At 66.2% G+C, this 53,703-nt stretch carries 62 protein-coding genes and 1 tRNA gene (2 of these 63 cut by a window edge); 27 read left to right on the forward strand and 36 right to left on the reverse strand.

Annotation, left to right across the window (positions count from 1 at the left end; translation table 11 throughout):
- Window positions 1-265 carry the 3' end of a ComF family protein gene (locus tag DAAJ005_RS02690; protein WP_151845774.1) on the forward strand. 359 nt of this gene lie to the left of the window's left edge, so only the last 265 of its 624 coding nucleotides appear in the window; the start codon falls outside the window, past its left edge; its stop codon occupies window positions 263-265.
- A 48-nt stretch (window positions 266-313) separates the two neighbouring features.
- On the opposite strand, the gene DAAJ005_RS02695 is transcribed toward DAAJ005_RS02690, so the two are convergent.
- Both DAAJ005_RS02695 and DAAJ005_RS02700 read right to left on the reverse strand, forming a co-directional pair.
- Entirely contained in the window at window positions 314-727 is a 414-nt protein-coding gene (locus DAAJ005_RS02695; RefSeq protein WP_151845775.1) for a methylglyoxal synthase, read from the reverse strand.
- Between the two features lie 143 nt (window positions 728-870).
- Window positions 871-1,368, reverse strand: a complete 498-nt coding sequence (locus tag DAAJ005_RS02700; RefSeq protein WP_151845776.1) for a YbjN domain-containing protein — start codon at window positions 1,366-1,368, stop codon at window positions 871-873.
- A 98-nt stretch (window positions 1,369-1,466) separates the two neighbouring features.
- On the opposite strand from DAAJ005_RS02700, the gene DAAJ005_RS02705 reads away from it, so the two are divergent.
- On the forward strand, window positions 1,467-2,558 hold the full coding sequence (locus DAAJ005_RS02705; RefSeq protein ID WP_370519814.1) for a bifunctional nicotinamide-nucleotide adenylyltransferase/Nudix hydroxylase: 1,092 nt from the start codon (window positions 1,467-1,469) through the stop codon (window positions 2,556-2,558).
- Between the two features lie 7 nt (window positions 2,559-2,565).
- Here the strand turns inward: DAAJ005_RS02705 and DAAJ005_RS02710 are convergent, their stop codons facing one another.
- Genes DAAJ005_RS02710 through DAAJ005_RS02725 form a run of 4 tightly spaced genes read right to left on the reverse strand, consistent with a single transcriptional unit; the run spans window position 2,566 to window position 5,873 of the window.
- Window positions 2,566-3,357: an alpha/beta hydrolase gene (locus tag DAAJ005_RS02710; protein WP_151845778.1), complete on the reverse strand. Its 792-nt coding sequence runs from the start codon at window positions 3,355-3,357 to the stop codon at window positions 2,566-2,568.
- 12 nt (window positions 3,358-3,369) lie between these two features.
- Complete coding sequence (locus DAAJ005_RS02715; protein ID WP_151845779.1) at window positions 3,370-3,798, reverse strand: CoA-binding protein; 429 nt, start codon at window positions 3,796-3,798, stop codon at window positions 3,370-3,372.
- On the reverse strand, window positions 3,795-5,159 hold the full coding sequence (gene hemL / locus DAAJ005_RS02720; RefSeq protein ID WP_151845780.1) for a glutamate-1-semialdehyde 2,1-aminomutase: 1,365 nt from the start codon (window positions 5,157-5,159) through the stop codon (window positions 3,795-3,797). The genes DAAJ005_RS02715 and hemL overlap by 4 nt, the downstream gene beginning before the upstream one ends.
- A gap of 60 nt (window positions 5,160-5,219) precedes the next feature.
- Window positions 5,220-5,873 carry a hypothetical protein gene (locus DAAJ005_RS02725; protein ID WP_151845781.1) on the reverse strand — a complete coding sequence of 218 codons (654 nt, stop codon included), beginning with the start codon at window positions 5,871-5,873 and terminating at the stop codon, window positions 5,220-5,222.
- 208 nt (window positions 5,874-6,081) lie between these two features.
- Between DAAJ005_RS02725 and DAAJ005_RS02730 the strand changes: the two genes are divergently transcribed.
- A complete protein-coding gene (locus tag DAAJ005_RS02730; protein WP_226342536.1) occupies window positions 6,082-7,545 on the forward strand; it encodes an alpha/beta hydrolase in 1,464 nt (487 codons plus the stop codon).
- A gap of 67 nt (window positions 7,546-7,612) precedes the next feature.
- Here the strand turns inward: DAAJ005_RS02730 and DAAJ005_RS02735 are convergent, their stop codons facing one another.
- From DAAJ005_RS02735 to DAAJ005_RS02750, 4 genes are all read right to left on the reverse strand, one after another.
- Window positions 7,613-8,233 carry a thiamine diphosphokinase gene (locus tag DAAJ005_RS02735; protein ID WP_151845782.1) on the reverse strand — a complete coding sequence of 207 codons (621 nt, stop codon included), beginning with the start codon at window positions 8,231-8,233 and terminating at the stop codon, window positions 7,613-7,615.
- A gap of 25 nt (window positions 8,234-8,258) precedes the next feature.
- Window positions 8,259-9,284: a hypothetical protein gene (locus DAAJ005_RS02740; RefSeq protein WP_151845783.1), complete on the reverse strand. Its 1,026-nt coding sequence runs from the start codon at window positions 9,282-9,284 to the stop codon at window positions 8,259-8,261.
- A gap of 57 nt (window positions 9,285-9,341) precedes the next feature.
- A complete protein-coding gene (locus DAAJ005_RS02745) occupies window positions 9,342-10,310 on the reverse strand; it encodes an ABC transporter ATP-binding protein (RefSeq protein ID WP_192930833.1) in 969 nt (322 codons plus the stop codon).
- A 61-nt stretch (window positions 10,311-10,371) separates the two neighbouring features.
- Complete coding sequence (locus tag DAAJ005_RS02750; protein ID WP_151845784.1) at window positions 10,372-11,919, reverse strand: iron ABC transporter permease; 1,548 nt, start codon at window positions 11,917-11,919, stop codon at window positions 10,372-10,374.
- A gap of 182 nt (window positions 11,920-12,101) precedes the next feature.
- Here DAAJ005_RS02750 and DAAJ005_RS02755 point away from each other — a divergent pair, with 182 nt between their 5' ends.
- From DAAJ005_RS02755 to DAAJ005_RS02770, 4 genes are all read left to right on the forward strand, one after another.
- On the forward strand, window positions 12,102-13,121 hold the full coding sequence (locus DAAJ005_RS02755) for a 4Fe-4S binding protein (RefSeq protein WP_151845785.1): 1,020 nt from the start codon (window positions 12,102-12,104) through the stop codon (window positions 13,119-13,121).
- 125 nt (window positions 13,122-13,246) lie between these two features.
- Entirely contained in the window at window positions 13,247-14,674 is a 1,428-nt protein-coding gene (locus tag DAAJ005_RS02760) for a D-alanyl-D-alanine carboxypeptidase/D-alanyl-D-alanine-endopeptidase (RefSeq protein WP_151845786.1), read from the forward strand.
- Between the two features lie 20 nt (window positions 14,675-14,694).
- Window positions 14,695-15,048, forward strand: a complete 354-nt coding sequence (locus DAAJ005_RS02765; RefSeq protein WP_075835086.1) for a DUF2089 domain-containing protein — start codon at window positions 14,695-14,697, stop codon at window positions 15,046-15,048.
- A 71-nt stretch (window positions 15,049-15,119) separates the two neighbouring features.
- Window positions 15,120-16,022 (forward strand): metalloenzyme domain protein, encoded by a 903-nt coding sequence (locus tag DAAJ005_RS02770; RefSeq protein WP_151845787.1) that lies wholly within the window; start codon window positions 15,120-15,122, stop codon window positions 16,020-16,022.
- Between the two features lie 171 nt (window positions 16,023-16,193).
- Here DAAJ005_RS02770 and DAAJ005_RS02775 read toward each other — a convergent pair whose 3' ends face one another.
- From DAAJ005_RS02775 to DAAJ005_RS02785, 3 genes are all read right to left on the reverse strand, one after another.
- On the reverse strand, window positions 16,194-16,817 hold the full coding sequence (locus DAAJ005_RS02775; protein ID WP_151845788.1) for a phosphoribosylanthranilate isomerase: 624 nt from the start codon (window positions 16,815-16,817) through the stop codon (window positions 16,194-16,196).
- Window positions 16,810-17,064 carry a hypothetical protein gene (locus DAAJ005_RS02780; protein WP_075835092.1) on the reverse strand — a complete coding sequence of 85 codons (255 nt, stop codon included), beginning with the start codon at window positions 17,062-17,064 and terminating at the stop codon, window positions 16,810-16,812. The genes DAAJ005_RS02775 and DAAJ005_RS02780 overlap by 8 nt, the downstream gene beginning before the upstream one ends.
- A gap of 75 nt (window positions 17,065-17,139) precedes the next feature.
- Window positions 17,140-19,107 carry a hypothetical protein gene (locus DAAJ005_RS02785; protein WP_151845789.1) on the reverse strand — a complete coding sequence of 656 codons (1,968 nt, stop codon included), beginning with the start codon at window positions 19,105-19,107 and terminating at the stop codon, window positions 17,140-17,142.
- Window positions 19,108-19,160: 53 nt separating this feature from the next.
- Here DAAJ005_RS02785 and alr point away from each other — a divergent pair, with 53 nt between their 5' ends.
- From alr to DAAJ005_RS02810, 5 genes are all read left to right on the forward strand, one after another.
- A complete protein-coding gene (gene alr / locus DAAJ005_RS02790) occupies window positions 19,161-20,249 on the forward strand; it encodes an alanine racemase (protein ID WP_151845790.1) in 1,089 nt (362 codons plus the stop codon).
- A 2-nt stretch (window positions 20,250-20,251) separates the two neighbouring features.
- Complete coding sequence (gene prmC, locus DAAJ005_RS02795) at window positions 20,252-21,097, forward strand: peptide chain release factor N(5)-glutamine methyltransferase (RefSeq protein WP_226342671.1); 846 nt, start codon at window positions 20,252-20,254, stop codon at window positions 21,095-21,097.
- 15 nt (window positions 21,098-21,112) lie between these two features.
- The gene (locus DAAJ005_RS02800) at window positions 21,113-21,964 is read left to right on the forward strand and encodes a VC0807 family protein (protein WP_151845792.1); all 852 of its coding nucleotides are present in this window, start codon (window positions 21,113-21,115) and stop codon (window positions 21,962-21,964) included.
- Window positions 21,965-22,168: 204 nt separating this feature from the next.
- Window positions 22,169-22,636 carry an Ig-like domain-containing protein gene (locus DAAJ005_RS02805; RefSeq protein ID WP_151845793.1) on the forward strand — a complete coding sequence of 156 codons (468 nt, stop codon included), beginning with the start codon at window positions 22,169-22,171 and terminating at the stop codon, window positions 22,634-22,636.
- 54 nt (window positions 22,637-22,690) lie between these two features.
- Entirely contained in the window at window positions 22,691-23,128 is a 438-nt protein-coding gene (locus tag DAAJ005_RS02810; RefSeq protein WP_151845794.1) for a hypothetical protein, read from the forward strand.
- Between the two features lie 77 nt (window positions 23,129-23,205).
- Here DAAJ005_RS02810 and coaD read toward each other — a convergent pair whose 3' ends face one another.
- Genes coaD through DAAJ005_RS02825 form a run of 3 tightly spaced genes read right to left on the reverse strand, consistent with a single transcriptional unit; the run spans window position 23,206 to window position 24,561 of the window.
- Window positions 23,206-23,721, reverse strand: coding sequence for a pantetheine-phosphate adenylyltransferase (gene coaD, locus DAAJ005_RS02815; protein ID WP_151845795.1), 516 nt, complete (start codon window positions 23,719-23,721; stop codon window positions 23,206-23,208).
- Window positions 23,718-24,266: an RsmD family RNA methyltransferase gene (locus DAAJ005_RS02820; RefSeq protein WP_151845796.1), complete on the reverse strand. Its 549-nt coding sequence runs from the start codon at window positions 24,264-24,266 to the stop codon at window positions 23,718-23,720. Before DAAJ005_RS02820 ends, coaD begins: the two co-directional genes overlap by 4 nt.
- Window positions 24,267-24,291: 25 nt before the next feature.
- Window positions 24,292-24,561 carry a hypothetical protein gene (locus DAAJ005_RS02825; RefSeq protein ID WP_151845797.1) on the reverse strand — a complete coding sequence of 90 codons (270 nt, stop codon included), beginning with the start codon at window positions 24,559-24,561 and terminating at the stop codon, window positions 24,292-24,294.
- 45 nt (window positions 24,562-24,606) lie between these two features.
- Here DAAJ005_RS02825 and DAAJ005_RS02830 point away from each other — a divergent pair, with 45 nt between their 5' ends.
- Together DAAJ005_RS02830 and DAAJ005_RS02835 are read left to right on the forward strand one after the other, a co-directional pair.
- A complete protein-coding gene (locus DAAJ005_RS02830) occupies window positions 24,607-24,879 on the forward strand; it encodes a DUF3248 domain-containing protein (protein WP_151845798.1) in 273 nt (90 codons plus the stop codon).
- Between the two features lie 49 nt (window positions 24,880-24,928).
- Window positions 24,929-25,432, forward strand: a complete 504-nt coding sequence (locus tag DAAJ005_RS02835; RefSeq protein ID WP_151845799.1) for a DUF3809 domain-containing protein — start codon at window positions 24,929-24,931, stop codon at window positions 25,430-25,432.
- 85 nt (window positions 25,433-25,517) lie between these two features.
- Here DAAJ005_RS02835 and rsfS read toward each other — a convergent pair whose 3' ends face one another.
- The 5 genes from rsfS to cdaA form a co-directional block, all read right to left on the reverse strand.
- The gene (rsfS, locus tag DAAJ005_RS02840) at window positions 25,518-25,910 is read right to left on the reverse strand and encodes a ribosome silencing factor (RefSeq protein ID WP_151845800.1); all 393 of its coding nucleotides are present in this window, start codon (window positions 25,908-25,910) and stop codon (window positions 25,518-25,520) included.
- Entirely contained in the window at window positions 25,907-27,211 is a 1,305-nt protein-coding gene (locus DAAJ005_RS02845; protein WP_226342537.1) for an LCP family protein, read from the reverse strand. Before DAAJ005_RS02845 ends, rsfS begins: the two co-directional genes overlap by 4 nt.
- Before the next feature lie 26 nt (window positions 27,212-27,237).
- A complete protein-coding gene (gene yqeK / locus DAAJ005_RS02850; protein ID WP_192930922.1) occupies window positions 27,238-27,810 on the reverse strand; it encodes a bis(5'-nucleosyl)-tetraphosphatase (symmetrical) YqeK in 573 nt (190 codons plus the stop codon).
- 275 nt (window positions 27,811-28,085) lie between these two features.
- On the reverse strand, window positions 28,086-29,078 hold the full coding sequence (locus tag DAAJ005_RS02855) for a YbbR-like domain-containing protein (protein ID WP_226342538.1): 993 nt from the start codon (window positions 29,076-29,078) through the stop codon (window positions 28,086-28,088).
- Window positions 29,075-29,953, reverse strand: a complete 879-nt coding sequence (gene cdaA, locus DAAJ005_RS02860) for a diadenylate cyclase CdaA (protein ID WP_226342539.1) — start codon at window positions 29,951-29,953, stop codon at window positions 29,075-29,077. The genes DAAJ005_RS02855 and cdaA overlap by 4 nt, the downstream gene beginning before the upstream one ends.
- A gap of 123 nt (window positions 29,954-30,076) precedes the next feature.
- Between cdaA and DAAJ005_RS02865 the strand changes: the two genes are divergently transcribed.
- Window positions 30,077-30,757, forward strand: a complete 681-nt coding sequence (locus DAAJ005_RS02865) for a metal-dependent hydrolase (RefSeq protein WP_151845802.1) — start codon at window positions 30,077-30,079, stop codon at window positions 30,755-30,757.
- A 12-nt stretch (window positions 30,758-30,769) separates the two neighbouring features.
- On the opposite strand, the gene DAAJ005_RS02870 is transcribed toward DAAJ005_RS02865, so the two are convergent.
- From DAAJ005_RS02870 to DAAJ005_RS02885, 4 genes are all read right to left on the reverse strand, one after another.
- A complete protein-coding gene (locus tag DAAJ005_RS02870; protein ID WP_151845803.1) occupies window positions 30,770-31,501 on the reverse strand; it encodes a ScpA family protein in 732 nt (243 codons plus the stop codon).
- A 25-nt stretch (window positions 31,502-31,526) separates the two neighbouring features.
- Window positions 31,527-32,525 carry a tryptophan--tRNA ligase gene (gene trpS / locus DAAJ005_RS02875; RefSeq protein ID WP_151845804.1) on the reverse strand — a complete coding sequence of 333 codons (999 nt, stop codon included), beginning with the start codon at window positions 32,523-32,525 and terminating at the stop codon, window positions 31,527-31,529.
- A 162-nt stretch (window positions 32,526-32,687) separates the two neighbouring features.
- The gene (locus tag DAAJ005_RS02880) at window positions 32,688-33,251 is read right to left on the reverse strand and encodes a hypothetical protein (protein ID WP_151845805.1); all 564 of its coding nucleotides are present in this window, start codon (window positions 33,249-33,251) and stop codon (window positions 32,688-32,690) included.
- 260 nt (window positions 33,252-33,511) lie between these two features.
- On the reverse strand, window positions 33,512-35,500 hold the full coding sequence (locus DAAJ005_RS02885) for a peptidylprolyl isomerase (protein ID WP_192930834.1): 1,989 nt from the start codon (window positions 35,498-35,500) through the stop codon (window positions 33,512-33,514).
- A 49-nt stretch (window positions 35,501-35,549) separates the two neighbouring features.
- On the opposite strand from DAAJ005_RS02885, the gene DAAJ005_RS02890 reads away from it, so the two are divergent.
- The 4 genes from DAAJ005_RS02890 to DAAJ005_RS02905 all read left to right on the forward strand — a co-directional run bounded on the left by DAAJ005_RS02890 (window position 35,550) and on the right by DAAJ005_RS02905 (window position 38,868).
- Window positions 35,550-35,626, forward strand: a tRNA-Arg gene (locus DAAJ005_RS02890).
- A 203-nt stretch (window positions 35,627-35,829) separates the two neighbouring features.
- Complete coding sequence (locus tag DAAJ005_RS02895; RefSeq protein ID WP_151845806.1) at window positions 35,830-36,894, forward strand: SIS domain-containing protein; 1,065 nt, start codon at window positions 35,830-35,832, stop codon at window positions 36,892-36,894.
- A gap of 143 nt (window positions 36,895-37,037) precedes the next feature.
- The gene (locus DAAJ005_RS02900; protein WP_151845807.1) at window positions 37,038-37,799 is read left to right on the forward strand and encodes a metallophosphoesterase; all 762 of its coding nucleotides are present in this window, start codon (window positions 37,038-37,040) and stop codon (window positions 37,797-37,799) included.
- 145 nt (window positions 37,800-37,944) lie between these two features.
- A complete protein-coding gene (locus DAAJ005_RS02905) occupies window positions 37,945-38,868 on the forward strand; it encodes a DNA polymerase III (RefSeq protein ID WP_151845808.1) in 924 nt (307 codons plus the stop codon).
- 21 nt (window positions 38,869-38,889) lie between these two features.
- Here DAAJ005_RS02905 and recR read toward each other — a convergent pair whose 3' ends face one another.
- Window positions 38,890-39,507, reverse strand: a complete 618-nt coding sequence (gene recR, locus DAAJ005_RS02910) for a recombination mediator RecR (RefSeq protein WP_151845809.1) — start codon at window positions 39,505-39,507, stop codon at window positions 38,890-38,892.
- Window positions 39,508-39,562: 55 nt separating this feature from the next.
- The gene (locus DAAJ005_RS02915) at window positions 39,563-39,853 is read right to left on the reverse strand and encodes a YbaB/EbfC family nucleoid-associated protein (RefSeq protein ID WP_075835127.1); all 291 of its coding nucleotides are present in this window, start codon (window positions 39,851-39,853) and stop codon (window positions 39,563-39,565) included.
- A 132-nt stretch (window positions 39,854-39,985) separates the two neighbouring features.
- Between DAAJ005_RS02915 and moaA the strand changes: the two genes are divergently transcribed.
- Both moaA and DAAJ005_RS02925 read left to right on the forward strand, forming a co-directional pair.
- Window positions 39,986-40,999: a GTP 3',8-cyclase MoaA gene (gene moaA, locus DAAJ005_RS02920; RefSeq protein WP_151845810.1), complete on the forward strand. Its 1,014-nt coding sequence runs from the start codon at window positions 39,986-39,988 to the stop codon at window positions 40,997-40,999.
- A 318-nt stretch (window positions 41,000-41,317) separates the two neighbouring features.
- Window positions 41,318-42,010: a GntR family transcriptional regulator gene (locus DAAJ005_RS02925; RefSeq protein ID WP_029482793.1), complete on the forward strand. Its 693-nt coding sequence runs from the start codon at window positions 41,318-41,320 to the stop codon at window positions 42,008-42,010.
- A gap of 134 nt (window positions 42,011-42,144) precedes the next feature.
- Here DAAJ005_RS02925 and rplT read toward each other — a convergent pair whose 3' ends face one another.
- The 8 genes from rplT to DAAJ005_RS02965 all read right to left on the reverse strand — a co-directional run bounded on the left by rplT (window position 42,145) and on the right by DAAJ005_RS02965 (window position 47,894).
- Complete coding sequence (gene rplT / locus DAAJ005_RS02930; RefSeq protein WP_029482792.1) at window positions 42,145-42,513, reverse strand: 50S ribosomal protein L20; 369 nt, start codon at window positions 42,511-42,513, stop codon at window positions 42,145-42,147.
- Entirely contained in the window at window positions 42,513-42,719 is a 207-nt protein-coding gene (rpmI, locus tag DAAJ005_RS02935; RefSeq protein WP_029482791.1) for a 50S ribosomal protein L35, read from the reverse strand. The genes rplT and rpmI overlap by 1 nt, the downstream gene beginning before the upstream one ends.
- A 231-nt stretch (window positions 42,720-42,950) precedes the next feature.
- Window positions 42,951-44,102: an acyl-CoA dehydrogenase family protein gene (locus tag DAAJ005_RS02940; RefSeq protein WP_151845811.1), complete on the reverse strand. Its 1,152-nt coding sequence runs from the start codon at window positions 44,100-44,102 to the stop codon at window positions 42,951-42,953.
- A gap of 41 nt (window positions 44,103-44,143) precedes the next feature.
- On the reverse strand, window positions 44,144-45,238 hold the full coding sequence (locus DAAJ005_RS02945; protein WP_151845812.1) for an App1 family protein: 1,095 nt from the start codon (window positions 45,236-45,238) through the stop codon (window positions 44,144-44,146).
- Between the two features lie 101 nt (window positions 45,239-45,339).
- Window positions 45,340-45,666 (reverse strand): hypothetical protein, encoded by a 327-nt coding sequence (locus tag DAAJ005_RS02950; protein ID WP_029482788.1) that lies wholly within the window; start codon window positions 45,664-45,666, stop codon window positions 45,340-45,342.
- A gap of 51 nt (window positions 45,667-45,717) precedes the next feature.
- The gene (locus DAAJ005_RS02955; protein ID WP_151845813.1) at window positions 45,718-46,161 is read right to left on the reverse strand and encodes a hypothetical protein; all 444 of its coding nucleotides are present in this window, start codon (window positions 46,159-46,161) and stop codon (window positions 45,718-45,720) included.
- A 76-nt stretch (window positions 46,162-46,237) separates the two neighbouring features.
- Window positions 46,238-46,603 (reverse strand): hypothetical protein, encoded by a 366-nt coding sequence (locus DAAJ005_RS02960; RefSeq protein WP_151845814.1) that lies wholly within the window; start codon window positions 46,601-46,603, stop codon window positions 46,238-46,240.
- A 94-nt stretch (window positions 46,604-46,697) separates the two neighbouring features.
- Window positions 46,698-47,894: an ABC transporter substrate-binding protein gene (locus tag DAAJ005_RS02965; RefSeq protein ID WP_226342540.1), complete on the reverse strand. Its 1,197-nt coding sequence runs from the start codon at window positions 47,892-47,894 to the stop codon at window positions 46,698-46,700.
- Between the two features lie 110 nt (window positions 47,895-48,004).
- Between DAAJ005_RS02965 and DAAJ005_RS02970 the strand changes: the two genes are divergently transcribed.
- From DAAJ005_RS02970 to DAAJ005_RS02995, 6 genes are all read left to right on the forward strand, one after another.
- The gene (locus DAAJ005_RS02970; RefSeq protein WP_151845815.1) at window positions 48,005-48,685 is read left to right on the forward strand and encodes a phosphatidylserine decarboxylase; all 681 of its coding nucleotides are present in this window, start codon (window positions 48,005-48,007) and stop codon (window positions 48,683-48,685) included.
- A 162-nt stretch (window positions 48,686-48,847) separates the two neighbouring features.
- Window positions 48,848-49,732, forward strand: coding sequence for a hypothetical protein (locus DAAJ005_RS02975; protein WP_151848356.1), 885 nt, complete (start codon window positions 48,848-48,850; stop codon window positions 49,730-49,732).
- Window positions 49,733-50,020: 288 nt separating this feature from the next.
- A complete protein-coding gene (gene pyrR / locus DAAJ005_RS02980; RefSeq protein ID WP_151845816.1) occupies window positions 50,021-50,584 on the forward strand; it encodes a bifunctional pyr operon transcriptional regulator/uracil phosphoribosyltransferase PyrR in 564 nt (187 codons plus the stop codon).
- Window positions 50,581-51,528 (forward strand): aspartate carbamoyltransferase catalytic subunit, encoded by a 948-nt coding sequence (locus DAAJ005_RS02985; protein ID WP_151845817.1) that lies wholly within the window; start codon window positions 50,581-50,583, stop codon window positions 51,526-51,528. Before pyrR ends, DAAJ005_RS02985 begins: the two co-directional genes overlap by 4 nt.
- Complete coding sequence (locus DAAJ005_RS02990; protein WP_151845818.1) at window positions 51,525-51,902, forward strand: hypothetical protein; 378 nt, start codon at window positions 51,525-51,527, stop codon at window positions 51,900-51,902. The genes DAAJ005_RS02985 and DAAJ005_RS02990 overlap by 4 nt, the downstream gene beginning before the upstream one ends.
- A gap of 25 nt (window positions 51,903-51,927) precedes the next feature.
- On the forward strand, window positions 51,928-53,193 hold the full coding sequence (locus tag DAAJ005_RS02995) for a dihydroorotase (protein ID WP_151845819.1): 1,266 nt from the start codon (window positions 51,928-51,930) through the stop codon (window positions 53,191-53,193).
- 4 nt (window positions 53,194-53,197) lie between these two features.
- On the opposite strand, the gene DAAJ005_RS03000 is transcribed toward DAAJ005_RS02995, so the two are convergent.
- Window positions 53,198-53,703: the 3' portion of an NAD(P)-dependent oxidoreductase gene (locus DAAJ005_RS03000; RefSeq protein WP_151845820.1), read on the reverse strand. 112 nt of this gene lie beyond the right edge of the window; only the last 506 of its 618 coding nucleotides appear in the window; its start codon lies beyond the right edge, outside the window — the gene reads right to left on this strand; the stop codon is at window positions 53,198-53,200.

The raw sequence follows: 53,703 nt of genomic DNA on the forward strand, positions 1-53,703 counted from the left end.
GGCCCGCGAGGTGGCCCGCTGCCTGGACACTGTCTATGTGGACGCTCTGAGCCGCACCCGCGCCACACGTCAGCAGGCCCGCCAGCAGGCCGCCGGGCGCAACGAGATGGCCGGAGCGTTCGCGGTCAGACCGGGGGGAAGTCTGCCCGGTCCCCTGCTGTTAATCGATGATGTGATGACATCCGGGAGTACGCTCATTGCGTGTCAGGACGCCCTGTATGAGGCGGGTGCAGGGGAAATTTACGTGGCTGTGATCGCCCGCTGAATCAGGGCAGCCAAATGGGGTTAGCCAGGAGTGGTTGGTCAGATGAGATCAGGCAGAGACGTCAATCTGTTCGCGCAGCCACAGCATCAATGCTTGGGCGCTGGCGGGATTGGTCGCCAGCGGGATGTCATGCACGTCGCACAGGCGCATCAGGGCGCTGACATCCGGTTCGTGGGGCTGGGCGGTCAGGGGGTCACGGAAGAAGAAGACCGCCAGCACCCGTTCCTCAGCCAGCCGCGCGCCGATCTGCTGGTCCCCCCCGAGTGGCCCGGACAGCACCCGCTCTACCTCCAGCCCCGTCTGCTTGTGCAGGATGGTCCCGGTGGTTCCTGTCGCCACCAGATGGAAGCGCGAGAGGATGTCGCGATGGGCCAGCGCGAACATGGCCAGTTCCAGCTTCTTCTTGTCGTGCGCGATCAGGGCCACCTGCCGTGAAGTCGCCGTGGGAATGGGTGCGGTCATGGGCCTAGTTTCTCATGGGCTGGACGCGGCGGTGTCCAGAAAAGCTGCACAGAAAGAGGTTGTAAGGTTGTATAGAAAAACGGAGACCGTCGTGGCCTCCGTATGTCCTTTTGTCAAGGTATTCCGTCTTCAATCCACGCGGCTCAGGGCAATTCTTCCTCGAAGGCCGAGACGTCGTCCAGATAGTCCACCATCCAGGCTTTCAGCGCGGCCTTGGTGTAGCCGCCCCGAATCGGGATGGTGCTGTCCAGATAATACGATCCCTCGTAGACGTAAGCCTGGGTGTAGTAATTGCCGTTCCAGTCGTTGGTCAGCTCGGTGTCCAGGCTGCCTTCGTCGTCGCTGTAGTCCCAGTAAGAGCTGGCCGTGGCGCGCGAGCAGATGCCCGCCTTGCAGCCGCTGAGCCACACGTCTACCTCGTAATCGCCGGTATTCACGGTCATGCTGGGATCGCTGTCGGGGTCCGTGGGGTTCAGGGTGACCTTGTACCCCGCCTCACGCAGGGCGGCGGCGATGGCGGTGGGGGTGGCCGCTTGGACCTGGGCATTTGCGCCCGTTACGGGTGCGCCCGCCCCGCCTGCCAGGGCCGCGCCGGAGAGGGACAGCAGAAGCGCGCTAGCCAGAAATATTTTTTTGTTCATACGCTCACAATAGCGGGTCTGCCCTGATCGTATGCAAGGGGGATGGCTTTAGCTGACATTAAATAATTCTCATCTTCGATTTATGGAAGATGAGTGAAATGTCAGAACCCGATCCTTCTTCTGCTGGAGGCACAACTCCCCGTGATCCCGCCCTGGTTTCGCCGCCTACGCGCCGCAAACGCACCTTTGGCGTGTATATCGGGCGCTTTGAGCCGCCGCACGCCGCGCACCTGCTGGTCATGCTGGAGGCATTGAAAAGCGTGCAGAAGCTGATCGTGGTGATTGGCTCGGCCCGCGCGGCGCGTAATCCCAAGAATCCGTTCACCGCCGACGAGCGCCAGGACGTCATCACGGCCATGCTGCTGGAGGCCGGGATCGCCCGCGCGCGGCTGCTGTTCGTACATGTGCGCGACTACTATTACAACGAGGCGTTGTGGCTTTCCGAGGTGCAGCGCGGCGTGCAGCACTTCACGCGCGGCAGCAGCGATGTGGCGCTGATCGGGCACGTCAAGGACGACAGCAGCTATTACCTGCGCTCGTTTCCGGCCTGGGAGTTCATTCCCAGCCATGTGGTCAGCCCGCTGAGCGCCACCGACGTGCGCCGGGCGTATTTTGGGGGCCATCTGGACACGGTGCGCGACATGGTGCCCCCTGCCGTCCACGCCTTTCTGGAGGGCTTTCATACCACTCCCGAATACGCCGAACTGCGCGCCGAGTATGACCATCTGCGCGAGTACCGGGCGGCCTGGGCCGACGCCCCTTTTCCACCCGTATTCGTGACCGCCGACGCCGTCGTGACGCGCAGCGGCCATGTGCTGCTGGTGAAGCGCGGCGGGATGCCGGGACGGGGCCGCCTCGCCATGCCCGGCGGCTTTTTGGAGCAACACGAGACTCTGCTGGACTGTGCCGTGCGCGAGGCCCATGAGGAAACCGGCCTGGGCGCGGGCGTCGATTTGCGGGCTAGCTTACGCGGCAGCGCCGTCTTCGACTACCCGGAACGCAGCCTGCGAGGGCGCACCGTGACCCACGCCTTCCACTTCGATCTGGGCATCGGCCAGTTGCCGCGGCTTCAGGGCGGAAGCGACGCCGCCGACGCGCTGTGGATGCCGCTGGGCGAGGCGCTGTCTTCCCCTGAACTGTTCTTCGAGGACCACCACGCGATCATCGAGAATTTTCTGATGCGCGGCTAGGGCTGGCTCAGGTTGGCGTGTGGCCTAGCTCCCGGTAGAAGAAGGCCAGCAACCGCGCTTCCACCCCGACCTGGTGTGTGTCGTTGATGTAGTGATCGCCGTCCAGTTCGACGAGTTCACTCTTGGCTCCGGCTTTCTGAAGGGCTGCGTGCATCCGCCGGGCTTGCGAGACGGGCACCTCGTCGTCATGGGTGCCGTGCAGATGCAGGAAAGGCGGCGCGTCGGCCCCGGCATGGGTCACTGGGCTGGCGAGTGCGGCCAGTTCCAGGCGTTGGGCCTGCGGCGCACCGAAGAGAGGCAGATGTTGCGGCCCGACATTGAACGCTGGGTCGAGGAAATCCATCACGCCGCTGACGTTGCCCACCGCCTGAACGCGGGCGGAATGTTCAGCGTCCGGGTTCTCCAGTTCAGCCTCTGCCGCCGTGCCCAGCAGCCCTGCCAGATGCGCCCCGGCGCTGACGCCCCACGCGCCAATGCGCTGTGGATCAATCCCAAGTTTTAAAGCCTGCGCCCTCAGCCAACGCACCGTCGCCCGCACGTCATCAAGCTGCGCTGGAAAAGTGGCCCCCGGTGCGAGGCGGTAATCCGCACTGACAGTCACGAACCCGGCCCGCGCCAGAAACACATTGGCCGCGGGCCATTTGCCGAACATCACCCAGGCCCCGCCGTGTAGGTGCAGGACAGCGGGAACAGGTTCAGCACTTCTGATTCTGGAACGGAGGATGTCCAGCTTCAGGCCGTGGGCGCTGAACGGCACATCCTCAAGCAGTTCCAGATCGGGCGGCGGGAAGGATTCCACGCCTCTGCCCGCCTACAGCAGGGCGCGGTGATCGGCCAGCAGGCAGCGGTCCTGCACCACGTCGATGCCGCGCGCGTTGAGTTCGCGGGCCACGGCGTCGTTGCGGATGCCCAGTTGCAACCACACCACTTTGGGCAGCGGGTGCATTGCCAGGATATCTTCCAGATGGTCCGGCACCTTGTCGCTGCGGCGAAACACATCCACGATATCCACCGGAGTGGCAATTTCGGCCAGCGTCGCCACCGCCTTCTGACCAAAATAGCTCTCGCTGCGCGCCGCCAGCGAGGGATTGACTGGGATGATGCTGTAGCCCTGGCGGTACATGTACTCGGGGACGTAAAAGGCGGGCTTGGCGCTGTCGTGGTGAAAGCCCACCACGGCGATCACCTTGTTTTCGGTCAGGACGCGGACGATCTCCGGGTTGGATTGCACGAGGGTCAAGGCAGAACTCCTTCGGGGGCAGCGAGGTTGGTCTGGTTCAGATCAGCGAAGGCAGCACGAGCGGCCTCCAGTGTGGCATCCAGTTCGGCCCCCGTGTGTGAGGCGCTGACAAAAATACTCTCGAACTGCGAGGGTGCCCAGTAGATGCCGCGCGACAGCAGACCCTGGAACCACCGTCCAAATCCCTGCGTGTCGCTGCGGGCTGCCTGGCCGTAATTGCGGACCGAACCGTGCGGCGCATCCTGAAAGAACGGCGTGAGCATCGAGCCGATCTGGTTGACGCTGATTGCCACGCCCGCCTCTGCCGCCAGAGTCTTCAGACCGTCCGCCAACTGCGAGGTATAGTTCTCCAGCCGCCCGTAGATGCCCGAGTCGGCCTCCAGCGTCCGCAGGGTGGCCAGCCCTGCCGCCATCGCCAGTGGATTGCCGCTGAGGGTCCCGGCCTGATACACCGGCCCCTGTGGGGAAACAAAATCCATCACGTCGCCCCGCCCGCCATACGCGCCCACGGGCAGCCCCCCGCCGATGATCTTGCCCCAGCAGGTCAGGTCCGGTTTCAGGCCCAGCAAGCCCGTCGCCCCGTTCAGGCTTAGGCGGAAGCCCGTCATCACCTCGTCGGCGATCAGCAGCGCGCCCATGCCCTGAACGCGGTGCAGGGCAGCCAGGAATTCGGGGGTGGGAATCAGCACCCCGGCATTCCCTACCACCGGCTCGAAGATCACGGCGGCCACCTCTGCGCCGCGCTCGGCCATCAGTGTGTCCAGCGCCGCCGGATCGTTGTACTCGCTCACCAGAGTCAGGGCGGCGTATTCGGCTGGCACGCCCGCGCTGCTGGGGGCGGATGCGCCCAAAGCCCCATCCAGGTTGGTCATCAGGCCGCTGCCTGCTTCCACCAGCAGGCCGTCGGCGTGGCCGTGGTAGTTGCCCCGGAACTTCACGATCAGCTTGCGGCCCGTAAAACCGCGTGCCAGCCGCAGGGCGCTCATGGTGGCCTCGGTGCCGCTGCTGGTAAAACGTACCTTGTCTGTGCCCGTCAGCCGCGTGACCAGTTCGGCCAGTTGGACCTCGCGCTCGCCGGGTGCGCCGAAACTGGTGCCGAATTGCAGAGCGTCTGCAACGGCCTCGCGCACTGCCGGGTGGTCATGGCCCAGGATCATCGGCCCCCACGAGCCGATGTAGTCGATGTAGCGCGTGCCGTCGGCGTCGGTCAGGTACGCGCCGTGGGCCTCACGGATGAAGCGCGGCGTGCCGCCCACACTCTTAAAGGCCCGCACCGGGCTGTTCACGCCGCCCGGCGTCACGGCGCGGGCACGGGCGAACAGTGCCTCGGATTGAGCAGTTTTTGAAGTCGTCTGGGTCATGCCCCGCACCCTAGCGGAGGCGGGGCGGGACGGGGGAGAGGAAAGCGACACTCGCCCGATTCACAGCCCCAGCAACCCCACTGCTGCCGTGAGTTCCAGTTCCTTCCTGAAGGGGGCCACCAGTTCCTTCTCGCGGGCGCTGGCCGCCGTCACCGTGCTGTCCAGATTGGGCAACTGACCGTTCTGGATGGCCTGGGCCGCCTGCGCGAAGTCGATGTCCGGCACGCCCAGCGCGCGGTTGACCCCGCTGCGGACCTGGGCATAACGCCCGGCGGTCATCTTTTCGCGGGCCAGTCCGGCGTCCTGTGCGGTCCTGGCCTTGCCGATGCTGCTGCCCGCCTGCCGCAGCACGTTCACCACCTGGAGCAGATTGGGCGTCTGCCCCGCCTGAACCTCAGCCCACACCGATTGCAGCCCGGTGAAGCTCTGGCCCAGCGCGGCGCGCACGTCCCGGCGGATGCGGACAAACTTCTGCACGTCGCTCTGAGTCAGGGGCGCGGCGTTGGCGGTGGGCGTTGTTCCAGCAGTCTGATCCGGTGTTGTCGTCTGGCCCTGCGTTTGGCTCTGTGTCTGCGGCGGGTTCAGTCCGGCCACGAATTCGCGCACAGGCTGGATGACCACGAACCACGCCAGTGCGCCCAGCAGTGCCAGCACCAGCAGCCCGCCGCCGCCACAGCCCAGGCAGCCGCATCCCGGTCCTCGTCTTGGTCTCATGGCCCACTGTACGGGGCCAGGGTCCCGGAAGTTCCCCTTCAGGGATGAAAGAGGGCATGGAGGTTGACAAGTCCGCTGTCACAGGCGCTAAATGCGTGCGTTCAGTTCACACAATCCTCAGCCTGCCCCCCTGCCCCCCTGCCTGCCGCCTTGCCCGCGCCCGGTGCTAGGGGTCAGTACAACGCCGATTCCACGCCCTGGAGGCCGCATGACTGTACATCAGAACGCACGACACGAGAATGCCCAGACCCGTTCCAGCTTTTCCCGCGCCCAGACCCTGCGCAAGGCTTCCCTGCTGCTGACCGGGCTGACCCTGACCCTGGCGAGCTGCGGCAGCCCAATCGTTGATCCGCCACCCATACCACAGCCCCAGACCCGCGTGCAGGACACGCGCACCTTCACGGCGGTCACACCTGCCTTCAAGGCTATTGCTGGCGCGCAATTGTATCAGGGTACCTACGACGGCCTTCAGGGCAAAGCGGGCTACGCCCTAGAGGTTCCGGCCAAGTGGAACGGGCAACTGATCATGTACACCCACGGCTACGCGGGCACAGGCGACAAGCTGAACGTGCAGGAGCCGCCGCTGCGCGCCTACTGGCTGTCGCTGGGCTACGCCTGGGGTGCCAGCAGCTATTCCAGCAACTATTACGACGTGCAGTCCGGCGTGGAAGATACCAACGCCCTGGCCCTGAAATTCCAGGCACTGACCGGACAGGCCAAACCCGGCAAATACCTGATCATGGGCGTCAGCATGGGCGGGCATGTGGCGAGCGCGTCGGTGGAGAAAGAAACCCTGGACACCGCGAAGAACAAGGTGACTTACGCGGCGGCCATGCCGGTCTGCGGCGTGCTGGACGAGGAATACGAATTTCAGTGGTTGGGGGATTACACCCTGGCCGCCGCGCAGATGGCCGGGTACGGTGCGCAGAAGTACCCGCAGTCCGATTTCCAGAAACTGCTGCCCGATATCCTGTCGGCGCTGTTTACCGACACCAGCGGGGCCAACTGGCAGGTCAACAGCGCCCAGGGTACGAAACTGCGTGACCTGGCCAAGCAACTGACCGGCGGCGAGCGGCCCGTGTTCAACCTGGGCTTCAGCTCCGCAGGCTTGCAGGGCGCGGTGCTGTCCACCGGCGGCTCGGACGGCACCCTGACCGGCATTCTGGAAAAGAACTTCTACGGCAACATCGGCATCGATTACCGCTGGACCACCGGACCCACCGAAACGGTGGCCGAGAAAGCCTTCAACGACGCCATCCTGCGCGTGAAGGCAGACCCGGACGCCAACCCGGCCCGTGCGGGTGCGCTGCGCTGGCTGCCGCGCGTCAGTGGCGAGATCAGCGTGCCGGTGCTGACCATGCACACCACGGGCGACTTCTACGTGCCGTTCAAGCACGAGCAGCTTTACAACAAGGCGGTGGCGGCTAATGGCAAGTCGAATCTGCTAGTGCAGCGGGCCATCCGCGCGGCGGGTCACTGCGAATTCGTGGGCGCAGAACTGGCCGAAGGCTTCAACGATCTGGTGAAGTGGGAGGCGGGCGGCGCGAAACCTGCCGGCGACGATGTGACCACCCCCGCCGTGCTGGCCGATCCCAACTACGGCTGCAAGTACACCCGCGAAACCCGCGCGGGCGTGGCGGCCTGCACCGTGGCCACCCCCCTGAGCAACTGAAGTTCAGACCCGAAGGGAAGAGGGAGGCAGTCGCGTGAGCGGCCCGCCTCCCCCTTCTTTTCACTTTCTATTGCTGCCAGAGTGCCGTGACCAGCGCGTAACCTTCCTGCAACGTGGCGGTGACCGCTTCACCGTTCGTCTCGTTGCTGATCGTCCAGCCACTGCCCAGCGGTACGTCTGCGCCGTGCAGGGGCCAGCGCACGCCGCCCAGGCTCAGACCGCGCAGATCACTGCATGCCACCACGCTCAGGGTCACGCCGGGGGGCAGAGGCAATGACAGGGGAGAGGCAGGCAGCAGCGGCCAGGCCCACTCGTCGCCGCTGCTGAGGGTAACTGTCAGTCCCTCCCGCGCCAGCCGGACGCCGCCCAGCAGCAATGCCGCCGCGTGGTCAAAACGTCCGCCAAAGGCCCCCAGGAAAACCAGTTCGGTGGCTCCGTGTTTCAGGGCCACGCGTACAGCCAGCTCGGCGTCCGTCTCGTTCTTGGCCGCCGGGTGGACCTCGCGCGGGGCGTCCACCATCACGCCGTCCGAGGAATCGAAATCGCCCACCCAGGCGTCTACCGCCACGCCCAGCCCTGCCGCGTGGCGTGCGCCGCCGTCTGCCGCCACCACTAGGGCGGGGCGCGGCAGCTTCAGCAGCACGGGCGTGAGGGTCAGCCGTCCACCGACGAGAATCCAGGCGATCACTGGGGCAGTGTAGGGGTGTTGGGGCCTACAGACCGGGCAAACCCAACGCAGTGTGCAGGTCGTTCAACAGGTTTTCCACGTTGCGGCTCAGACCGTCCAGCGCGGGGGTAGAGGTTCGCAGCGGGTTAAACGCCGACAGATAGAGCAGCCGGGTGCCTCCGCGCGGATTGAGGCTGGGATCAGCCGTGACAGCCAGTTGCACGAACTTTTCCTTGCCGTCGGGCAGCGTGTAGCTCACGCCAACCAGTTGATATGGCCCGGCGCTTTCGGTGGATGCGACCTTGAGCTGCACGCGTGAGGCGGAGGCCAGTGTGGCGCTGGTGGCCGCCGCATTCAGTTCCTTGACCTTGACCGGGTTGTAGGGATCGCTGGTGAACAGCGCGTTAATGTCTGCAAAGGCCAGCGTCTTGAGCATTCCGGCCAGTTGCTCTACGGGCTGACTGGTCTGGGACGGGGAAGGTGCGGCGGCGACGGGTGTGGGTGTCACCGCAGGCGTCGGGATGGAAGCTGCCTTGACCAGCCCGGTCTGGCCCAGATACGGAGTCAGGACGCCGCTGGCGGTCAACTTCTGCACCAGTTTGCCAGCGCAGTCGGCCACCGCTTTGCCCTCGTCGCTGTTAAGGTACACGCTGCCGCCCCACCAGCCCCAGGTGCTGACACCGCCGCTGGTGCCCTCGCAGCCCTCGTTCCATTTGACCGTTCCGCTGGCCACGTCGGTCAGTTCCATGCTGGCGCGCACGGTCTTGCCACTCAGGCAACCCACGATGGGCAGGCAGATGCTGCCGGTGCCGCTGACGCTGGTCACGCCGCCTGCCAGCTCAAGTGGCGCACCTTCCTTGCGGACGGCCTCCACGTAGCCGCTGGCAGTCAGCGCCTTGTTCATGGCCTCGTCGAAGGCGTTGTAGATGCTGCCAGAGCAATAACCGCCCTGGCACCACTTATCCCCGATATACACCACAGCTTTCGGTCCGCTATAGGCCTGTGCGCCCGCCAGGGTGCCCAGCAGCGCCGCCGAGAGGCTCAGGTTCCGTTTCCACCGTGCATTGTTCATCGGTTTCCTCCAGGGGATTGAGGCTAGTTTGTGGTTGCCCCACAGTATGCCACTCGGTCAGGCCCGGTCATCCACCACTTCCCGCACCCGCGTTTCAGCCACAGCTAGCCGCAGGGTCTGGCCTTCGATCATGCCCACTTCCCGCACGCTCAGGTTCAGGGTCAGCGGCCCCAGCGGATGCGCCAGCGTGACTGTCTCGCCCGCTTCGGTGGCGTGGCGGGCGGTCAGGGTGAAGGCATCTCCCTCCCCCAGTCGCACGGCGTCTTCGGGAACCAGCAGCGCCTGACCCCCATCGCGCCCCAGCACATTCGCCCAGCCCAGAAAGGCGGCCACCCAGGCGGTTGCGGGCTGGTTAAACACTGCGCGCGCCGCCCCGGTCTGGACAATCTGCCCGGCCCGCATCACGGCCACCTGTCCGGCCAGCGCCAAAGCCTCGCGCTGATCGTGCGTGACCAGCAGCACGCCTGCGCCGACACGCGCAAACAGTTCGCGCAGATCGTTCCTGAGTTCGGCCCGCAACCGTTCGTCCAGATTGCTCAAGGGTTCGTCCAGCAACAGCAGCGGCGAATTGGTGGCCAATGCGCGGGCCAGCGCCACCCGTTGGGCCTGCCCGCCGGAAAGTTGGGCTGGTTTGCGCGCCGCCAGTTCCGGCAGGTTGACCAGCGTTAAGGCTTCCTGCGCCCGCCCGTGCGCCTCTGGCCGCGCCGCGCCGCGCATCCGGGGGCCATACGCCACGTTGTCCAGCACGCTCAGATGCGGGAACAGGGCGTAATCCTGAAACACCAGACCGATGTGCCGCGCCTCAGGTGGCAGGGTGGTCACGTCGCGCCCGCCGACTTCCACCCGCCCCGCGTCCGGGCGTTCCAGGCCCGCCACCATCCGCAGCACGGTGCTTTTGCCGCAGCCGCTAGGGCCCAGGAGGGCCAGCGTTTCGCCTGCTTGCACGGTCAGGGACACGTCCTGAACGGCGCGGGTGGAGCCGAAGGACTTGGCGAGGTGGTGGGTGGTGAGGGCGGGAGGTGGCACGCTGCTCAAGTTAGCGTCTAGCCTTCGTGAATACCTGCTGGATTGAGGCGAAACGTCAACATCAGGTCACTTCCCCTTCACCCCCGTCCAGCACTGTAAATGCCGTTGCAGACAGCAGCAGCAACACCGTTGCCAGCGCGCACGCCTCGCCCAGATTGCGTTCGCCGGGGCGGCCTAGACGCTCGTACAGCCCCACGCTGAGGGTGGCCCATTCTGGGCGGGTCAGCACCAATGTTGCGCCGAACTCGCCCAGCACGGTGGCGAGGGCCAGTGCCGCGCCGCCGCGTAGCGCAGGCAGCGTCAGCGGCAGCGTGACCGTGCGCTGAGCCGCCAGTGGGCCAGCACCCAGGGTGCGGGCGGCCTCGAATAGACGGGGCGGCAGGGCACGCAGCGCGGGCAGTACCGAGCGCACCACCAGCGGCAGCGCCAGCAGCGTATACGCCGCGATCAGCATGGGCAGCGTGGCCGCCAACGCCGGATAGGCCAGCAGGTAGCCTACGGCCAGCGACACGGGCGAGACCATCAGCGGCAACAGCGAGATCAGGTCCAGCACCCGCGAACGCGCCAGCCACGCGCCCAGCGCGTACAGGCTGCCCAACAGTGTTGCCCCCACCAAGGCCATTGCCCCGAAGCGCAGGGTGTTGCCCAGCAGCAGCGGCGTATCCGGGTCCGCGAAAATGCCCTGCCAGTACAGTAGTGTTGGCCCGCCCGAACCCAGCAGCCCACGCGCCACCACGGCCAGCAACGGCGCGAAGCAGATCAGCAGTGTGACCGCGCCCAGCCCCAGAATCCCGGCTAGCACGCCGCCCCGCGCCGGGGGCAGACCGGAGGACGGCACGCCCGCCCCGCCACGCGTTAAACCTGTGTAGGCCCACGTCGCCACCAGCGTCAGCAGCAGTTGCCCAGCGATCAGGGCGCTGGCCTCCGACAGACGCAGTTGCAGGGCGGTCAGGGTGTAGATCTCCACCTCCAGCGTCGCGTATTGTTCGCCGCCCAGCGCCAGCGGCAGCCCGAAGCTGAGGGCCGAGTACAGGAACACCAGCACCATGCCTGCCGCCAATCCCGGCAAGGCCAGTGGCAACGCCACGCCCAGCGCCGCCCGCCAGCCACTCGCGCCCAGCGTCCGCGCCGCGCCGATCAGATGCGGTGGCACGCGCGAGAAGCCGCCGTAAGACAGCCGGATCATCACGGGCAGATTAAAAAATAGGTTGCCCAGAATAATCAGTGCGGGCGTGTCGCTGACGTCTATCCCCGTCAATGTGGTGATCCAGCCGCGCGGCCCCAGCAGCGCCGAGAGGCCCAGCACCGCCACCAGCGTAGGCGTCACGAAGGGAAGCAGCAAAAGCCGCAGAAACAGCCCCTTGCCCGGAATGTCGGCCCTGGACAGCAGATAGGCCAGCGGCGCACCGATCAGCAGGGCCAGCAATGCTGTTCCCCCGGCCTGCGCAAGCGTCCAGCCCAGGCGGCCCAAAAAGTACGGATCGCGCCACACGCCCAGATTCACGCCGCCCTCCGCCAGCGTGCGCCCCAGCGGCACGGCCAGCAGCAGCACCGTAAAAATCAGCGCGGGCAGCGCCAGCAGCCAGCCGGATAGGCGGGAGGGGATCATGGGCAGGAGTGTAGAGGGTGAGGGTGGGGAAGACGGCCCCGTCAGACTTGCCTGTTTCCTGAGTCTGGGTGGTGATTCAGACGCCTGACAATCAAACTAAACCAAGTGTTCAAGCTGTTCGGCGGTTAGACCATTTAACTTTGAGACTGTCTGACTTCCCTGTACGCGCGTAGACTCCAGCCATGCTCCAGAACCTCCTGTCCCGTCTGGACGATTCCGGCAACCTCATTCCGCGCTACACGCCGCCGCGCTGCCTGCTGGAGCGTCAGGCGGTGGGCGGCTGTACCATCTGTCACGATGTCTGCCCCCACAATGCCGTCCTGACCGGGCTGGTGGGCATGTCCATTCAGTTTGACGCCGACGCCTGCACTGGCTGCGGCATCTGCGTGCAGGCGTGTCCCACCGGGGCGCTGGAATACAGCCTTCAGCCCACGTTGCAAAACGTGCGCGACCAGAAGGCCGAGGACGGCGTGGCGGCAGGCGAGGGCGAGGCCAGCCTGACCTGCCCCCAATCCGGCGCGGGCGGCCCTCAACTGCCCTGTCTGGGCCGCGTCACCCCAGCGGTGGTGTCGGCGGCGGGTGCGTGGGGAACGCCGCTCACGCTGATTCACGGCGAGTGTGGAACCTGCCTGGTGGGTGCGCCGGATGTGCCGCAGCGTCTGGAAGTAGTGGTGGCCGAGGCCCAGCAACTGCGCGCCGCCACGGGCAAACCCGCCCGCGTGACCGTGCGCGCCGCCACCCCAGATGACACCGAGCGGGCCGTGCGCGTGTCCCGCCGGGGCGCATTCGGGGCCATGTTCCGGGCGGGCAAGGCGCAACTGGCCCAGAGCATTCCCGAATCCCCGCTGCCCTTCGTGGACTGGAGCGAACCCGAGGAACGCACCCCCGAGGAGTGGAAGTGGCGTAGGCTGACCCTCAAGCCTGTGCCCGCCACCGACGCTCCGGTTCACTGGCCCGCGCCCGTGGTGGACGACACCTGTATTGACTGTCCGGTGTGCCACAACGTCTGTCCCACCGACGCCATTGACCGCCAGATTCAGGACGACGGCGGCGTCAGCCTGCTGCTCAATCTGTCCGCCTGCACGGGCTGCATGGCCTGCCTGCGCTCCTGCCCGCCCCAGGCCATGCACGAGCAGTCCGAGTGGTTCCCCGCCGCCTTTGCCGGGCCGATCCTGCTGCGCGAGGGCGAGAGCATGATGTGAGGTTGGGGATGTCTGAGTGTGTCTGCGGGTGTAAGAGCTGGGTAGCTTGAACGCCCACTGCTTCAGCGGTTGGACGTCTGGACCGTTTGACGGTTAGACCGCCTTCTCCGCTATCCTGCCTCCCGATGTCGCGTTTTCTGCCCCTGATGTGTCTGCTGCTGTGCGTGGGCGGCGCGCAGGCGCCAGTGGCGCAGACTCCGGCTACACAGGCTCCGGCAACACAGCAGGCAGACCTGACCCTGCAACGCGAACCCGGCCTCAGTGCGGGCGTGCAGAGGGTTCTGCGTGACCTGCCCCCCGGCGTGCGTGCGGGTGTGCTGGTGCAGGACTTGCAGACCGGGCGGATGTTGCAGACCAGACTGCCCGATGCGCCTTTTATCCCCGCCAGCGTGACCAAACTGGTGATGGCCTCGGCCATTCTGAACGAGCGCGGCGGCGCGGACGGCTGGTGGAGCGCCGAGTTGACCGTTCCCGCCGCGCAGATCGGGCAGGCGAGCGTGAAGGCCGTGACCCTGCGCGGCAGTGGCGATCCCACCCTGAGCGTGTCGGAGGGTACTTACAGCCTGCGCCTCCTGGCAAAACAGGCGTATGCGCGCGGCCTGCGCGTGGTGGGTCAGGTGCGGCTGGACGACGCCCGGCTGGATTCGGGCACTTGGAAGGACGCGCCTATAGAGCTGCCCATGACGGCCCTGCGCCTCGCGGAGTGGCACGACGCACCGCCCCCCAGCGCGGAGTCGGCCCGGAGTCGGCTGAGCGCGGCATTGATCTTAGAGTTGCGCCGCGCTGGAATCAGGGTCAGTTCCGAAGATGTGGGCGAGGCGGCCCCCTTCAAGCCCTACCTCCCACCGCCGCGCACCGACGAGCAGGGCAGGCCGTTGCCCCCCGATCCGGTGGTTCCCGTGGACCGCCGCCCCGAACAGGCGGTGGCCAGTGTGCGGAGTGCGCCCGTGGCAAAGTTTCTGGCTGCCACGCTGCGGCCCAGCGACAACCTGAACGCCGAGGAACTGCTGGGCACGCTGGCCCTGCGTCCCGCCGCGAACGGCACGCTGTCTGGCGGACTGGCGCGCGAACGGGCCTACCTGGGCCGCATCGGGGTGGACCTCAGCGGCGTGGTGCTGGCCGATGGCAGCGGCCTGAGCCGCGAGGACCGCCTCACCCCGCGCGCCCTGGTAGACCTGCTGCGCGTGATGTATGACCTGCCGTATCCGTTGTCCGGCACGCCTGCCGAGGGTTCAGGCTTCCCTGATCAGGTTTACCGCCAGCGTCAGAACGCCTTTATCGAGGCGCTGCCCCAGGGCGGCACAGGAGAGAATGTTCCTGCTCATGATGGACGCGGCGGCACCCTAGCCCGGCGCTTTCTGGGTGCGGGTCTGGACGTGCGGGCCAAGACCGGCACGCTGCCTGGCGTTAGCAGCTTGGCCGGGTATGTCACGGCGAAAAGCGGGCATACGCTGGCCTTCGCCCTGATGATGAATGGCCCCCTGGACACCCCGATCCTGACCCTCCGCGCCCTGCTGGACAAGACGGTGGAAGTGCTGGCGGCAGAGAACTGAGCGGCGAGTAAAATAGACTCATGCGCCCCCTGCCCCTGCCCTTTCCCGACGAATCCGAAGCGCCGCACGTCACTGAACTGCGGTTCGCGGGCAGCGGTGTGACCGTGCGCGGGGCCTTTGAACTCAACGAATTCGCCACTCTGACTCCCGACAACCTGGAATTCCTGCGTCTGTATATCCGTGTGCGTGGCAATTTAAAAGAAGTGGAGCGCGTGTTGGGCGTCAGTTATCCTACTGTGCGCGCCCGTTTCGATACCCTGCTGCGCGCCATCGGCTACGAACCCGAACTGGCCGATCCCCAGGCCGAGATTCTGAGCAGCCTGGAACGCGGCGAGATCACCCCGGACGAGGCGGCGCGCAAGCTGCGGCGTTAACTGGGCTGGGTCACCCGGTTGTCCCAGCCAATGCCCCGCTCTGGCCCTAGACTTGGCGGTATGGAATCCCGATGAGCGGCGTGGTCTGGCTGGCCCTGGATGGTGTGGGCCACCCCGGTGACGCTCCGCCCGGTAGCGTGTGGGAGCAGGACTTGCCCGCGCTGCGCCCGCTGATTGACGCCGGGGTGGCCCTGGACACCACCCTGGGTGTGCCCGGTCTACCCCAGTCCGGCACCGGCCAGAGCTGCTGGCTGACGGGCGTGGACGCGGTCCGCCTGATGGGCAAGAACGGCATGGGCGAACACTTCGGCCCGCATCCGGGGCCGACATTGCAACGGCTGCTGCGCCAGTCCAGTCTTCCTGCGCGGCTGGAGGCGGTGGGTCTGCGCGCGGCCCTCGCCAACCATTACGTCCCGCAGTATCTGGAGGCCCAGGCCCGCCGCCCCCGCATGGGCTGTTTTCCCTTCTCGTTCACGGCAGCGGGCCTCCCCCTCAACCCGCCCGCAGTGCCGCCGCTGAGCGCAACGCTGGGCCTGGGCTACCGCGAACCCTGGACACCGTTTCAGACGCTGCATGAGGTGGCAGAGGTAGGGCGTGCGCTGGCGAAGGCCGCCCGCGAACATGACCTGATCGTGGCCGATCTGTGGTTCGGCGATCTGCTGGGCCATCTGGGGCGCGAGGCTGGGCCGTCGCCGGAAGTTCGGACGGCAGCTTTCGGATATCTGGCCCGCGTGGACGCCCTGCTGTCCGGGCTGCTGGACGGCGGGGCGCGGGTGGTGATCGGCAGCGATCACGGCAATCTGGAAGACCTGAACACCAAATCCCACACCGTTGCTCGGGTACCTTTTGCCGGAGTGGGCGTCGATCTGGGCGCGGCAACGAATGTGGTGGAGGCTGGACAGATGATCGCCGGGTGGTTTGGCCTGGGTTCCGTTGGCGACGGGCTATCTGACCCACCTCTATCCCAGACCTGAAAGTTATCCACAATTTTATCCACAGGGCTTGTGGACAAGTTGTGGATAAGCCAGAGGCTCTGTAGGAGACGATCAAGCAGTTTATGCGTCCTGTACGATCTTGAGGGCTGTATTAAACGGCGTTCACGGCGCCCAAAGTTATCCACAGGCTGCCGTTTCACTGTGGATAACTCAGGGGATGGTGGCCCGAACGGCCCCGATAAATGCCGCCACCTTTGCCGGATCCTTCACGCCAGGACGGGCTTCAAGCTGGCTCACCGCGTCCACGCAGGCGGGCTGCAAGACCCGGATGGCCTCCGCCACGTTCCACGGCCCCAGCCCTCCGGCCAGCCACGCCCCGGGGGGAAACGTTTCACGCAGGCTTTCCCAGTCCAGTGGTACGCCGCCCCCTGGTTGTGGAGCGTCCACCATCAGGGTGACGGCGGGAACACTGGCCCAGACCTCTGCCCCGGCGGCCAGATCGGTGGGACGCAGCACACGCAGCACCGGGTAGAAGTCGGCCACCGCCCGCACAAAGGCGTCAGAGAGGGGGCCGTGCAATTGCACCGCTGAGACCCGCGCCGCCTCTGCCGTCCGCAGCACCTCGTCCAGGCCCTGATCCAGAAAGACGCCCACCCGCGCCACGGCTGGCCCCACGCTCAGGCCTGCTGCCCGCGCCACGTCCGGCGAGACCCGCCGCTTGCTAATGGGCGCGAAGATGAAGCCCAGGGCATCCGCGCCCGCCTGCGCCGACTGCACGGCGTCATGGATGGAAGTGGTGCCGCAGATTTTGATCCGTGTGTGGGCCTCAGCCATTGCGGCCCTCCAGCGCCTCTATCCGGGCTTCCAGATCGCGGTTTTTCTGGAGCAGGGCCAGCAGCAGCAGGGCGTAGTGGTCATACAGCTTGGGGCGCTCCATGCGGTAGTCACCCGCCATCCAGCCGTTCAGCAATCTCTCGGCCTCCCGCAGCACCTCGTCGGCGGGCACCTCGCGAAAGCCCCGCTGGCCGATGATCTCGCGGGCAAAGTTCAGTTCACGTTCGGGATCGGGACGCTCAGACATACCTTCCATTCTGAAGGCTGAAGCTGGAACGCGCACACCGCGTCGGCAGCGCCCGGTTCAGGTCCGTCCCCGCGTTTACCAGCCCAGGTCCGGCGGGGTCACGATCTGATCGGCGGGCAGATCACTGAACAGCGTGTAGGTCAGGGTGTAGGTGCCGGGAATCACGCGGCTGAGCAGGATGGCGTCGCCGTCCACGCGCGGCTGCACGTTCGCCAGACTCGGCCCCTGGAGTTGCAGCGGGCCGCGCACGGCGGGGGTGCTGCCGCCCGTGGGCAGCGGATCGATCAGGCGCACGTTTTCCAGCGTGCTGTCCACCGTGAAGACCAGCGTGACCGCGTAGTTCTGCGCGCCCGCGTTCACGTTCTTGGTCAGGCTGGCCCGCGCGCCGTTCTGTACGGTGCGGGTCACATTCGCCCCGGCGGGACTCTGCACCCGCGCGGTGCCGGTGGTCCGCAGGCCCACGGGGTCCAGCACGGCCTCGGCGGTGTCGCTGCGGCACACGCGTACCGGCAGTTTCAGCCGCAGCGGCTGGCCCCCGCTGAAGTCGCCCGACGTTTCCAGCGGGTAGTCGCTGGTCCAGCCGGTGGGGAGGTTCAGCTTCAGGCGGCCCGGCAGGCGGTAAGGAAAGTCGGTGCGGGCGCTGGCGGTCAGTTGGGTCACGTCGCAGGCGTTCACGATGTCCGGGGCGGTGATCAGCGTCACGTCGGTCAGCACCCGGTACTCGATGGTCACCTTGCCCGCCACCCCGTCAGTCACTCGGCCCGGCAGCGGCGGCGTGAAGGTGCTGCCGGGAATCGGGGTGGGCTTGACCGGGTAATCGCCGGGCGAGAGCGGCACGTTGGCCGGGGTGTTCAGGGTGCGCCCGGCCACCTCGAAGGGCACACCGGTCAGGGGGATGCGCTGATCGCCGTAGATGGCCACGGCGTCCACCGCCAGTTGCCCTTCCGGCGCGCGGGCCACGAAGCGGATCTTGGTGAAGCCCGGCTGGTAGCGCACCTCGCTGGGCGAGACGATGTTCCCGGTCCCCTGCAAGATGCTGGAACTGATCGGCACGTAGCCGGGCGGCAGTTGCGGGCGCACCGCGCTCTCGCCCACCAGCGTGTACGACGCCCCCGGAATCGGGCGGCCCTGCGGGTCCACCACATCCACCAGCAACTGATTGTCGATTCTGGCCCCGGTGGGAGGGTTGAAACCGCCCACGCGCGCCGTGACCGGCTGATCATTTAAACGGAACGAGTAGCGCACCGAGTTGCTGTACTGCTTGGTGGTGGGCAGGACCCGGATAAAAACCTGCCACTCGCCCACCATCTCGGGCGTGATGGTAAAGCGGTCCGTGGCGGTCTTGCCGTTGTCGCTGGGCGTCAGGTTCGCGCGTTTGCCTCCCGGCTGTACCACGAAGGTCTCGGCTTCCTGCGGACCGTCGATGTCGTAATTCAGGATGCCCACGGTCTTGCCCACCCAGTCGGGCGTGACATTCAGGCGGGCGGCCAGCAGCGGCTCGGGGGTGTTGCTGCGGGCGTTGACCGTGAAGTCACTGGTCTCCAGCGCAAACGGCGAGGCCACCCGCAGCGCGTAGGAGTTCTTGCCGTCGCCCTTGCTGTTAACCCGCAACGTGTACGTCCCGGCCCCCAGGCCACCCGCAAAAAAACTGTCCCAGGTGTGTGCGCGGTTCTGTCCATACCTGCGCTCGGCCACCGTGCCGCCGGGGCCGACCAGGGTAAAGGTGGTGGTGAACGCCTCGTTTTTCTTGTACAGCTCGTCGCCGAAATACCCCGCCGCGCGCCGCCCATCCACGTAATCGGCCAGATTGAAGGTGGGCGAGTAGATTTCCAGGCCCAGCGGCTTCCCGGCGTCCTGCGGCAGCACGCGAATGGTGTAGCTCTCCACGTCCTGAATCCACTTCTCGCCCACCGACACCAACGGCAGCAGGCCCCCCACCGGGCTGCCCCCCTCGGTCTGGGCCAGGGCCGGAGCAGCGCCCATCAACAGGGCGGCGAGAAGCGTCAGATGGGCAGAGAACCGACTGGGGAAGACGTTGGGCATGACTGCAAAAAGCATACACGCCCCACCGCACGCGCCGCCGCACGCCTCACCGCATGGCCCGCGCTAGCATCAATGTCACCATGCTCTACGCCCGCGCCCACGCCCGCACGTCCGCCGCCGCCCTGAGCGGCAACCTTCAGGCCCTGTCCCGCCGCGCCGGGGTGCCGCTGCTGCTGCCTATCAAGGCTGACGCCTACGGCCACGGACTGGAGATCGTGACTCGCATTGCCGCCCATCATCCCGACGTGTGGGGACTGGCAGTGGCGACGCCGCAAGAGGCAGGAACGCTGGCGGCCCTTAATCCCGGCAAGCCGATTTTGCTGCTCACGCCGCCGCGTCCCGCCGAGGTTCTGGTGCTGGCTGATCTGGGCGTGAGACTGCCCGTCGCCTCGCTGGCCGAGGCCGAGGCCCTGCCCCCCCACGCCCGCGCGCATCTGAAGATAGATACGGGCATGAACCGCCTGGGTGCGCGTCCCGAGGACGCCGTGCGAATCGGGCAGCGGCTGGCCGAGCGCGGCGTGCTGGAAGGTGCGTACACCCATTTCGCCACCTCCGACGAGCCGGACCTAGAATTCGCCTGGGAGCAGTTCCGGCGTTTTCAGGGTGTGCTGGCCGAGCTTCCTCCCGTGCTGGCTCACGCCTCCAACGGCGGCGGCATCCTGAGTCTGGGAAAGCTGCCGGGCATGGGGCTGGCGCGGCCCGGTCTGGCCTCTTACGGCTTTGCGCCGCCGCATCTGGGGGGCGTGCTACCCCTGACCCCGATCATGACCCTGGACGCCGAGATCACGCACCTGCACACCGCCCGCGCGGGCGAGAGCGTCAGCTACGGCGGGTTGTGGCACGCCCCGCGAGACACGTTGCTGGCGACGGTGGGTTTTGGCTACGCCGACGGCATGCCGCGCAACGCCACCGGACAGGCCCAGGTGATCGTGGCGGGCGAGCGCCGCCCGGTGGTGGGCCGCATCTGCATGGACCAGTGCATGGTTGACGTGACCGATTTACAGGTGGAGGTGGGCGACGCTATGCGCTTCTGGGGGCCGGACGGCATCACAGTGGGCGACGTGGCCGGATGGGGCGGCACCAACGAATACGAGGTGCTGACGGGTCTGGGCGCGCGGGTGGAGCGGCTGGCCGGGGTGTGAGCCTGACCCTGCGTGACCATCTCGCCGCAGCCGTGCAGACTCTGCGTGTGGCGGGCGTGCCCTCGCCGGAAGTGGACGCGCGGGCGCTGGTGCTGCACGCGCTGAATCTCTCACCCACCGCTTTTCTGCTGCGCGGATCAGAAGAGGTGGCTGGGGCTGACGCTGAACGTCTGGGAGAGTTGATCCGCCAGCGGGCCGCGCGGACGCCTCTACAGCATCTGCTGGGAATGGTGGACTGGGGTGGCGTGCAACTGCGTGTGGACGGGCGGGCGCTAATTCCCAGGCCAGAAACGGAGTGGCTGCTGCATCTGGCGCTGGCCGATTTGAATGGGGTCTCTGCGCCGCGTGTGGTGGATGTCGGAACGGGAACGGGAGCGCTGGCGCTGGGCGTCAAGATGGCCCGGCCAGATGCAGCGGTGCTGGGAGTGGACCTCAGTTCCGAGGCTCTGGCGTTGGCAGGGGAGAACGCGGCGCTGAACGTTATGGATGTGGTGTTCGTCGAGAGCGATCTTCTGGCTAATATTCCTGGCACTTTCGATCTGATCCTCGCCAACCTGCCCTATCTGCCCGACGCTGACCGTGCCCACGCTGACCCCGAAGTGCGGCACGATCCCGATCTGGCGCTGTACTCCGGCCCCGATGGCCTGCTGTTGGCCCGCCGTCTGATCCCGCAGGCCCACACGGCTCTAACTGAAAGCGGCCTGCTGTGGCTGGAACTCGATCCACGCAACGCCCCAGCCTTCGCTGCCGAACTGCGCGCTCAGGGCTGGGCTGTCACGCTGCACGCGGACCTGACGGGCCGGGAACGCTTCGTGCGTGCAGAACTGACACCCCTCACCCCGAGGTGAGACAATGCGCGCCGTATGAGCGACCCGGCCTCCGAACCCAATTCCGTAGCGACACCGCCCAAAAAAGCCCGCGCCCGCGTTCCCAAGACGGTCTGGGATCTGGTCTTTACTTTTGGGATTCCCATCCTGATCCTCAGCCCCAACATTCTGGGCAGCGGCATCAGCGTGGCCGACTTTTTGGGCGGAGAAAAAGCGGGCGGTGTTCCGGGGCTGGGTTCTGCCAATGTCCGCGCCTACCTGCTGGCCGCCCTGATTCCAGTGGTCTATGTCCTGTGGGACATCCTCAAAAACAAGAACCTGAGTCCGGTGGCCCTGATCGGTGGGGCGGGGGCGATCTTCGGCGGGGCACTGGCCTTCTGGTACGTGGACGGCTTCTGGTACGCCATCAAGGACAGCGCGCGGTCTTACCTGACGGGCATCCTGTTTCTGATCAGCGCGGCCACTTCCGTGCCGCTGTTCCGCGTGTTTCTGGACGCTGCCAGCATTGGCGAGAAGCCTGAAGACCGCGCGGCCACGCAGCAGGCCATGCGTGATCCGGGCGTTCACCGGGGGCTGGTGCTGGGGACCATCGTGTTCGCGGTGGTGGACCTGATCGGCGGCGTGGTGAACAGCATCGTCAACTATGACCGCGTGGTTGCCAAATTCGGCAGCGAGGAATTCAACGCTCAGGTGGCCGCCGTGAACGCCATCATGCGGATACCGGGGCTGGTGATCAGTCTGGTGGGCGTGTTCGCTGCCATCTGGTTCGTGCAGCGCGCCGTCAGGGTCCGTTTCGGGCCGGAGGCCAGCCTGCTGGAACCTGCCAAGCTGGCTGCCGCCATGCGCGAACGCGGCGAGGTACGGGCCGAGCAGGGTGACCCGGCCTGACCTGATCGTTTTTCAAGACAGCGCGCCAGTCGAAGTCTAGGGCTGGCGCGCTGTCTGTTCTGACCTCTGGCGGGTGCGGGTCAACCACGCTGATCATGCCAGCACCCGTTCCGGTCATGCTCTGGTCACGGTGGGGGGTTCATGGTGGCCCCAGGTGAGCAGGACGGACGTTCGTTCTCCCAGTCCAGATCACCGGGAGGTCAAATGAAGGAAGTGATGAACAAGGATCAGGTTCACTCCCGGCTTCTGCCGTACATGTCGGCGGCGCGGTGGGCCATCGCCGGAGCGTTGCTGCTCCTGAGTGCCTGCGGTGGCGGGGGCGGGACGCCCGGCGATACCGAGGCCCCCACCGTCACGCTGAGCGCCGCGCCGGGCACGGTGGCCGAGGGTGGCAGCGTGACCCTGGCCGCCACTGCCACCGACAACGTGGGTGTGAGCAAGGTCGTCTTCAAGGACGGCGCGGTGGTGCTGGGCGAGGACACTGCCTTGCCCTACACCCTGAACGTGACGCTGGCGGCGGGCAGCAGCGGCGTCCATACCTATACCGCCCAGGCGTTCGATGCCGCCGGAAACACGGGCGTTTCTGCGGGGCAGTTCGTGACCGTGACCCCCGCCGCCGCGCAGGCGGGCGTGTGGGACACCAGTACCTGGGACAACGCACAGTTTCAGTAGCCTTCAGGATCGGCCCGGCACCAGCCCTCTCATTTCTGTCCAGGAGGACAACCCATGAAAAACCAGACCCTGATCCTGACCGCGCTGGCCGCCCTGACCCTTTCCGTGACCGCCGCCGCCGCGCCGTTTACCACGCCGCACACCTTTGCGCCGGGTACCGCGATCAAGGCCGCCGACATGAACGACAACTTCGGAGCGGCCCAGACCGAGTTGCGCCGTCTGGACGAGAAGATGGTGGCGGTGGTTCATAAGAGTACGGCGGCTAACATCAGCAGCAACTGGACGTGTATCGACAACGTGGTCTCCAACGGCAATCCCAATGCGCTGGTATTCGTGACCCACAACTATAATCCTGTCGGGGCGACTCTCAACTACTCTCTGTACACCACAGGCGTCTTCTACACTGGTGGGAAGTGGTGTATCTACTACGAAGACACCAGCAAAACCATGCCCGCTGGAATCACTTTCAATGTACTGATCGTCAAGCCCTGAACGCGGGGACGGAGCAGGGAACCGGGGACGTGGTGCCCCGGTTCCCTGCTCTGCTTCGATATGGACTGGGCAGAAGTTCAGCCGCGCTGCTGTCCGGCTTCCCGCTCTCCATAGACGTCTGCGTATTTCACTCTCAGGGCGTCGGCACTGGCACGCGGAACCATGTCGCGGATGTCGCCGCCGTAGCTGGCGATCTCGCGGACCATGCTGCTGGACACGAAACTCCAGCGGGTGGCGGCCATGATGAACACGGTTTCCACCTCGCCGAGCTGGCGGTTTAAGTGCGCGATCTGCAACTCGTACTCGTAGTCGCTGACCGCCCGCAACCCGCGCAGGATGATCCCTTTTTGCTCCTGCGCCATGTAATCCACCAGCAGCCCGCCGAAGGAATCCACCCCGACGTTGTCCAGATGCCCGGTGGCCGTTCGCAGAATATCCAGCCGCTCGTCCAGCGTGAACAGGTGCCGCCCCTGCTTGCGGGCGTTGTGCATCACGGTCACGGTTACGGAGTCGAAGATGCGGCTGGCGCGGGTCAGCACGTCCATGTGCCCGCTGGTGATGGGGTCAAACGATCCGGGAAAGACGGCTTTCATGCGTCCGTTACTTTATTCGCCGCCGCCTGCCTGTGGTAGAGGGTCAGGCTGTTGCTGCCGTACTCCCTGACCTCACGCGTAAAGCTGGGATGCTCCGGGAGTTTTAGACGGTCTGGGTGCTGGCAGATCAGCAGACCATCCGCCGCCACCACGTCGCTGTCCAGCAGTTGTGCGGTCAGGGCGGGAATGTCGGCCTCGTATGGCGGATCGCTGAACACGATGTCGAAGCTGCCCAGCCGGGAGAGGAGTTTCTGGGACTCGCCGCGAATGATCCGCACCCGCAATTCCAGTGCGCGGGCATTTGTTTCCAGTGCCTTAACAGCGCGGGTGTCCTGCTCGATCAGCGTGACCGTGTAGCCCCGGCTGGCCGCCTCCAGTCCGATGGCGCCGCTGCCGCCATGCAGGTCGATGAATGTTCCGTCTGGTGCACGGGCTGCCAGCAGATCGAACAGGCTCTTGCGAATGCGTGCGCCGCTGGGACGGGCACTGTCGGGCACCTTCAGGGGGCGGCCCCGCGCACTGCCGCCTAGAATCCTCAGGCTCACAGCAGGCTCCCCGCCGCGCGCCGTCTCATGGCGTCAGAGCCTCATACGCTTCAAAACCGTCCAGCGCCCCCGGCTCCAGCAGCCAGTCTTCCTCCTGCTTCCGGGCCTGCCCGGATTGCACCAGACGGTTCAGCTCGGCGTCCACGCGCTGAGAGACGCGGCGCAGGGGCATTTCGGCTGCGCCCTCCACGCCGCGCCAGCCTAAAAAGCTGCGGTGAAAGGCGGGCAGGGCGTCCAGACCCACGCGGGTTTCCAGTTCGCGCCAGGACAGGGGGGGGGCAGGATCAGCAGTCATCTCGCCCTGTTCTACCCTGCCCGGCCCGCCGGGTACAATGGCCCCATGAGCGATCCGCTGCCGCCCCACCCCAGCGACGCAGGCCACGGCGACGGGCCGGAGCTTCCCGGCATTCTGCCACAGGAGCTGGAAGCGCTGGGCGGTCAACTGGTCTGGCGCATCGGCAAGGACGAGGTGAGCGACGACGTGATCGTGCGGCTGGGCTACGCCTCGGCCACGCCGCGTTTTGCCCATCTGCCGCGCCTGCGCAGCGCCAACGACGCCGATCTGCTGCTGGCCGTGAACGAGGGGCGCGTGGTGATCGAGTGGGTAGATTGACCCTGCCTGCTCCCCCGCTGACCCCTCTGGTAACCCGTCCGGTGACCCTGTGATCATTGAGGCTGGGCGGCACTTCACCCTGCACGCCCCCGGTTCCCCCGAGGACACGCTGGCCTTCGTGCGTGACCCAGCCCGCGCCCTGTCGCGGCTGCATTTTCTGCGCGGATTGAATGTCCAGGGCAATGAGGTGCGCGGCGAACTGCTGGTGCCCCTGCCCGTGCTGGGCGAGGCCGATCTGCCTTTCCTGTGCATCCTGGCCCACACCCCCGACGGCGCAACATTGACACCCCAGCCCATCGACGGCGAGCGCGCCTGGGTAGAGGTGACCGGACAGGCCCAGGTGATGGAGGGCGCGCAGGCGGCCCAGGGCGGCGAAACGCGGGTGGAGGTGGCCTTCAACTTCCTGTTCCGCGCCCACCTCGCCACCCCGGATGCCCAGGGCTGGGGCGGCGCGGCCTTCGAGAAGATGGTCCGCGCCGCCGCTGGCCGCACCCTGGAACGGGTCACGCAGGAGTTGCCCGAGGGTTTACGCGAGGCGCTGGAAGCAGGCTGAAGCCCTTGTCCTGCACATTAAATCCAGCACATTAAAAAAAGAGCAGACCACCCGGCCTGCCCCTCCCTTCTCGCTCAGTTGAACGTTACTCTTCGGGAAATTCCATCGTGCGCGCGTCGCTCCACAGACCCTCTAAGTCGTAATACTCGCGGGCTTCCTTGGTCATGATATGCACCACGATGCTGCCGAAGGACAGCAGCAGCCAGCGCTCGCTGGGGCCTTCGACGCTGGGGCGCATCAGCCCGGCTTCCATCGCCTTGATACGGACATTTTCCTGCACGGCGTTGAGCTGCAACCCGGCGGTGGCGGTGCAGATCACGAAGTATTCCAGCGTGCTGCTCACGTCCGATAGGTCCAGCACGCGCACGTCCTCGGCGCGGCGCTCACGGGCGGCGTCCACGATGGCGCGGAGCTGGCTCTGGTCCAGTTGGCGGGCAGAGGGTTTGGCGGCGGTGTTCGGCTTGGTGTTCAGGGTCATGGGGTCTCCGTGGGGGGTGGGGTACTGGGTGTTGCAGCGGGCGTCGGTGTTGCGTTGGGTGCCATGGGCGGCGGTGCCTTCAGTTGGGCGTAAGGAAAGAGCGCCGCGAGATGTTCGCGGGCGTCCACACCCAGCAGGATACCAACCTCGCCCGCCCCAACCGGGAAACGCTCACCCTGAAGGCGCGGCATTCCCAGCAGATCGGCCAGCGCGCCCGCGTCGGCCACGTCCTGGTCGGTAAAGACCTGACTGGCCTCGCGGCTCTCAGGGGCCACGCGTACCTGTACCCGCGTGTAGCCCAAAGTGTTCAGGGCACGTTCCACGGCTCCCCCCAGTCCCGCGCCGCTGGCGTCCACCACGCTGACCTTCACGTTCGGCGTGGGCGAGGCGGGCGTGGGCTGATCGCCCCACAGTTTCTCCAGTTTCTCGCGGTTGACCGCCAAGTTAAAGCTGCCGCGAATGGTATCGGTGGGCAGCGTGGCAAAGCTGAGCTTGAGATTGGACAGGTACGGGCGCAGCGCCGTGAGCAACTCGGGATCGGCGTTGGTCTCCACCCCATTGCCGATGCCGCCCAGAATGGTGGGCAGCGCCGCTAGCCCGCGCGGACTGCGCAGTTTGGCCGCCAGTTGGGCCAGCGCCTGCTTCTGGTGATCAATGCGTCCGTAATCGTCCCCGAAGCCCTTGCGAACGCGCAGGTACAGCACGGCCTGTTTGCCGTCCAGATGGTGCGGTCCCGCCGCCAGCTTCAGGTTCACCCCAGCGGCGTTGTCCACCCACTCGATGCCGCCTTCCGGTACGGTCACGTCCAGGCCGCCCAGCGCGTCGATCACTCGCTCGGCGTAATCGGTGCGGACCACCACGTAGGAATCCACCCGCTCGCCCACCACCGTTTCCACCGCGCGGGTCAGCGCTTCCGGGCCGCCCGAGCCGTAACGGCTGTTGACCTTCTGGATGCTGGGGCGCTCCCCCGGATCAAAGGGACCGACGTTGGTGTCGCGCGGGATGTTCAGCACCCGCACGCGCGAGCCGTCCACCTTGACCAGCATCAGCGTGTCGGTGTTGGGCGGCTCCAGCGCGCCCACGGGGTTGTCCTGATCCTTGCAGGGCTGGTGGTAATAGCAGTACACGATGTCGCGCCCGGCCAGCAGCACCGTGAACTGAGGCGCAGTTCCGGCGGTCAGTGCCAGCCGGGACGCGCCGCCCGCTCCCTGAAGCAGCGCCAGCCCGCCCAGCGTCAGCGCCGCCAGACTGAGGCCAAAGGTCTGTGCGGCACGCAGCCGCGCCAGGGGGCGGTTGGGCACGGTCGGTCCTGATGGGGCAGGAGCCGTCACCGGAAAGCGGGGGTGGATGCGGGCTGAATCGGGGGGCTGTCAACTGGGGAGCTGGCCGCCAGATGGGCGCAGCACGGCAGCGCGTGGTACGAGCGCATCGTGCGCGGATGCACCGTGATGCCCTTGCCCTGAAGGTAGGTCACCTTGGAGATGATGGCTTTTTCCAGTGCCGCATTCAGGTCTTGCAGCGCCAGTTCGCGGATGTCGGCGTTGACCCCGCGTCCGGGTTCAGACACGTCGGCGATGTACACGCACTGGGCCACCCGGTTGCCGCCGCGCGGGCCAGTGGTGTGGTCCTCGACGGCCTCTAGCACCACCAGGTCCGCGTAGCCCCAGCGTTCCAGCAGGGTGCGCCCGGCCCGGCCATGTAGCGCCAGCGGGTGCAGCCCGTCGATCTCGCATTCTGGCGGTGCGAGGCGCAGCAGTTCGGCGTCCGGCAGATCACGGGCGATGTCGTGCAGGATGCCTGCTGCGTAGGCATGCCCGACATCCAGCCCGTTGGCCGCCGCGATCTGGGCCGCCAGTTCGGCCACCCGCACGACATGCTCGTAACGCCGTGGCCTGACCATCAGCCGCACGCGCTCCTCCCACCCGATCCAGGCGGTGGGATGGGCGTGCTGCGTTAGAACGTGGGCAATCACAGAGACAATCGCCGGGCCTGGTGGCCACTCCTCCACATCATTGGCACACTATACGCCCCTCTGCTGACGGAGAGTTGACCTGAGTGACAGTCTGACTGTGTTTTAGACTCACCCTGAACTCATAAAGACGCTTTCGCAATTCAAGTCCTGGCCCCTGTTCTCATGCTGGCTCGCACACTTCTCCAAGATCCGCTTATTCTTATTCAGGGCACGCTAATGGGGACAACCTGTTCCACGCTCAGGCTCACAGTGACATTTTCCAGAGCCTGCGCGCCCGCTGGCAGGTCCAGCTGCACCGGGGCGCTGTAACTGCCGGGGCGGTAGACCACCGTGCCGCTGATCTCGCGCAGGCGGGCCAGCAGATCGGGGGCGGCCACCACCCGCACGCTGCTGGGCTGGACGCTGCGGGCCGTGACCTTCAACCCTGCGGGCGGGGCATTCAGGGTCACGGGCAGGGTCTTGATCGGCAATTCCCCGGTGTCCAGGCGGCGCACTGTCACTGTGGCTGGGTTGGTCTGGAGGCCCTCGACGGGCTGCCCCGCCTCGTCCAGCGCGATCAGCGGCACTTCCCGTTCGGAGGCGGCCCCCAGGCTCTCCGGGCTGGTCACCAGTTTGGAGACCTGCACGATCACCCGTCCGGGACCAGTCACGCGGGCCTCGGACGGGGTGACCACGTAACGCGGCAGGCTGGCTTCCGGCGGCGTGACCACGCTCAGGACGATGGGCAGCGTGCGGGTCAGTTGCGTGTCCACGAAACCCTGCACGGTGTCGGGCGATTTGCGGCTGACCGTGGTGCCGTTCGGCGCGGCCACAGCCACAGGCCGCGTGAAGCTGCCTTCCGGCGCGCCGGTCACGTCCACGATGGCCTCGATGTTCCCGGCGCGCAGTTCACGCAGCCGCTCAGGCCGCCCGGAGAGGGTCACGCGCACCGTGCCCGGATTCAGGTCGCTGGTGGCGCGGGTGCCCTCGCCGCGTCCCCCGGTGGTGTCGCGCACGGTCACCGGCACGTCGTAGCCCTGCTCCACGTTGGCCCGGCGATCTGCCGTCGCCACGAACCACAGCGTCACCGCCACCGCCACTGCCAGCAGCTTTGGCCCCAGATTGTGGATGCTGCGCCCCCAGGCGTAACGCGGCTCCAGCCAGCGCCTCCACGCGGGCGGCTCCTGCAAGGGTGAGCTGGAATCGCCGCCGCTCACGTCCCTTCCTTGTGAATTTCTGGGCGGACTTCAGGACGGGACCTGCCTTCCGGCCTGACCTCCTCCTCTTCCGGCTCCTGCGCTGCTTCCGGTGAGACGGCCTTGCCCGGCGCAGTGGGACGGCCCGCCGGGTAGTCGTAGACCAGTTCGCGCAGTTGCTCGCGCAGTTCGGTGCCGTTCAGGTCCGGTCCCAGGCGTCCGGCCAGCGCGATCCGCATGCTGCCGCGTTCCTCGCTGACCACCAGCACCACCGCGTCGGTCAGTTCCGACAGACCAATTGCCGCGCGGTGGCGGGTGCCGTAACGGCGGTAGGTGCCGTCAGCGGGTTGTAGCGGAAACAGGCAGCCCGCCGCCACCACGCGCGCCCCTTGCAAGATGATGCCGCCGTCGTGCAGCGGGGCGTTGCGGGCGAACAGCGCCTCCAGAAACGGCACGCTGACCAGTGCGTCGATGTTCACCCCCGTCTCGGCGTACTCGCCCAGCGGCGTGCGGCGCTCAATGGCGATCAGCGCGCCGGTCTTGCGCTCGGCCAGCCGTTCCATCGCGCGGGCCAGATCCTGCAGGGCGGCCCCGCTGGCGCTGGCGTCACGCCCACGCGGGCGGCCCACCCGTTCCAGCGCGGCGCGCAACTCTGGCTGAAACAGGACCAGCAGAGCAAAGATGCCCACCGTCCCGGCCCGGCCCAGCAGAAAGCTGAGGGTGGTCAGCCCCAGCAGTTGCGCCGCCACCCACACGCCCGCGAAGACCAGAATCCCGCGCACCACGTTCACCGCCCGCGTTCCAGCTACCAGCAGATAGGCCTGATAGATCAGAAACGCCACCACGACAATGTCCAGCACATCCTGGGCACCAATCTGGCCGAACGGGGTAGTCATAAGAGGAACGGCGGACTCCTTAAGAAAAAATTGCGGGCGGGAAGACGGAACAGGCGGGTTGCACGCCTACTATACGGTCTGCCCGCATTTCACTTTTCTGAAGATCTTTCTGGAGGACCACCCATGAACATCCGTTTTCTCGGCCACAGCACCTTTTTGCTCCAGAGCGGCGATCACCGCCTGCTGATCGATCCATTTATTACCGGCAACCCCAAATCCCCGGTCACGCTGGAAGAGGCCCTCACCTGGAAACTGAGCGCCGTGCTGATCAGCCACGCGCACGGCGATCACTGGGGCGACGCGCTGGCCTTTGGCAAGGCGGGGACGCCGATCATCGCCACTGCCGAGATCGGGGGCTACGCGCAGAAACACGGCGCGGTGAATGCGGTCGGGATGAATATCGGCGGCACCTATGCGCCGGACTGGGGCAAGCTGACCCTGACCCCCGCGTGGCACAGCAGCTCCTTTCCCGACGGCACTTACGGCGGGATGCCCACAGGACTGGTCATCGAGATGGGCGGTAAGCGGGTCTACTTTGCCGGGGACACCTGCCTGTTTTCCGATATGCGCCTGATCGGGGATCGGGGCCTGGACGCCGCGATCCTGCCCGTGGGCGACCACTACACGATGGGGCCGGAGGAAGCCGCCCGCGCGCTGGAGCTGCTGCGCCCGAAAGTCGCCATTCCCATGCACTTCGGCACCATGCCGACCCTGACTGGCGATCCCCACATCTTCAAGCGGGGCGGTGAGGCGCAGGGCGTGGACGTGCGGATTCTGGAGCCGGGGGAAACGACCGAAATCTGAAAAGGGGAAGCCTCAGCCCTCCACCAGATGCGACTGCACCGCGATATCCCCATAAACCTCGGTCTGTTTTACGCTGAATTCGCCCTCCTTGACACCTTCGAGGAGGGCGGCGAAGTAGGTCGCCTGCTCGTTCCAGTTCTGCGCGGGCAGGCCCCAGAAGGTGAAGTGGCGCAGGCGGGTTCCGAAGGCGCGCAGGGCGTGCAGGGCGTCGGCCAGGGTCAGGCGGTCCCGCGAGAGGAGCGGCGTATTTACCTGCCGCACGGCATTCTGCGCGGCCCGGACCAGCTTGGCCAGACTGCCCGCCGGGTTGCGCGGGCGTTCGCGGCGCGGCAGGTCCAGCGTAACGGGCCGGGCCGGAATCAGCCCCTCGCGTTCGCGTCGGCGGGCCATCAGAAAGCCCACCAGTTCGTCTAGTTCGGCCAGCGCCTCGACGCCTTCCAACAATTCTTCGAGCAGTTCGTCGGGGGCGTCCTCGTGCCACGCTTCAGGCTCCGGCTGGGGCAGCAGCAGGCGGGCCTTCAGGGCGATCACAGTGGCCAGGGTGGGCAGCAGGTCCGGGTGTGCCTCGGCAAAGCTGCCGCCTGTCAAGCGCTGGACCCAGGCCAGCACGCCACGCGTCAGCGTCAGCAGGCCCACTTCCTGCGGCAGCACGCGCCCGCCCCGCAACGCAGAGGCGAGTTCAGCCAGCGTGCCAGTAAAGGCGGGCAACTCCACTATGAAGCCGCTGGAGAGCGAGAGGGTCAAGACGCCGCCCTCACAACTTCAGCCCTCACAGCTTCAGAAAGCCCACCTTCTCGCGCACTTCTGCCATCACGGGCGCGGCGATGGCGCGGGCCTCTTTCGCGCCCTGCGCCAGTGCGTCGCGGATGTCGTCCGGGTGCTGGGCCAGTTCCGCCGCCCGCTCCTGAATGGGGGAGAGGGCCGCCGTTACGCCTTCCATCAGCTTCTTCTTGCAGTCCACGCAACCGATTCCGGCGCGGCGGCATTCCACGTCTACCATCTCGATTGTGGGCAGGTCCGAGAACAGCTTGTGGTAATCGAAGATCAGGCACACGTCGGGGTTGCCGGGGTCCGTGCGGCGCACGCGGGCCGGATCGGTAGGAGCGGCGCGCAGCTTCTGCCACACGGCGTCCAGGGGTTCCAGCAGGCCCAGGGTGCTGTTCTCGCCCTTGCTCTTGCTCATCTTGCCGTGGCCGTCCACGCCGGGAATCCGCAGGGCGTCCTTATTGTAGACGGCCTTGGGTTCGGGGAAGGTCTCGCCGAAGGTGTGGTTAAACCGCCGGGTGATCTCACGGGTCAGTTCGATGTGCTGGGTCTGGTCCTCGCCCACGGGCACGGTATCGGCCTTGTACAGCAGGATGTCGGCGGCCATGAGGACCGGGTACATCAGCAGTCCGGCTGGAACGCTTTCTAACTGGCCTGCTTTGTCCTTGTACTGGGTCATGCGTTCCAGCTCGCCTACCGGAGTCAGGTTGGTGAAGATCCAGCTCAGCTCCTGATGCTCTGGCACATGCGACTGCACGAAAAAGACCACCTTGCTGGGGTCCAGACCCACCGCAAAGTTGGCAAGCGCCATCTCGTAGGTGCGCTGGGCCAGCAGTTTGGGATCAAACGCCGCCGGATTGGTCAGCGCGTGCAGGTCCACCACGCAGTAGATGCTGCTTTTGCCGTACTGCTCGCCTAACGTGACGTAGTTCCGCATGGCCCCGAAGTAGTTGCCGATATGGGGCTGCCCCGTGGGCTGAATTCCTGAAAAGACACGCGACATAACAGAGGCTATTCTAGCGGGCCGGGGGTGGGGGCTTGGTGGGGCTGGCGGTAGAAATCTGAGCCAGTTCAAAGTTCGTCAAGTGTCAACTGCAGAGTTTTTCCGCGAAGCAGCGATCAGTGGTCTTCTGATGGTAAATGCCGCAAGGCGACATCACCGTCGTCAGTCACCGTCCAACAAACGGAGTCGGGTCTGCATCAGTGTGTAGAGACCGTTCGGCTGGCGGGCAAAGACAAGGGCTGAGCTGAAGTCGGTGTCGGGCCAGAGCGTCCCATTGGGCGTCAGTGTGTTCACGCCCAGCGCCAGTGCCAGCGCCGCTGCGATGGCGGGAATATGGTGGTGTTCCCAGCACACCAGCACGTCCTGACCCGACTGAGACAGCAAGGAATCGCTGACCAGAATGTCCTCCTGGCCCTTGGGAACCGGCGTCTGGATATGCAGCTTGAGCCTTCGCGCCAGCGGCGTAATCGTCTCACCGGGCCGGTGTGACGCTCCATCTGGGTAGGCGGGGGCGAACAGCGCCGCCGGACGGACGAACGGTGCAGGTGGTGTGGCGGAACCCAGTACGGCAGCCAAAGCTCCAGCACGTTGCCAGCCGCGCGGGGTCAACGACTCGGCCTGCGGACGCCCCTGCTCGTTCACTCCAAAGGCGGGCTGGGGGCTGTCCGCTGCGCTGGGTTTTTCGGCATGGCGAAGAATCGTGATCGTGTGGAGGGTGGTCGTCATCTTCTGCTCCTGTTGGCGCGCATCATTGCTCTGTTTTAGCCCAGAGCTGCCCCAATTCCGCAGTCCTTCAGAGCAGTTGTCCGAGTGGAGTTGTCCCAGTCCCAGCCTCGCGCGGTGCGAGCAGGGCGTCACAGAAGCCTTTTTCGGGGATCTTCCCGGTTTTCCGGCAACACTGTCCGAACCAGTGATCAGGAAGACCCAGGCAACAAAAAACAGGCAACCCACAATTTGGGTTGCCTGCTCAGAAAAAGAGAATGGATTCAGGGGCTGGCTGGAGCCGCTGGCGTCGTGTCGGTGGCCGGGGGTGGAGTGCCATCCGTGGGCGTGGGGGTTGTCTCGGCAGGAGTAGCGGAACCCGGTGTGCTGGGCGCGGCGCTGTCGGGAGTTGCTGGTGTAGCCGGAGTTCCTGGGGTGGTGGGCGTGCCAGGAGTTGCCGGGGTGGCGGTGGGCGTCGTCGGCTTGGGTTCGGCGGCGGCCACGCGCTTGGCCTGGGCAGCCAGCACCTTTTCCAGGTTGTCGGTGGGCTTCAGGGTGGCGACTTCCTTGGTCACGAAGGCCTGTCCGGCCTCGCCCTTCTTGGTGGCCAGCACCTGCGGCTCGATCTGGGCACGCACGGCGCTCAGGGGCTGGGTCACGGCCTGCTTCAGATCGGTGGCGTACAGCACCGAGAAGCGGTCCCCGACTTTCACCACGTCGCTCAGGCTGCCCTCGCCCGCGTCCTTGAGGGCCGTGGCCCCGAAGACGGCAGCTTCCAGCTCGGGACTCAGTTTGCTGTCGCCCGCAGTTACGGCACCGCGTTCACTGACCGTGCCCCCGGCCTTGCCCGCTGCCGCCGTGAAGTCGCCGCCCTTCCAGTCGGCGCGGAAGGCCAGCGCCTGATTGCGGTCCCGGAAGCTGGCCTCGCTGACGGTGGCGCTGGCGGGGGTCTCAAACTGCTTCTTGTTCTGATCGTAATACGCCTGCAAGTCGGCGTCGCTGACCTTCACGTCACGCGCGCCGTAGGCGGCCAGACCCTGCGCGATGTTCTGGCGGGTGCCAGTCAGGTCCAGTTTCAGCTTCTCGGCAATGGCGGGCGCGGCGTAGGTCTGGATCAATCCCTGCGTCACCTGCGGCTTGAGAATGCCGTTGACCAGCCCGGCAGCTTGCTCGGGCGGCACCTGCTGAAGCAAAGAGGCGAACTGCTGGTTGCTGACCACGCCTTCCACCACGTCGGAATACGGAATGTCCTTGCCCGCAACGGTGGCGACGGTGGGGTTCTCGGTCTTCCAGTTGGGATCGAGGTACTCAATCTTGGCGTCTTTCTGAAGGCCGTCCAGCCAGCTTTCCAGCGCGGCATTTTCCTTCTGGGTCTTCAGGGCGGCCATGATGTCGGTTTTGGCCTCATCGAAGGGCTTGGGGGCAGGCGGCAGGAACTTCTCCACCTTCACGATGTAGAACTTGCCGCCACTGGCGACCACATCGGTCAGGCCGCCGTTCGTGAGGGCAAAGGCCGCCGCGCCCACTTCTGCGGGCAGGGCCACCAGCGCCACCGGACGGGGCACGCCGTTCTCGATGGGGCCGAGTGCGCCGCCCCGGTCCTTAAACTCGGTGCTGTTGGCCGAGGCCAGGGCCGCGAAATCCGCCCCGCCTTTGGCCTGGGCCAGCAGGGCCGCAGCCTTGGCCTTGTCGGCCACCACGATCTGACGGCCCTGGATGCGCGCGTCGCTCTGGAAGGCTTCGGGGTTCAGGTCGTAGTACAGCTTCGCCTCGGCGTCGGTGGGGGCGGGGGCAGCCTTTTTCAGCTCTTCCACCTTGCGTTGCACGGCGAGCTGCTTGCCCACCGACTCGCGGTATCCGGCATCGGTCAGGCCCGCACTTTGCAAGGCGTCGGTCCACGCCTTGTTGTCCTTGAAGTTGTTGGCTTCACGAACCTTGGTGACCTCGGCGTTCACGTCGTTCCGGCTGACCTTAATGTCCTGGGCCGCTGCCGTGACCAGCGCCTGCTGAATCTGGGTGGCCACCACCACGGTCTTGAAATCGTCACCCAGCACGCCGGTGTCGGTGCTGCTCAGAACCTGGTTGCCCCGGCGGGCCTGGTCCAGTTCCTCGGCGGTGATGGTCTGCCCGTTGACGGTCAGGGCGGGCGTGCCAGAAGTCTTGTTGCCACTAAACAGCCCGGCGATATTGGGGGTGAACTGGTAGGCCATGCCGACCACCAGAAGCAGGGCCAGCACGATCAGCATGACGTTGGTGACTTTCTTTCGCTTCACTTGATCTCCTTAAATATTGGTGCTAGCGTACCTGAGCCTTATTGGCCACGCACTCGTAGCTCAGGTGGATAGAGCGTTGGCCTCCGAAGCCAAAGGCCACTGGTTCAAGTCCAGTCGAGTGCACCACGTCCAGAAAGTTGCCACCCTGCGGGGTGGTTTTTTCGTGGATTGGGTTTGTTCAGTGCAGGAGTCCAGCAAACACACGCGCAAGAGTCTAGCATGCAAGGTTAAACGGGCGTGAAGCCGCAAAGTGCGTTGTGGGGCCTGTTTTTGGCCGCCTTCCTTCATCTGGAGGGCAGGTGGCGGTCCCGCCCTGTACGCTGGAAGGCATGAGCGATCCCACCTCCGGTTCCAACGTTCCGTCCAGCGGTCTGCTGAGTCTGCTGCCCCGTCTGCCCGGCAGTTACGACGGCCCCCAGACGCCCGAAGCGGCCCCCTACGCCCTGGTCGGCGTGGGTGAGGGCACGCTGGCCGCCCACCTGTTGCAGGCGCTGGCCCTGCCCAGCCTGACCCGCACCGGAACCCAGTTCGTGCTGAGCAGCCCCGACGCTGGGACCGCCGCTACCGATTACGCCGATCTGGCTGAAGTGGCCGGGGCCACCGCCCGCCGCATCAGCACCGGGGGCCGACCCGACGAGATTGATGTGCTGGTGCCGGGCGGACCGCTGTCCACCTATCACTTCGCGCAGGCGGTGGCCTACGCCAGCGGTCACGCCGAGGAAGCCCAGGCCGCCGACGCTGCGCTGGCCGATCTGGCCGCCCGCTGCGCCCCGAACATAGAGGAGAACAATCCGGCCCGCGATCTGGCCTGGAGCCTGTGGGGGCGCACACCGCTGCTGCTGGCCGCCAGCGACGCCGACGCCCTGCCGCATGCGTGGCAGCAACTGCTGGCCCGCACTGGAAAAACGCTGGCCGTGCCGCTGCTGGGCGACGTTCTGCCCCTGGCCAGCGGGGCCTTTGACGCCCGCCACGAGCAGGGCGACGCCAAGGTGGCGCTGATCCTGGGCGACACCGATCCGGCGCTGCTGCTGGCCCGCGAGATTCTGGATTCGCGCATCGACGAGATCATCCATGTTCCGGCCCCGAACGGCGCGCAGGGTTACCCCGCCGCGCTGGCGCTGTGGTATTTCGGCGCGTGGGTGTCTGCTTATCTGGCCGAGCGTTACGGAGCCGAACCGGCAGACCCTGTCGTGCTGGCCCGCGCCCAGGCGGGCCTGAGCGGTGAGGGCGGCAGCGAGGCCACGGGCGACCTGCGCCTGAGCGCCCCCCGCGACGACCTGCGCCGCACCCGCGTGGAAGAGGACCTGCCCGGCTGGGACGGTGACGGGGATGACGATGCCGATGACGACGATGTGGACGGCTTCGAGGACCAGGATGACCGCGAGGAGGACTGACCAGAGCGCTCTTTTCCGCCCACAGTGCCTGTGGCGAGGCGGCACCGAGGTCACGCCTCGTCCGTCCCATTTCCTGAAAGCGTTTCCTGGAGCGAGTTCAGCCATTTCCTGAAGGCGGGCGTGTCCCACGTCAGGGCGCTATCATGCGCGTTGTGCGGCTGCTGTTGCTCTCTGACATCCACGCCAACAACACTGCACTTGGGGCGGTGCTGAAGGACGCGTCCTCGCGCCGTTACGATCAGGTGATCCACCTGGGTGACGCGCTGGGCTACGGCCCCAATCCGCGTGAGGTGCTGGACGTGCTACGCGATCTGGACGCGGTGTGCATCATGGGCAACCACGATCAGATGCTGCTGGAATACGTGGATGGCAAGCGGGCCACCCGCGACAGCGTGGTCTCGCTGGCCCTGCGCTGGCAGATCGAGCGTCTTTCCGAGCGCGATATCGGCTGGGTCCGCACCTGGCGCGACGGCATCGACGACCCGGATGTGGGCGCGCGTTACCGCCACGGCACCCCGGTCAGCTTGGACGATTACACCGATTCGGTGGCGGCGGCCCGCGAGGCGTTCGGGCAGTGGCAGGGCCGTCTGGGCTTCGTGGGCCACACCCACGTTCCCGCCGTGTACGCCACCCTGAACGCCCCCACCGGCGAGTGGATCAAGGGCCAACTGTTCCACGACGGTGGCAGCTACATGGTCCCGCCCACTACCCGTGTAATCCTCAACCCCGGCAGCGTGGGCCAACCGCGCGACGGCAATCCTAGGGCCAGCTACGCCATTTACGACACGTCCCGCTCCCACTATGAGGTCTTCCGCGTGGCCTATGACATCCCCCGCGCACAGGAAGCGTCGCTGGAGGCTGGATTGCCACAGGTGCTGGCGGCGCGGCTGGCGGTGGGCAAATGAGGGGCGTGGGCTGTGGGTCGTGGGTTGTAGAGCAGAGATTTTGCCGTCGCCTGAGCGTTGCAAGTGTCTTCTTTCGGGAACTTGATCTGACCCGCCCTCTCCTCGCCTTTTCCCACAGCCCACACCCCATAACCCACAGCCCGGCATGATCCTGCACGCCCCCCTGATCGAACAGGCCGACGCTTTTAGCGGCAACGCGCTCTTACTGACTGGCCCGGCACGGGTGGGCAAACTGGGCGTGGCGTGGGCCATTGCGGCGGCCCAGAACTGCCAGGGCGCGCGGGGCATGGACGGCGAGGCGTGCGGAATCTGCCGCTCGTGTCTGGCGCTGGCGGTGGGGGCGCACCCGGATGTGCTGCTGGTGGAGCCGCGTGCCACCACCGCCACCGGCAAGGCGGCGCGGCGCAAGCTGATCCCCATCGGTGCGGTGCTGCGGGAACGCGATAAGACCCGCGAGTATGAGACGCACATCTACGAATTTCTGGAGGTGCGCCCCAGTTTTGCCCGCCGGGTGGTGATCGTGAACGGCGCGGAACACCTGGGACCGGAAGCCGCCAATGCCCTGCTCAAGCTGGTGGAGGAACCCCCGCACCGCGCCCTGTTCCTGTTTCTGGCCGAGGACCGCCGTTCGGTGCTGCCCACCATCGTCAGCCGCAGCTCTCGCCTGGGGGTGGCTCCGCTGCCCGATCACACCATCGAGTCGGCGCTGATCCGCTCCGGGCACGAGGCCGACGCCGAACTGGTGGCCTTTGCCGCCGGACGTGCGGGCGTGCTGGCCGATCTGGACGTGGTGCGCCGCGCACTGGAAGACGCCCGCGAGCTGGACAACTCGCTGGGCGTGAACCTGCTGAGCGCCCTAGAGGCCGCCGAACGGCTGGAAAAACGCTTCGATCCGGCGTGGCACCCAGAAACGTTGCGTTTTACCTGGCGTGAACGCCCAGCGCATCAGCGTGCCCGCGCCGACACCGCGCTGGACGCCCTGCAAAGTGCGCTGGAAGCGTATGCCAGCCCCAGCCTCAGCTTCCAGGTCTTTGCCCTGAACGTGCGCGAGGCATTCGGCCTGAGCTGAGGCTGGGAGGCCAGTTATTCCTCAGCTTGGAGTCGGGGGCCGGGGCTTGCTGACCTGCTGCCGCCCGGTCATGGCGCGGCCCAGCGTGACCTCGTCGGCGTATTCCAGCGCGCCGCCTACCGGCAATCCGTAGGCGATGCGGCTGACGGTTGCGCCCAGCGGCTCCAGCAGGCGCTGAAGGTAAAACGCCGTGGCGTCGCCCTCCACGGTGGTCCCGGTGGCGAGAATCACCTCCTGCCCATCGGTCACACGCGGCAGCAGGGGTTTGATATGAAGTTGCTCGGGACCCACACCGTTCATGGGACTCAGGACGCCGTGCAGGACGTGGTACAGGCCCCGGTACTCGCCGCTACGCTCAATGGCGATCACGTCGCCGGGTTCTTCTACCACGCAGATGATCGCCTGATCGCGCGCCGGATCGCTGCACACGTCGCAGACCTCCGCGTCGGTGATGTTGAAACAGACCGGGCAACTGTGCAGATCGCGCTTGGCCGACAGCAGCGATCCGGCCAGCCGCTCGATGTCCTCACGCGGTTGCTCGAACAGGTAGAAGGCCAGCCGCTGCGCGCTTTTGGGACCAATCCCCGGCAGGCGCGACAGCTCGCGGATCAGCGCGACGAGGGAAGGGGGGTATTTCATGGGCGAGAACCGCTTACGGCCCTATCAGCAGCCCACGGATGCAAGTACCACGTCCTCAAAATCCGGGAATTCCCAGCCCGCGCGTGGCGTCCTGCTGCAATGCGTCGGCCTTGGCGCTGGCGTCCTGCACGGCCACCAGGATCAGGTCTTCCAGGGCTTCCACGTCGCTGGGGTCCACCGCCTCGGGCTTGATCTTCAGGGCCGTGACCTTGCCGTGCCCGTTCATGGTGACCGTGACCAGACCGCTGGCACTGCCCTCCACCGACTTAGCGGCCAGCTCCTCCTGAATCTTGGCGGCGGCTCCCTGGGCCTGTTGCATCTGCTTCATCAGTTTCTTCATGTCCATGGTGCGTCCATTCTAGCCGGGGCAATGGGAGAGGAAGGTGGCTTGATCCGGCTGAAGATTGGCTGGATGGTGGGCCAGCATTTGGGCCTTGATCCGCCTTTGCCCCCGCGCAGGCGGCGTATGTTGGGGGCAATGTTGGTAGATCAGCTCGGACGGCCCTTGCGAGACCTGCGGATCAGCGTGACGGACCGCTGCAATCTGCGCTGTACCTATTGCATGCCCGCCGAGATCTTCGGCCCCGATTACGCCTTCCTGCCCCGCACCGAACTCCTGAGCTTCGAGGAAATCGAGCGGCTGGCCCGCACCTTCGTCTCGCTGGGTGTGCAGAAGCTGCGGATTACAGGCGGCGAACCCACGCTGCGCCGCGATCTGCCCGAACTGATTTCACGCCTCGCAAAGATCGACGGCGTGCAGGACATCGCGCTGACCACCAATGGTCTGCTGCTGCCCCGTATGTCGGCGGACCTGCGCGCGGCGGGTCTGGACCGTGTGACAGTCAGCATCGACAGCCTCGATCCACAGGTTTTTGGGCGCATGAACGGCCTGGGCACGCACCCTCAGAAGGTGCTGGACGGCATCGAGGCCGCGCTGACGGCGGGCCTGGGCGTCAAGATCAACACGGTGGTGCAGCGCGGCGTCAACGAGGACGGTCTGCGGAACCTGTGGCTGGCCCTGCGTGATAAGGCGGTGCTGCGCTTTATCGAGTTCATGGACGTGGGCAACCACAACGGCTGGAATCTGGACAGTGTGGTGCCCTCGCGCGAGGTGCTGGCCCGCCTGAGCGCGGACGGCACCGGGGCGGAGTTTGAGGCCCTGAATCCCAATTACACCGGGGAGGTGGCGGTCCGGCACGTCAGCGCGGATGGCCATGAAGTGGGGCTGATTTCCTCGGTCAGTGCGCCGTTCTGCGGCGATTGCTCTCGGGCGCGTATCTCGGCGGTGGGCGTGCTGTACACCTGCCTGTTCGCCGGAAGCGGCACCGACTTGCGCGCCCCACTGCGCGCCGGGGCCGACGACGAGGCGATGCGTGCCCTGGTTTCGGAAATCTGGAGTGCGCGCACAGACCGCTACAGCGAGGAACGCGGCGAGGTCACACGCGGGGAGAAGGACCGACAGAAAGTCGAGATGTCGCACATCGGCGGCTAAATGCAGACCGCTGTGGGCGGGTGTCCCCCAGCGCGTTGCGAAATTTTTTGACCCGGTCAATGGGGCGATGCTGAAGTTTTGGGCCACAGACCAATTTGCCCGTCTGGCACGCGGTTTCTGGCTGAACTGATGTTCTTTTGCTTGTCTCCCAGGACTGCCATTCACCACCCGAACTGGAGAATAGAAGGTCTTCCGGGTGTAGCCTTTTCATGGGGCACTGTCCAGACAAGCTTGTGTACCTCGGACACTAACCATAAGATAGGCTCAAGCTCTCGCCTGTGTATAAAAATGCACGCGCGGAGTGCCCCGGAGGGATGCATGGCGAAATACCCGCTGATCAAATCGACCTTGAAAGACCGGCTGCTGGGTGGCCATTACGTCGAGGGACTGCCACTGCCCAGCGAGCCGCAACTGGCCCGTGAATTCGAGGTCTCGCGCATGACCGCCCGACGCGCCATCGACGAACTGGAGCGCGAGGGCTACGTGTACCGCGTGCAGGGCGCAGGCACCTTTCCCACCGGCAAACGTTTCCGGCAGGGCACCTTTCGGGTCAGACCTTTCAAGGAATGGGCGCGCCACCCCGATCACCGCACCACCGTCCTGCGCGCCATGCAGATCGAGGCCACGCCCGAGATTGCCATCGTGCTGCAAATCCAGGCGGGCGATCCGGTCATTTTCGTCCACCGTCTGCGGAATGCCGGGGACGAGGCGCTGGTGATCGAGAAACGCTATGTGAACGCCGCGCTGGCCCCCGGCCTGCTGGACCAGAATCTGAATGCCGAGAGTATCCACGAAACGATGGTCAGCATGGGCGTGCCAATGGCCCGTGTCGAGCAGAACCTGGAAGCCGTCAACCTGCGCCAGGAGGAGGCGGACCTGCTGCGTGTGCCGCTGGGCACTGCCGCCTTTCTGCTGCGGCGCACCACATACAGCGGCACCAAACGCGCCAGTTATGTCAACTACTGGGTGCGTGGGGACCGTTACGCCTTCCAGGACACCTTCGAGCCATGAGGCAGGGCGGGGAGCGGTGGCGGGACGAGTTGATCCCCCGCCGCTTTTTCTTGTCTCGCCGTTCTTTTCTGTCGCGTAGGAACCACAAAAAACCGCCCCCAATCAGGAGGCGGTCTTCTTCACGGTCCTATGCTTCAGGCGGCTTTGTTGTTGCGTGCGCCCTGGGCCGCGTCCACCAGTGCCTTGAAGGCTTCGGGTTCGCGGGCGGCGATGTCGGCCAGCACCTTGCGGTTCAGCTCGATCCCGGCCAGTTTCAGTCCACCGATGAAGGTGGAGTAGTTCATGCCGTGCAGGCGTGCGCCCGCGTTGATGCGCTGAATCCACAGGCGACGGAAGTCACGCTTCTTGTTGCGGCGATCCCGGTACTCGTAGGTGGCGGCGTTCAGCAGGGTCTGGAAGGCGTTGCGGTACTGGCGGCTGCGTGAACCCCAGAACCCCTTGGCGCGCTTCAGCACCTTCTTGTGGCGGCGGCGGCGGACGATGCCGGTTTTGACGCGAGGCATTATTTGCCACCCTTATAGGGCAGCGCTTTTTTCATGCGCGCCCACTCGCTGTGGGCCAGCACGAAGCCCTTGCCCTTGCCGCGAATCTCGTCGCCGCTCTTGCCGGTGTTCTGGTGGCGCTTGCCGCTTTTAAACGCCATCACCTTGCCGGTGCCGGTGATCTTGATCCGGCGCACGGCGCTCTTGAGTGTCTTCATCTTGGGCATGGTTGGCCCTCCTGTTCAGTCCGCTCACATCGGCATTTGCCGCGCTCACGTCTGGGGTTCGGGCCGCTCAGGTTCTTTGAATTCCCCTGTGCCGTTTAATCGCCCTGCCCCACTTGACCAAGAGAAGACTATACGCGAGTCGGGGCGGGCGGGGCAAGAGGTGGCTAGCTTTTGCCCCGCCGCTTCCACTTGATTGAAAAAAAGGTTCCAGATGCGTTCGGTCTATTGGGTTCAACTCTCCAGCAACTGCCGTCCCAGCGCCGTGTAAGCCGTGTCGTCCGTGGGTGGGTGCGTCAGGCCCGCACGGGCGTCCCGCAGCAGCTTTTCCAGGGGCAGGGCCGCGCTCAGGGCCGCGCCGCCCGCCGTCCGCGAGGCCAGATCAGTGGCGAACACTGCCGCATTCGCTGCGTGGGCTTTGGCCGCGCCGATGCCGGGGACCGAGGCGGCACTGGGGTCCATGTCCCAGCGGGCTGCCGCTTCCAGCAGTAACGCGCGGGCGGCGTGCAGGGCGCCAGCCGTGCGCCCCACGTTTTCCTGAATGCGCGGCAGGGTGGCAATCGGTGCGCCCAGGGCGGTGGGCACGCGCACGCGGGCGTAAGCGCTGATGGCGTCCAGTGCGGCGAACCCCACCCCCAGGTAGGTGGCGGCAATCGCGGTCCAGAACCATGCGCTGCTGGCGGGCTGGCCAGGAGCGGGGGGCGCGTGCAGCGTGGCGGGCGCGTCCGTGAACACCACGTCATGGCTGCCGCTGCCACGCAGGGCCAGCGCCCCCTGCCACGTTTCCTCGATCTGGACGCCAGGACCGTGCAGGTCCACCCAGTAACGGCCCACCTGTCCGTCGGGCGTGGCGGCAGTGACCAGCGCCCAGCGCAGCGCCCGCACCCCGGTGGACCATGTTTTGCGGCCCGTGATCTGCCAGCCGCCGCCTTCAAAGCTCTCGCCCTGCGGTGCGGCGCGGGTTTGTGGCAGACCTCCGCGCGAGGGGCTACCCAGTTCGGGTTCGCTGGCCAAGGCGTTCAGGAGTTCGCCGCGCATGCCAGCCTCGGCCACCACTTTCAGCAGCGGCTCCGGCAGCGTCCGGCCCTGAAACGCCGCCCCAGTCACCTGCCCATGCATGGCTAGGATCAGGGCCAGACTGGCATCCGCCGCGCCCAGCGTCAGTTGCGCCCGCGCGAACTGCGAGAGATTGGCTCCCAGACCGCCCCGGTCTTCAGGGACAGCCAGACGGGTGTAGCCGCTCTCGGAAAGGGCGGCGGCGGCCCCCGGTGTTACGTCCTGCGCCGACTCGCATTCGACGGCATGCTGGCGGATGGCGTCGGCGGCGCGGCCCACCACCTCGGCCTGTGCGGGGGTCAGTTCGGCGGGCGGAGGAGAGGAGGTCACGCCGTACAGGGTAAAGGCTGGGTGCTGATCAGAATTGTTTCTCAGCGTTCGGTGGGGCCGGTCACGCTGACCAGCACTCCCCGGTACTCGCTGGGCGTGATCAGGCCCATTGCCATTGCATGTCCGGCGGCGTTCAGGCTGTCGGCAGCCAGCACCAGATCGACGCCTGCGCGGGCCAGCTCGCCGCGCAGTTTCAGCACCGTCTCGTCCTGAAAAGCCCCCGTGATGTCACGGATATACACCGCCAGCACGCGGCCCGCGTATTTGCGGACCACCTCGGAGTAGATCAGGGCGTCCTGCTCACCGCTGTCGCCGATCAGCACGAATTTCAGATCCGGGAAGCGCTCGAACAGGCGGTCGATGACGCCGTGTTTGTGGCCGCCGTGTTCGGCCAGCAGGCCCGCGCCCCAGCTCCGCAGGAACATCGGCCCCAGCGGAATGCGGCGGTAGTCCAGAAACTGCCACAGCAGATCGAAGAAGTTCCACGGGCTGCTGGACACGTAAAAGACCGGATTGCGGCCCTCGCCCTCGCGGGCCAGCGCGCGGTACAGCGCCCCCACACCGGGAAAGGGGGAACGGGTGCGGGCGTTGCCGGTCAGGGCGGTGACCAGCATGCGCGGCAGACTGGTCACGTCCGACTGGATCACGGTGTCGTCCAGATCGCTGATCACGCCGAAGCGGGCCGCGCCGATGACCTGCACGCGGGCGCGGGTCTGGCCCTCCTTGCCCTCGATGCTCAGGGCCGCCTCATGCCAGCCGCCGGGCAGGGGGCTGAGCGGGGTGAAATTCAGGGTGAAATAGCCGTTGTCGTCGCTGACTGCGCTGGCACTGATGCCGTCCAGCACGCCGTTGACCCTGACACCGCCCACCTCGCGCGAGAACAGGCGGCGCATGCTGTTGAGAAAGTTGCGCCAGCGCCGGTCCCCGGTGGCGGGGGGCGACATGGTGCGCGGCAGCAACACACGGCCCGTCAGCTCGACGCCATGTGGGGTTCCCCAGCCCACGTAGGGCTGGAGCAGCAGTTTGCCCCGTGCCCGGCGCGGCTGCACGTAACTGCTGATGGCCCGGTCCGCCGCCAGGACCGCGCGCTCCACGGCGGGCAGCGCCAGTTTGAAGGCCGTCTTGACGGGATTCACTGGGGCAGTCTACGGGTCCGCGCAGGCCGGAGGTCTGCCCCGCCCTTCACCGTTCACCGCAGTCGGCAGGAGTCGCCATCACCAGTGATCGGCAACAGTGATCAATGCACCCGCACGCCCTTGGTCAGCGGCTGCTTGCGGACCCAGGTGATGAAACGCTGGATTTCCTCGCGCTCCAGCATGGCTTCCACCGTATTCAGCTCGTTGGCCAGCTCCGAATTGCTGAAGGTCTTTTGCAGGTAGCCCTGGCAGGCCGCGCACATCCGCACGGTGGGAATGTCGCCGGGTTTGACGCCCTGCCGCCGTCCCTGGGATTTGGGGACCAGATGGTGATCGGTCATGCTGGGGGCCTCGCGCCCGCACAGCACGCAGGGATCGGCGGCTTTGGGCGGGGCGTACCAACTGGGATCGGGTGTTTTGCGGGCCATGCCCACCAGCATAGGGTGAGAGGAAGTCGGCAAAGGTCATCTGGGCAAAAGCTACTTCTTCTTTTCCTGCACGGCTTTGAGGTTGGGGCAGATGAGTTCGCCGCGCAGGGTCAGGGCTTCCACCACGGGCCGGGGGAGCATGGGGCCGTCCACCTGACTCCTTGCGCCCAGCCGCAGGGGACCCTCGGGGGTGGTCAGGATCGCCTCCGAACGCAGGCGCACGGCGCGTTCCACGCAGGCGGCGTCCATGAAGTCCAGCACCACCGCCCGCTTGAAAATTCCGTCCGAGATGGTCAGCGTGACCGGGCGCGGCGGATAGTCGGCCAGCGTCCGCGCCGAATGCGCCTGCACATTCAGCGCGCCAGTCATGGCTGCCATCAGCGGCAGCAGCGCCGCCAGACCCCACACGATGCCTGCCCGCGCGACTGGGCGGGCCAGCAGCGCCAGCAGCACGCCCGCGAAGGCCAGGGTCAGTAGCAGATACAGGACGCTCATCGGGGCACAGTGTAGCCGCCCGGCGCGAGAAGGCGGGCCGGGATGTTCGCCCGCCCGCCGCCTGTCTATTTCTGTTTTAACCCGGTGTGATCTGGAAGCCGCGCAGCGCTTTGGGACCGGGAATCGGGATGGGTCTACGCCAGGGTGTGCCGCAGACGAAACCGTCGTCGAAATCGGCGTGCTGGCCCACGCCACGGCCCAGATAGGTCACGGTGGTGCCTTTTTCCAGCGTTCCAGTAAGCTGCTCGACTGCCTTTTCAGCCGATGAGAGCAGCTTCTCTGCCAGAGCGCTGGCCCCCTCCATTTTCAGGCGGCTCAGCGCATTCACGCCTTCCAGCATGTGCCGGATTTCAGGGGTCCACGGTGGAATCCGCCTGACCCCGTCTGCTGTGATGATCAGGCCCCCGCCGTCGCCGCCCCCGAACAGAATGACGTGCTGCATCTTGTTCCTCCTTCCTTTTCAAGCTGCACCCGTTGGCCGGATGTGACCTGAGCTTAGGCAGAGGGGCGTGACCGGACCATGATCAATCTCAGCTCTATTTCAGCGCCTGTCGCTGCGCCTCGTCCAGCGCTGCCTTCGCGCTCTGCCTACCATTGGTGGCCCCGTCAATGGCGGTTTCCAGCAGGCGGGTCCAGCCCTCGTAGTCGGGGACCGGGGGGCGCGGCACGGCGCGGTTCAGTTGGGCGTGGGCGACGCGCAGTTGCGGGTTCTTGGCGTACCAGCCGTCCAGCAGCGGCGTGACTGCCTTACGGGGCGGGGCGTAGGCGGTGACCTGCACCCAGTTCGCCAGCCGCACCGGATCGTTCAGGAATTGCCAGAAGGCCAGCGCCCCGGCCTGGGCTGCCGCGCTGTTACCGCGCGGCACGCTCAATGTGGCCCCGCCCAGCGGCACGGTGCAGGCCCCGGCTTTCTCGCAGGGAAAGGGCGCGATGCCCAGGTCGAAGAACGGCAGCTTCCGGGCGTCAATCCAGTTGGCGACGCTGGCCAGGACAAACACGTTCTGCCCGCGCGCGAAATCAAAAGCGGCGCGCGTGGCGTCGTTCAGGGTACGCGGCTGGGCGGTCTTCGCGGCGCTCATGCGGGCCAGTTGGGTCAGGGCGTCCACGGCGTCGGGGCTGTTCAGGGCGGGTTTCGCGCCTTCCACCAGCGAGCCGCCGCGCGACAGGACATTGGCCTCGAAGGTCCAGGCATCGGCCACGGCTACCAGCGGGCGTTTGGAGCTGCCCGCGAGTTTTGCGGCGGCAGCTTCCAGTTCGGTCCAGGTGGTTGGGGCCTTGACTCCAGCCCGCTTGAGTGCTCCGGCGTTGTACATCAGCACCGGCACGCTGACATTCCAGGGCAGGCCGTAGAACTTGCCCGCCAGTTGTCCCGATTTCCAGACCGCCGGGTAAAAGTCCCCGGTCAGGCTGTCTGGTAGCGCGTCCACGGCTTTACTCAGGTCCAGCAGTTGCCCGCCTGCCGCCAGCGCCGGAAACTGCGTGAACTCGATCTGCGCCAGTGCCGGGGGCTTCCCAGCCCTGATCGCCGCGTCCAGTTTGGGCTGCAGCTCGCGGTAGTTGCCCAGCGAGACGGGCACGATCTCGTAGGCGCTCTGCGACTTGTTGAAGGCTGCCGCATACCCATTGACCGTGTCCTGCACACCTGTCATGGCATGCCAGAACTCCAGGCGCAGCGGCGCGGCATGGGCGGCACCGACAAGGAGCAGGGCAGACAGGGGGGCAAGGAGGCGCACCCCCGGAGTCTAGCCGCTGGGTCTGACGGCAACTTGAAGACCGGGTTCCCTGCGCGGACATCCACTCCCAGCAAACCCGCAGCCCCGCCCTGGCCCGCTAGACTGCTGCCATGCGTCTGCGCCGTCTTCTGCTTCCCATCGCTGCTGGAACCGCCGTGTGGTATCTGCGCAGCGTCTACCGTTTCCGCGATCCCGTGCGCGTGCCGCCGACTGTGGCGGGCGTGGTCCTCAGCCCCGCAGACGGCGTGATCAGTTTCGTGCGGCGCATCGAGGACGGCAAGATTCAGAGCGACGCGCTGAACGCGGCCCTGAAAGTCGGGGACCTGCTGGGCAGTGCGGCGGCGGCGCAGAACGGCTGGCTGATGGGCATCTTCGTCGGGCCGCTGGACGTGCATTACGTGTATCAGCCACTGGCTGGGCAGATCACGGAGGTGCAACACACCGCCAGCCGCAGCGACGTGGCCCTGCTCGGCCCCGGCGAGGCGCTGTCCATGCTGGCCGGGCAACCCACCGATCTGCTGGGCGGGCGCGGCACGCTGGAAAACGAGCGGCTGAGCTTTGTGACACGGGGAGAAGCGGGTCAGGTCACCGTGACGCTGGTGGCCCCCGGCGCGGGTCTGAAGGCCACCTCCTACCTCAAGGGGGGCGATGAGGCCAGCGCCGGACACAAGGCCGCCTTTCTGGCCGAGGGCGGACTGGTGCTGCTGTGCCTGCCCGCCGAACTGACCCCGCAGGTGAGCGTGGGCGAACGCGTCGTGGGCGTGCAGACGGTCATTGCCGCGAACGTCTGACCGTCAGATGGTTTGCCATTGACACCGCCACCCACGCGCTAGACTTCTGCGCTGGCCCGTTAGACTGGGGCTACAAGGAAGGAAAACGCCGTGCCCTCATCCAAAAACGCAACTGCCCAGAACAGTGACCGCCATCCGCCCGAGCGCCCTTCGCCCGAGCGGGTGGGTGAGCGTCTGGTGGCGGACCGCAAGGTGCGGGCGGTGGCGGGGGCGGGCAGTTACGACACCGAACTGGCCTGGGCGGGCAGCCAGCCCACCTTCGTGACTTTCGAGCGCGATCTGCTGTCCGCCCAGACCGAGATTCGCGCGGGCGTCAGCGTGGAGCGGTTTCCCTTCGAGAAGCTGGAGGCGTGGCGTGACTGGGATACGGCCCGCGCCGAGGCCCCGCTGGCCCTGCTCGCCACCAGCCGGGTGCTGTATGACCCCACCGGTAATTACGGGCGCATCCAGCGGACGCTGTGGAACCTGAGTGCGTCCCAGCGGGCCGCCTACCGCGCCGAACTGCTAAATCTGGCCGCCGAGGGATTGACCGCCGCCCGCGCCGCCCACACCGGGCCGGGCCACGGCGTACAGGAGCAACTGCTAGCCCTGGCCGACGCCCGCGAGATCGCCCTGAACCTGCTGTATCCGGCCTTGCTGACCCACATTCACCAGTGGCCCGAATTCGAGGTCCGGCTGCCCCACGCGTGGCGGGCGGCGGCGGGCCTGCGCTTTCCCAAGGCCATTTACCGCCTGGAACAGCTCTACGCCTTCGGCGGTCAGGAGGAAGCCCGCCGGGCGTTGCTGGCCACGCGTGGGCTGGGGCTGCTGGCCCAGGAACGCCGCGCCCGCACCGCCTACACGGCGGGGTATTACGACGGCGCACTGCGTTATCTGCGAGACGAAACGGCCCGCACCCACCGCGACGATCTGGCCCGCTGGTCCAGCCTGTCCGGTGCCCGCCGCGAGAAGCTGGGGACGCTGCTGGGCGTGACCCGTGCCCCCCTCGGCCCCGCCGCACTGAATCTGGCCGAGGAACTGCTGGAAGCGGTGCGGGACGGGGAATAGCGGGCTGTGAGCAGAGGTAGGGGAAGGCCGGAGCGTTTGCTCTCCGGCCTTTCTCCATTTGAGTCTTCATTTGAGGGGGCGCAATACGGCATGCCCTCCTAGTGTTACACTCCTGCCTGACAGGCACCCGCCTGCAAATTTCCCCCCTCTCTCGGCAGTCCTGTGAGGCTGCGCCCGCCCCGTGAGGCAGGAGAAGGAGTTCCCTATGATCATGTCCCCATTGAGCCGTCAGCAAGCGCTGAGCGGCGTTTTTTTTGTGCCATCAGGCCGCGTGCCGGGGGCTGAAGCATGAGCGGCCCCAAGGCGATCATTCTCAGCACCGACGAGACGCGCCGCGCCCTGACCCGCATTGCCCACGAGATCGTGGAGCGCAATAAGGGTGCGCAGAATCTGGCTCTCATCGGCATCCACACGCGCGGCATTCCGCTGGCTACCCGGCTGGCCGCCAAACTCTCCGAGCTGGAGGGCGTGGATGTGCCCACCGGCATGCTGGACATCACTCTCTACCGCGACGATTTAAGTGAGGTGGCCCACCAGCCGATCATCCGCGAAACGCAGGTGCCCTTCGACATCTCGCAGCGGCGGGTGATTCTGGTGGACGACGTGCTGTACACCGGGCGCACCGTGCGGGCCGCGCTGGATGCGCTGATCGATCTGGGCCGCCCGGCTGGCATTCAACTGGCCGTCCTCGTGGACCGGGGGCACCGTGAGCTGCCCATCCGCGCCGATTACGTGGGCAAGAACCTCCCCACATCAAGTAGCGAAGTGGTGAAGGTCAAGCTGCACGAAACCGACGGCGTGGATAGCGTGGAGCTGTGGGACCTGAGCGAGTTGAAGGCGGAGTTGCGATGACTGCCGCTTCCATCTCTGCCACGGCCCGGCCCCGGCATCTGCTGGACTTTCAGGACTGGTCCCCTGAACGCCTGACGGCCATTCTGGACAACGCCGACACCATGTTGCAGGTGCTGGACCGCCCAGTAAAAAAAGTGCCTGCCCTGCAAGGCCTGACCGTCTGCAACGCCTTTTTCGAGAACTCCACCCGCACCCGCACCAGTTTTGAGCTGGCGGCCCGCCGCATGAGCGCCGACGTGCTGACCTTTGCCGCTGGAAGCAGCAGCGTCAGCAAGGGCGAGAGCCTGCGCGACACGGTGGAGGTGCTGACCGCCTATAAGGTGGACGCCTATATCGTGCGCCACCATGCCGCCGGGGCCGCGCATCTGGTGGCCCGTTACAGCGGAAAACCTGTGATCAACGCCGGGGATGGCCGCCGTGCCCATCCCACCCAGGCGCTGCTGGACGCCTACACGGTGCGCCAGGAATTTGGCAGTCTGGAGGGCAAAAAGGTGGCGATCATCGGCGACGTGCGCCACAGCCGCGTGGCCCGCAGCAACGCCGAGCTGCTGCCCATGCTGGGGGCCGAAGTCGTGCTGTGCGGCCCGGCCACCCTGCTCCCCTCCGATCTGGCCGCGCTGCCAGGCGTGACGCTGACCAGTGACCCGAAGGAAGCGGTGCGCGGCGCACACGCGGTCATGGCCCTGCGCCTGCAAAAAGAGCGCATGGGCGGCGGCTTTCTGGGCAGCTTGCAGGAATACGCCGACACCTATCAGGTCAACGAGGCGCTGATGGCCGAGGCCGAGAGCGGCGCAATCGTGCTGCATCCCGGCCCCATGAACCGCGATCTGGAAATCAGCGGCGAGGCGGCGGACGGCGCGAGGAGCCGCATTTTGCAACAGGTGGAAAATGGGCAGGCGATCCGAATGAGCGTGCTGTATCACCTTTTGGTGGGGCGGGATTGAAATTAACCGCCCTCCTGTCCTGCGCTCTGCTCTGCGGCTGCCAGCCCACTCAAACCCAGACCGCAGTTCCATCCACGGTCATAGCCCAGTCTCCCGAACAGACTGCAGCCCGCGCCTATCTGGCCGAAGTTCGCGCCTCGCTGAACGTTGCGTATCTCAAAGACCGTGAAACCACCACTTCCGGCGACTGCGACAGCCCGCGCTTCGAGGACATCTCGCCGCCCCAGCTCTTGAAAGTCGAGGCATGCCGCCTGTCCATTGGGTCCAGCGCCGACTACCGCATCGAGGTTCGCTTCGTGGGTGGTCAGAGCTGGATCGCGGACCCCGGCGGTATTCGTCAGGCCGGAGCCGAAGCCCTGCAATTGCTGAATTGAAGCCCCCTCTCTGACCGAGGTTCCCATGACACTGACCATCACCAACATCAAGCGTCCCAATTCCACCACAACCGAATCCATTACCCTTGAGAACGGCGTCATCAAGGGCTGGAACATTCCGGCAGAGGGGAAGACCATTGACGGACAGGGCGGCACTGTGGCCCCCGCATTGATCGAGCTGCACGCCCACCTGCGCGAGCCGGGGCAGACTGAGAAGGAAGATCTGGCCTCGGGCCTCGCGGCGGCGGCAGCAGGGGGCTACGGAACAGTGGTCTGCATGCCCAACACCGTACCCGTCATCGACGATCCGGCCATCGTCCGCAGCCTGATCGAGAAGGCGAACGGGCTGGGCTTCGCGCACCTGCATCCGGCGGCGGCGCTGACCAAGGGGCAGAACGGCGAGGCGTTGGCCGAACTGACCTATCTGAAAGACGCCGGGGCCGCCATGTTTACCGACGACGGACGCACCAACGAGAACGCGCGGGTGCTGCGGCTGGGGCTGGAATACGCGGGCAGCCTGGGGATGATGGTCAGCGTTCATGCCGAGGACGCTTCGTTGCGCGCCGACGGTGTGATGAACGAGGGGGCAGTCAGCGAGGCGCTGGGCCTGCCCGGCAATCCGGCAGCGGCGGAGGCGGCCCGCGTGGCGCGCGATCTGGAGATTCTGGCGGGGCTGCACGCGCAGGGATCGAAAGCCCACCTACACGTCCAGCACCTGTCCACCGCCCGCGCTCTGGAACTCGTGCGCGGCGCAAAGGCACTCGGGCTGAATGTGACCTGCGAGGTCTGCCCGCACCACCTGACCCTGACCGACGAGGCGCTACGCGGCTTTGATGCCCTCTACAAAGTGGCCCCGCCTCTGCGAACGCAGAATGATGCCGACGCCCTGCTGGAAGGTCTGAAGGACGGCACGGTGGACTGTATCGCCACCGATCACGCCCCCCACACCCGCGCCGAGAAGGAACGTGACTTGCTGGACGCTCCCAGCGGCATCGCCTACATCGAACTGGCCTTTCCGCTGATGTACACGCGCTTTGGTGCAGACCTGGGGCTGGAAAAACTGCTAGACCTGATGACGGCTGCCCCCGCCCGCCTAATGGGCTGGCCCGTGCCCTCGCTGGAAGCTGGTGCGCCCGCCGATCTGGTGCTTCTTGATCTGGAGACCGAACGGGAAGTCAAACCTGCCGAATTCAAGACCAAGGCCAAATTCACGCCCTGGGCTGGGGAAATGCTGAAAGGCTGGCCGCTGCTGACTGTGGTGGGCGGGCAGGTGGCGTACCGCCGGGAGTGAGCTTTCAGTAAGCGATGCCTACCCGGTAGCCGACATGCTCCCGCTCTAGCAACTCGGCGTAGGCAAAGGCCGCCGTGTCCCCGGTGGAAATCTGCTGTCCGTCTACTGGCAGGTAATCCCGCTCTATCCGGTAACCACCCACGGCTTCGCCGTCTGGCAGGTAGGTGGGGCAGACCACCGTCCAATCCAGCGCGGAGCCGCGCAGCATCTCGTAGGCCCGCTGGTGTTCCTCTGCTGCGAAGGTCTGCTTGCGCTGGGATTCGTTCGACTGGTAGCGCAGTTTGCCCGGTTCGGTGCGGCTGTCCAGAATGCCTGCCGTTCCAATCGTCACGATTCTGGAAACGCCTTGCGCTTTCATTCCGGCGATGATGGCTGCCGTCGCTTCTGTCAGCGTGGTTGTCGTATCGGTGCTGAGGGCGCTGATCACGGCGTCCACCCCGGCGATCAGCCGCTCCACCGTTCCTGCATCCCGCGCGTCTCCCTGAACCAGCGTCAGCCCTTGCCGTGGCT

It is taken from the genome of Deinococcus sp. AJ005 (assembly GCF_009017495.1).
GTDB lineage: Bacteria > Deinococcota > Deinococci > Deinococcales > Deinococcaceae > Deinococcus.

Excerpts from the sequence above, each read along its gene's own strand:
- DAAJ005_RS02770 (WP_151845787.1), top strand. The coding sequence starts at position 15,120 with ATGAGCGGCGTGGTCTGGCTGGCCCTGGATGGTGTGGGCCACCCCGGT.
- DAAJ005_RS02985 (WP_151845817.1), top strand. The coding sequence starts at position 50,581 with ATGACTGCCGCTTCCATCTCTGCCACGGCCCGGCCCCGGCATCTGCTG.
- DAAJ005_RS02705 (WP_370519814.1), top strand. The coding sequence starts at position 1,467 with ATGTCAGAACCCGATCCTTCTTCTGCTGGAGGCACAACTCCCCGTGAT.
- DAAJ005_RS02805 (WP_151845793.1), top strand. The coding sequence starts at position 22,169 with ATGAAGGAAGTGATGAACAAGGATCAGGTTCACTCCCGGCTTCTGCCG.
- DAAJ005_RS02900 (WP_151845807.1), top strand. The coding sequence starts at position 37,038 with ATGCGCGTTGTGCGGCTGCTGTTGCTCTCTGACATCCACGCCAACAAC.
- yqeK (WP_192930922.1), bottom strand. The coding sequence starts at position 27,810 with ATGGTCAGGCCACGGCGTTACGAGCATGTCGTGCGGGTGGCCGAACTG.
- DAAJ005_RS02730 (WP_226342536.1), top strand. The coding sequence starts at position 6,082 with ATGACTGTACATCAGAACGCACGACACGAGAATGCCCAGACCCGTTCC.
- DAAJ005_RS02750 (WP_151845784.1), bottom strand. The coding sequence starts at position 11,919 with ATGATCCCCTCCCGCCTATCCGGCTGGCTGCTGGCGCTGCCCGCGCTG.
- DAAJ005_RS02955 (WP_151845813.1), bottom strand. The coding sequence starts at position 46,161 with ATGAGCGTCCTGTATCTGCTACTGACCCTGGCCTTCGCGGGCGTGCTG.
- DAAJ005_RS02740 (WP_151845783.1), bottom strand. The coding sequence starts at position 9,284 with ATGAACAATGCACGGTGGAAACGGAACCTGAGCCTCTCGGCGGCGCTG.
- coaD (WP_151845795.1), bottom strand. The coding sequence starts at position 23,721 with ATGAAAGCCGTCTTTCCCGGATCGTTTGACCCCATCACCAGCGGGCAC.
- DAAJ005_RS02880 (WP_151845805.1), bottom strand. The coding sequence starts at position 33,251 with ATGACGACCACCCTCCACACGATCACGATTCTTCGCCATGCCGAAAAA.
- DAAJ005_RS02915 (WP_075835127.1), bottom strand. The coding sequence starts at position 39,853 with ATGGACATGAAGAAACTGATGAAGCAGATGCAACAGGCCCAGGGAGCC.
- DAAJ005_RS02785 (WP_151845789.1), bottom strand. The coding sequence starts at position 19,107 with ATGCCCAACGTCTTCCCCAGTCGGTTCTCTGCCCATCTGACGCTTCTC.
- DAAJ005_RS02895 (WP_151845806.1), top strand. The coding sequence starts at position 35,830 with ATGAGCGATCCCACCTCCGGTTCCAACGTTCCGTCCAGCGGTCTGCTG.
- DAAJ005_RS02700 (WP_151845776.1), bottom strand. The coding sequence starts at position 1,368 with ATGAACAAAAAAATATTTCTGGCTAGCGCGCTTCTGCTGTCCCTCTCC.
- DAAJ005_RS02865 (WP_151845802.1), top strand. The coding sequence starts at position 30,077 with ATGAACATCCGTTTTCTCGGCCACAGCACCTTTTTGCTCCAGAGCGGC.
- DAAJ005_RS02925 (WP_029482793.1), top strand. The coding sequence starts at position 41,318 with ATGGCGAAATACCCGCTGATCAAATCGACCTTGAAAGACCGGCTGCTG.
- trpS (WP_151845804.1), bottom strand. The coding sequence starts at position 32,525 with ATGTCGCGTGTCTTTTCAGGAATTCAGCCCACGGGGCAGCCCCATATC.
- rpmI (WP_029482791.1), bottom strand. The coding sequence starts at position 42,719 with ATGCCCAAGATGAAGACACTCAAGAGCGCCGTGCGCCGGATCAAGATC.
- DAAJ005_RS02755 (WP_151845785.1), top strand. The coding sequence starts at position 12,102 with ATGCTCCAGAACCTCCTGTCCCGTCTGGACGATTCCGGCAACCTCATT.
- DAAJ005_RS02830 (WP_151845798.1), top strand. The coding sequence starts at position 24,607 with ATGAGCGATCCGCTGCCGCCCCACCCCAGCGACGCAGGCCACGGCGAC.
- moaA (WP_151845810.1), top strand. The coding sequence starts at position 39,986 with ATGTTGGTAGATCAGCTCGGACGGCCCTTGCGAGACCTGCGGATCAGC.
- DAAJ005_RS02970 (WP_151845815.1), top strand. The coding sequence starts at position 48,005 with ATGCGTCTGCGCCGTCTTCTGCTTCCCATCGCTGCTGGAACCGCCGTG.
- pyrR (WP_151845816.1), top strand. The coding sequence starts at position 50,021 with ATGAGCGGCCCCAAGGCGATCATTCTCAGCACCGACGAGACGCGCCGC.
- rsfS (WP_151845800.1), bottom strand. The coding sequence starts at position 25,910 with ATGACCCTGAACACCAAGCCGAACACCGCCGCCAAACCCTCTGCCCGC.
- rplT (WP_029482792.1), bottom strand. The coding sequence starts at position 42,513 with ATGCCTCGCGTCAAAACCGGCATCGTCCGCCGCCGCCGCCACAAGAAG.
- DAAJ005_RS02960 (WP_151845814.1), bottom strand. The coding sequence starts at position 46,603 with ATGCAGCACGTCATTCTGTTCGGGGGCGGCGACGGCGGGGGCCTGATC.
- cdaA (WP_226342539.1), bottom strand. The coding sequence starts at position 29,953 with ATGACTACCCCGTTCGGCCAGATTGGTGCCCAGGATGTGCTGGACATT.
- DAAJ005_RS02905 (WP_151845808.1), top strand. The coding sequence starts at position 37,945 with ATGATCCTGCACGCCCCCCTGATCGAACAGGCCGACGCTTTTAGCGGC.
- DAAJ005_RS02780 (WP_075835092.1), bottom strand. The coding sequence starts at position 17,064 with ATGTCTGAGCGTCCCGATCCCGAACGTGAACTGAACTTTGCCCGCGAG.
- DAAJ005_RS02825 (WP_151845797.1), bottom strand. The coding sequence starts at position 24,561 with ATGACTGCTGATCCTGCCCCCCCCCTGTCCTGGCGCGAACTGGAAACC.
- DAAJ005_RS02760 (WP_151845786.1), top strand. The coding sequence starts at position 13,247 with ATGTCGCGTTTTCTGCCCCTGATGTGTCTGCTGCTGTGCGTGGGCGGC.
- DAAJ005_RS02800 (WP_151845792.1), top strand. The coding sequence starts at position 21,113 with ATGAGCGACCCGGCCTCCGAACCCAATTCCGTAGCGACACCGCCCAAA.
- DAAJ005_RS02995 (WP_151845819.1), top strand. The coding sequence starts at position 51,928 with ATGACACTGACCATCACCAACATCAAGCGTCCCAATTCCACCACAACC.
- DAAJ005_RS02765 (WP_075835086.1), top strand. The coding sequence starts at position 14,695 with ATGCGCCCCCTGCCCCTGCCCTTTCCCGACGAATCCGAAGCGCCGCAC.
- recR (WP_151845809.1), bottom strand. The coding sequence starts at position 39,507 with ATGAAATACCCCCCTTCCCTCGTCGCGCTGATCCGCGAGCTGTCGCGC.
- DAAJ005_RS02950 (WP_029482788.1), bottom strand. The coding sequence starts at position 45,666 with ATGGCCCGCAAAACACCCGATCCCAGTTGGTACGCCCCGCCCAAAGCC.
- DAAJ005_RS02695 (WP_151845775.1), bottom strand. The coding sequence starts at position 727 with ATGACCGCACCCATTCCCACGGCGACTTCACGGCAGGTGGCCCTGATC.
- DAAJ005_RS02810 (WP_151845794.1), top strand. The coding sequence starts at position 22,691 with ATGAAAAACCAGACCCTGATCCTGACCGCGCTGGCCGCCCTGACCCTT.
- DAAJ005_RS02775 (WP_151845788.1), bottom strand. The coding sequence starts at position 16,817 with ATGGCTGAGGCCCACACACGGATCAAAATCTGCGGCACCACTTCCATC.
- hemL (WP_151845780.1), bottom strand. The coding sequence starts at position 5,159 with ATGACCCAGACGACTTCAAAAACTGCTCAATCCGAGGCACTGTTCGCC.
- DAAJ005_RS02725 (WP_151845781.1), bottom strand. The coding sequence starts at position 5,873 with ATGAGACCAAGACGAGGACCGGGATGCGGCTGCCTGGGCTGTGGCGGC.
- alr (WP_151845790.1), top strand. The coding sequence starts at position 19,161 with ATGGCCCGCGCTAGCATCAATGTCACCATGCTCTACGCCCGCGCCCAC.